This is a genomic window from Mycobacterium sp. (assembly GCF_035314665.1).
In the GTDB taxonomy this organism is placed as follows: domain Bacteria; phylum Actinomycetota; class Actinomycetes; order Mycobacteriales; family Mycobacteriaceae; genus Mycobacterium.
The window spans coordinates 1-41,193 of record NZ_DATFZD010000094.1; the positions used below are offsets into that span (position 1 = coordinate 1).

The following is a 41,193-nucleotide window of genomic DNA, read 5'->3' on the forward strand; positions in this document are numbered from 1 at the left end:
GAACGGATCACCGTCGCCGACGACGAGAGCATGCATACCGCCTCGCTGGTGGCGGCACTCCGTAGTGCGACCGAAGAACTCCCGCCAGGCGCCCGCGTTCTGCTCATTGCCGCCGGCGCGGGAGTCACCGCGGGTGCCGCTCTCTACCACGCGGCGCCACTCGCGGCCCTAAGACCATCGGGTTAGTGACCGATGCCTCCTGACAGGACGCCGTTGGACCAATATCGTCAGGCGTAGCAAGAAGTCAAGGAGAATGTCTTGTCGAAACTCACTACGCACCCGGGGGTCGTCGTCGGCGTCGACGGCTCGCCGGGCTCTATGTTCGCGGCCCAGTGGGCCGCCCGCGACGCCGAGTTACGCAATGTTCCGCTGACGTTGGTACATGTTGTTCCGGCGACAGCGGGGACATGGCTGGAATCGTCATTGATCCCGGCGTGGATAGGTGCGCAGCGCGAACGTGGGCGACAAGTGCTTGACGACGCGCTCAAGATCGCGGGCGAAAGCTGTCAGCGTGGCCAATCACAGATCGACTGCGAAATGTGTTCTGGTATAACCGTTCCCGTTCTAGTCGACCTGTCTAAAGACGCCGAATTGGTGGTGGTGGGCTGCCTCGGTACCGGTACGTTGCGGGGCCGTCATTTAGGTTCGGTGAGCTCCGGGCTTGTCTATCACGCGCACTGTCCGGTCGCAGTCATCCACGATGGCGTCGAGTTGACTGCCGATACCGCGCGGGCCCCGGTGCTGTTGGGGATTGGCGGGTCGCCGGAGTCGGAGTTGGCGACCGCTGTCGCGTTCGATGAAGCCTCCCGCCGGAAGGTGGGGCTGGTGGCCTTGCACGCGTGGAGCTCTATGGGTGTGTTCGATACCATCGTCAGTTTCTCGGGTCCCGGCTGGCCGGCACTGAGGGCGGTAGAGGACGAGATAGTTGCCGAGCGTTTGGCCGGCTGGGCTGAACGCTACCCCGATGTGCCTGTGCAGCGGCACATCGTGCGCGATGAGCCGGCGCGTCAACTCGTGGAGACATCCGAGTGGGCTCAGCTAGTGGTGGTCGGCAGTCATGGCAGCGGCGGATTCGCCGGAATGTTGTTGGGCTCGGTCAGCGCGGCAGTAGTCCTGTTGGCCCGCGTGCCGGTCATTGTTGCACGCGAAGCTCCAGCGTAATTGTGTTGGGCCTGAAAGGTTTACGGCTGGCTAGTCGACTGCCGACGAGTGCCGCGTGACCACGATGGTGATTCCAGGTGTGCAGCACGCTTACGAACGGCCCTCCGGCGCGGGGACTTCCGTCCCTACCGCCGGCGTCCCTGAACTGGTCGGATTCAGGTGTGGCTGACCACGCCCCGACAGAGCGGAACTGATAGCAATGAAGACACCGATGAGGTCGGGAAGCACAATCGTGACCCTGACGATGAATCCGGCGCTCGACATCACCACGCACACCGATCGGGTCATCCCGACCAACAAGATGCGATGCGGGCTGCCCCGTTACGATCCCGGCGGCGGAGGAATCAACGTCGCACGAATCGCCCATGTGCTCGGCGCGTCGGTATCGGCGCTCTTTCCGGCGGGCGGCCACACCGGCGACAAGGTGACCGATCTGGTAGCTGACTCAGGGGTGCCGGTGCAGCGGATCACCGTGGCTCACTCCACCAGGGAAAGCTTCACGGTGGACGAGAACACGACCGCGCAGCAGTACCGATTCGTCCTCCCGGGTCCGTCGCTTACCGATGCCGAGCAGACCGAGTGCCTCGAAAAACTCAGCGCCGCGGCAGCATCCGCTGACTTCGTCGTGGCGAGCGGCAGTCTGCCGCCCGGTGTGCCTGCCGACTTCTATCAGCGGGTCGCCGGCATCTGTGAAGAGCGCGGTGCGCGGCTGATTCTCGACACCTCCGGGGCTGGACTGCGACACATCACCTCCGGCGTTTTTCTGCTCAAACCGAGCGTGCGAGAACTCCGTGAATGTGTCGGACAGGCACTCATCACCGAGTCAGAGCAGCTCGCCGCGGCGCACGAACTCGTCGACCGCGGCTGCGCTCAGTTCGTCGTCGTGTCACTCGGGTCCGAGGGCGCTCTGCTTGCGACACCGAATGGCAGCCAACGTTATTCGCCGGTAACGGTGCCCTCCGGCAGCGGCGTAGGCGCCGGCGACGCCATGACCGCCGGCATCACCGTGGGCCTAAGCCGCGGCTGGCAACTCGACAAGGCGGTGCGGCTGGGTATCGCTGCCGGTGCGGCCATGCTGCTGACTCCCGGCACCGCTCCCTGCACCCGTGAAGATGTCGAGCGGTTTTTCGAAATAACCGCCGACCCGATAGACATCGACGCACAGAGGTGCAACGATGGGCAACCGCGGCCTGCAGACCAATGGTTCCCTGCTCGAGCAAGGACATCGCCATGACGCTGCCCGTCACGGTCGACCCGCGCTACCACGATGCCGTGATCTTTAACCTCGACGCCGTCTTGACCGACACTAATGGTGTTCCGCCGTTCGAGTCGACGATCAACCTGGTGCGAAAATTACTCGACGTCGGGGTCGCCACGGCGGTCTATTCGTTGTGCGCGGGCGGTCAACAGCTCTTGAAATCCGCAGGGATTGATGACCTTTTCGGTGTCTGTGTCGATGGCATCCCTGCCGCGTTCCTCGTAGAAGCCATTCGCCAACTCGGTGTGCGTCCGCAACGCTCTGTCGTCGTCGACGACGCCGGTGTCGGGATAGCGGCCGCCCAGAACGACGGTTTCGCACTTGTCATCGGTGTCGACCGCTCCGGGAATCCCGACCGACTCCTGGGGTGCGGCGCCGACGTCGTGGTTGCGGACCTGGAGGACGTCGCTGTACGCGTGGGCGACCGGCGGATCTCCGCGCTCCCCGATGCGGTGGAGTCATACGGTCAGATCATCGGTGTTCTGGGAGCCCGAGAGCCAATGTTGTTTGTCGACTACGACGGAACGTTGTCCCCCATCGTTGCCGATCCCAGCGCCGCCACCCTCGTCGACGGAGCGGCCAAGGCGCTGGAAAGTATGGCGTCGCAATGCCCGGTCGCCATACTGAGCGGCCGCGATCTCGCTGACATCCGCACCCGGGTAGCGATACCGGGCATCTGGTATGCGGGCAGTCACGGCTTTGAGCTGACCGAACCGGACGGCACCTACCATCAAAACGACGCGGCTGCCGCCGCCGTCGGTGTCCTCGAGCGTGCGGCGGCCGAGTTAGGCGAGAGCCTGGCGGAGGTTCCCGGAGTACGGGTGGAACACAAGCGCTTCGCCGTCGCGGTTCACTACCGCCAGGTCGCATCGGAGCACATCGGCGAGATCGTCTCTGCCGCACACAAGCTCGGACAGCGAGATGGCCTACGCGTGACGAACGGGCGCATGCTCGTCGAACTGCGGCCCGACCTCGACTGGGACAAAGGGACCACGCTGGCCTGGATTCGTGATCGCATCGACGCTACGGGTTCGCTGCTGCCGATCTACATCGGCGACGACCTCACCGACGAAGACGCTTTCGACGCAGTCCAATTCGACGGCATCGGGATTGTCGTACGCCATGACGAGGATAGCGACCGCAAGACGGCCGCCCGTTTCGCTCTGCAGAGTCCCGATCAGGTGCGCGAGTTCGTCGAGCGCGGGTCGAATTGGCTGGTGAACAAACACCAGACGTCGGACAAGGCCTGGGATTTCACCTTTGAGGGGTATGACCCGCAGAGTGAGAAGCTTCATGAGTCGTTGTGCACGGTAGGAAATGGCTACTTCGCCACCCGGGGCGCGGCGCCCGAATCGAAGGCCGACCAGGTGCACTATCCGGGCACCTATGCCGCCGGGGTTTACAACCGTCTCGTCGACGACGTGTCGGGCACCGCAATCGACAACGAGAGTTTGGTCAACCTGCCTGACTGGCTTGCCCTGACCTTCCGGGTCGACGGCGGCAGCTGGTTCGACATCGACGCGGTCAGGGTGCTGTCTTACCGACAGACCCTCGACCTTCGCGGCGCGGTACTGACGAGGGAGGTGCGCTTCTGTGATGATGCCGGACGCACCAGTTCGCTGACCCAGCAACGATTCGCCGCGATGCACATGCCCCACGTCGGTGCCCTTCAGACGACGATCGTCGCCGAGGACTGGTCAGGGACACTTGAGGTTCGATCGACGCTGGACGGCAACGTCACGAACTCGCTAGTCGAGCGGTATCGGGATTTGGCCAACGACCATCTTGGGTTGGTCGAAAAGCGGGAGATCAATGATCACTCGGTGCTGCTGACGGTTCAGACGACCCAATCACGCATTCCCATTGCCATGGCGGCGCGAAGCATCGTGTGGCGTGACGGGACTGCCGTCCCGGCCACCTATCGCCTGGTCGACCAGGCAGCAGAAATCGGGCACGATATCGCTGTCGAGGTGTCAGTCGGTGACGAGTTGACCGTGGAGAAGATCGTGACCGTCTTCACTGGGCGCGATGTCGCGACGTCCGAACCCGCTGTCGATGCCCAGCGCTGGCTGAGCCGACTCGGCCGGTTCGCCGAGTTGCGTGACGGGCACACGACTGAATGGGCACATCTGTGGGAGCGCCTGTCCATTGAATTCGACGATTTCACAGACGAATTGCGCATCCTGCGACTGCATCTCCTGCACCTGCTGCAGACGGTTTCACTCAATAGTTCCGACCTCGATGTCGGGGTGCCCGCGCGCGGACTTCACGGTGAGGCATATCGCGGGCACATCTTCTGGGACGAGCTGTTCATCTTCCCGGTACTCAACTTGCGGCTGCCCATGATCACCCGGTCGCTGCTTGGATACCGCTACCGGCGCCTGCCCGAGGCTCGTCACGCCGCCAAGGCGGCGGGCTACTCCGGTGCGATGTTCCCGTGGCAATCCGGCAGCGATGGACGCGAGGAAAGCCAACGGTTGCACCTCAATCCGCGCAGCGGCCGGTGGAACCCCGACTCCAGCGCCCGTGCGCACCACATCGGCATCGCCGTCGCCTATAGCGCGTGGAAGTTCTATCAGGTCACCGGAGATCTCGCTTACCTGATCGACTATGGCGCGGAGATGCTGGTCGAGATCGCCCGCTTCTGGGTAAGTAGGGTCAGCTACGACCAGGAACGCGATCGCTACAGCATCCGAGGCGTCATCGGGCCCGATGAATTCCACTCCGGCTATCCCGACGCGCCTTACGACGGCATCGACAACAACGCGTACACCAACGTGATGGCAGTCTGGGTGATCACGCGGGCCTTCGACGCACTGAAACTGCTACCGCTGCCGAATCGACTCGACCTACGGGAAACGTTCGGACTGCACAGTGACGAACTGGCGCATTGGGAAGAGGTAAGCCGACGGATGTTCGTTCCGTTCCACGACGGGTTCATCAGCCAGTTCGAGGGATATGACGAGTTGGAGGAACTGGACTGGGACCTTTACCGGCAGCAGTACGGCAACATCCAACGCCTCGACCGCATCCTCGAGGCGGAGAATGACAACGTGAACCGGTATAAGGCTTCCAAGCAGGCCGACGTCCTCATGCTGCTCTACCTGATGTCGGCACCGGAGTTGTGTGAGTTGCTCGACCGGCTCGGCTACCGCTTCATGCCCGACAAGATCCCAGAAATGGTGGACTACTACCTGGCTCGCACGTCGCACGGGTCGACGCTTAGCGGTGTGGTGCATACCTGGGTGCTTGCCCGGGCCAACCGCGATCGTGCAATGGAATTCTTCCAACAGGCGCTCAAATCCGACGTCTCCGATATCCAGGGCGGCACCACGCCCGAAGGCATTCACCTGGCGGCGATGGCCGGCAGCGTCGACCTCATGCAGCGATGCTTCACCGGGATGGAGACCCGGTCCGACCGCATCATCCTCTCCCCGCACTGGCCGGAAACACTTGGCGTGCTGGCATTCCCAATCCACTACCGCGGTCTGCACCTGCACCTGCGGGTCAGCGGAAAGGGCGTGATCATCAGTGTGGATCCGCGCGATGCTGCCGGAGTCGAAGTGGAATGCCGTGGTCGAGTCGTTCAACTGATGCCCGGGACCACTGTCCGATTTCCCGGCTGACCCGTGATCGTTGATGCGGCTAAGAACAGCGGTTGGCTGACCCGCAATGTGTGGGTGTTGTCGACTGTTTCGTTCCTCCAAGACACCGCCAGCGAATTGCTCTACCCGCTGTTACCGATCTACCTCACCGCAGTTCTCGGTGCGCCGCCGGCCGTCGTAGGAGCCGTAGAAGGCGCGGCCGAGGGAGCGGCGTCGCTGACAAAACTGACGGCTGGACCACTCGGGGACAGGTTTGCGCGGCGTCCTTTGATCACGGCGGGCTACGGTATGGCCGCACTCGGCAAGGTGATCGTTGCGGTCGCCGGTGCATGGCCCGGGGTGCTGACGGGACGCGTGGTCGATCGAGTGGGCAAGGGTATCCGGGACGCGCCGCGCGATGCACTGCTCGTAGACGGGATCGATGAGGCCAGCCGCGGCCGCGTGTTCGGTTTTCACCGCGCGATGGACACACTCGGCGCGGTTGTCGGACCGTTAATCGGGCTTGCCGGATACGAGCTACTCGACCATAAGATTCCGCCGTTGCTATACATCGCGATCGTTCCGGCCGTCCTGAGTGTGGCCCTAGTCGCGTTGGTGCGCGAGCGTCCCCGGCCGGTTGAGCGTGCGCACCGATTACCGCTGAGGGCGGCCCTGCGTGAGCTGCCAGGCCGGTATTGGCGGGTGATCGTGCTGCTGGCAGCCTTCAGTGTCGTTAACTTCCCGGATGCCCTGATCCTGTTGCGCCTCAAAGGGATCGGGTTCTCCGTGGCCGAAGTGATCCTGGCCTACGCGGGATACAACATGGTATATGCGTTGGGCAGTTACCCGGCCGGATCACTCGCTGACCGCATCCCAAGGCCTGCGGTGTTCGGGATAGGCATGGCCTTTTTCGCGGTCGGCTACATCGGGCTCGGGCTCACAACCGACAAAGTCGCGGCATGGCTCATCCTCGCGCTGTATGGACTGTTCACCGCGTGCACCGACGGCGTCGGAAAGGCATGGATATCTGGACTTGTTCCCGCCGAGCTGCAGTCGAGCGCGCAGGGCATATTTCAGGGCGCGACGGGCTTCGCGGTTCTGTCGGCAGGTCTGTGGGCCGGTCTGCTGTGGGGGGCGAGAGGCCAACTGCCGCTACTGATCTCAGGAATCGCCGGTGGCGTCTTTGCGGCAATCCTGCTCATTCTCTCTATCGGTGCGTGGATTCGCACCAAATCCAGCGCTGCACCGGCTAACTGATTGCACAAGGAAACGAAGTGGCATGGTTCCCGGCACCTCCGGTTCCCCGGCAGATTCCAGTGACCTTCGACCCTGGCACCGTGCCTGCCGCTGTGGGAGGTTGGCATTTGTGGCGCTACCGGAGATACACGCGGCCATCGGTGTGCTTGACCGACCCGGTGTGAACTTATTTGTACCTCGGTTGCCGGGCAACGATACCGGGCGAGTTCGACGCTGCATGACGTGTGGGCCGGGCTCGATGCTGCCGACCACTTGACGCGTTACGAGAGAACAGAGGACAGGTCATGAGTACATCAAGGTACGTCCGCTTTTTTGAGGAGTTCGGCATCGATGATGTGCCGCTCGTAGGCGGAAAGAACGCGTCGCTGGGCGAGATGTTCCAGAAGCTGTCCGGGCAGGGCGTCCGCGTCCCGCACGGATTCGCCATCACCGCCCAGGCCTATCGCTACATGTTGGACAAGGCCGGCGCCTGGGACCGTCTGCGTGCCGCGCTCGACGAGTTGGACCCCGCCGATGTCGCGGCGCTGGCGCGTAAAGGCAAGCGCGCCCGTGAGATCGTCTACGGCGCCGGGCTCCCCGACGATCTGGCCGCCGAGATTCTGGATGCCTACCGCAAGCTTCAGCAGGAGTACGGCGAGGAGGTCAGTCTCGCTGTGCGGAGCTCGGCGACCGCCGAGGACCTGCCGACGGCGAGCTTCGCCGGCCAACAGGATTCATATCTCAACATCAAAGGTGAAGAGAGTCTGCTCGACACGTGCCGCCGTTGTTTCGCCAGCCTGTTCACCGATCGCGCCATTCACTACCGGGTCGACCAGGGCTTCGACCACTTCAAGGTCTCCCTGTCGATCGGCGTGATGAAGATGGTGCGCTCCGATATCTCTTCGTCGGGAGTGATGTTCTCCATCGACACCGAGTCGGGGTTTCGCGACGCCGTCCTCGTGACGGGCGCCTACGGCCTTGGGGAGAATGTGGTTCAGGGCGCCGTCGACCCTGACGAGTTCTACGTCCACAAGCCGACCTATCTAGCCGGCCACCGCGCCGTGTTGCGCCGCCTCGTCGGCGACAAGGCGGTGAAGATGATCCTCGTCGAGGGCGAGACGAAGAATACGACGCGAAACATCCCGACACCAAAGTCCGACCGTGCTCGGTTCTGCCTCACCGATGAGGACGTCCTCGAGCTGGCCGGCTACGCGTGCACCATCGAGGCGCACTACGGGCGGCCGATGGACATGGAGTGGGCCAAGGACGGTCTGGACGGAAAGCTCTACATTGTCCAGGCCCGCCCAGAGACGGTCGCCTCCCAGCACAGCGCAACGGCGCTGGAAAGCTATCGGCTCGAGGGACGAGGCGAGATACTCGTCGAGGGTCGCTCGGTCGGCGAGGGGATCGCCTCGGGCGTGGCGAAACGGATCGATAACCCCAAGCACCTGTCCGAGTTCAAGCCCGGCGAGGTACTGGTCGCCGACACCACCACGCCCGACTGGGAGCCGATCATGAAGACCGCCGCGGCGATCATCACCAACCGCGGCGGTCGCACCTGCCACGCGTCGATCATCGCTCGCGAACTCGGCATCCCCGCTGTGGTTGGCACCGGCGACGGAACCACTTGCGTGCCCGATGGCGAAGTCGTGACGGTGTCGTGCGCCGAGGGCGAATCGGGCCGCGTGTACCTGGGCGAGGTGGGTTTCCATGTGGACCGCGCCGAGGTGGCGGATCTGGCCCGGCCGCGAACCCAGATCATGATCAACCTCGGGAATCCCGATCTCGCCTTCAAGACGTCGTTTCTGCCGAACGACGGCGTGGGACTCGCTCGGATGGAGTTCATCATCAGCGAGTACATCCGGGTCCACCCAATGGCCCTGCTGCACCCCGAGAAGGTCGACGATCCCGAGGCGCGCAGGACGATCGATCGGCTCACTCAGGATTATCCCGACGGCGGCGCCTTCTTCGTGGAACGCCTTTCCGAAGGAATCGGCACCATCGCCGCCGCCTTCTGGCCCAAGCCCGTCGTGGTACGGATGTCGGACTTCAAGACCAACGAGTACGCCAGCCTGATCGGCGGAGCAGCCTTCGAGCCGTCTGAAAGCAACCCGATGCTCGGTTTTCGAGGTGCCTCGCGCTACGCGCATCCCGCCTACGCGGAGGGCTTCGCGCTGGAGTGCCGCGCGATGCGGCGAGTGCGCGAACAGATGGGTCTGACGAACGTCATTCTCATGCTCCCGTTCGTGCGTCGAATCGCCGAGGCGGACCTCGTCCTGGAGACGATGGCCGACCTCGGTCTCCACCGGGGCGAGAACGGGCTCAAGGTGTACGCGATGTGCGAGATCCCGAACAACGTGATCCTGATCGATGAGTTCGCCAAGCGTTTCGACGGCTTCTCGATCGGCTCCAACGATCTGACTCAGCTCACCCTCGGCGTCGATCGTGACAGCGAGATCGTGGCCTTCGATTACGACGAACGCGACGAGGGTGTCAAGGAGATGATTCGCCTGGCCGTTGAAGGCTGCCGCCGCAACGGAATCCACTCGGGTTTGTGCGGACAAGCGCCTTCGGACTACCCGGACATGGCCGAGTTCTTGGTCCGAGTCGGCATCGAGTCGATGAGCCTAAACCCCGATACGGTGATCAAGACCACCCGCCAGGTCCTCCAACTGGAGAAACAGCTCGCGCCGGCTCGATGAGCAGCGACGCCTTCCATCGGCCCGGAGCCGGATCTTCGATGGACCTCACGCGGCTTGCGGACCTGTCGCACGGGCAGTCCCGGGCCGGGCCGGTGCGCGAGCGCCGACCCGTCTACGTCGATCTGCTGCCACCCTGCAATGCCGGTTGCCCCGCCGGGGAGAACATCCAAGCCTGGCTTGCCCATGCCACCGCCGGCCGGCACGAGCAGGCCTGGCGTCAGCTCGTCGCGGACAACCCGTTCGCCGCAATCCACGGACGGGTGTGCTACCACCCGTGTGAAACCGTCTGCAACCGCGCCCATCTCGACAGCGCCGTATCGATCCATTCGGTGGAGCGGTTCCTCGGCGACCTTGCTTCCGAGCGCGGCTGGAAGTTCGAACCACCGCCTGCCCGCACCGGCAAGCGAGTCCTTGTTATCGGCGCGGGGCCGAGTGGACTGTCCGCCGCCTACCATCTGGCACGCCTCGGCCATGAGGTCGAGATCCGCGACGCGGGCGCCGTACCGGGCGGGATGATGCGGTACGGCATTCCGAGCTACCGACTGCCGCGTGATGTGCTGGATGTCGAGCTCAACCGAATCGCGGCTATGGGTGTCAAGTTGACCAGCGATCATCGGGTCGATGACCTCGCGGCCGAGCGGGACGAGGGCGGCTTTGACGCAGTGTTCGTCGCGGTCGGTGCGCATCTGGCCAAACGGGTCGACATCCCCGCCCGCGACGCCGGCACGATGGTGGACGCGGTGTCTTTTCTGCGCAACGTCGCCTCCGGCGAAAGGCCGGCGATCGGGCGCCACGTGGCCGTTTACGGCGGTGGCAACACCGCAATGGACGCCGCACGCGTGGCCCGCCGCCTCGGCGCCGAGGACGCGGTCATCGTCTACCGCCGCACTCGCGAGCAGATGCCCGCCCACGAGGAGGAAGCCGAGGATGCCGAACGCGAGGGCGTGCGCATCAACTGGCTGCGGACGATCAACGCCTTCGAGGGCCCCGAATTACGGGTCGAGGTCATGGAACTCGACGACTCGGGTTATCCGCAACCGACCGGACGCTTTGAGACGCTGGCGGCCGACACCCTGATCATGGCACTCGGTCAGGAGACGGAATCGGCGTTCATGCGGACGCTGCCGGGCGTTGAGTTCGACGGCGACGGCAGCGTGCGTGTCTCGGAATCATTGATGACCGGCTGTCCGGGCGTATTCGCCGGCGGCGACATGGTGCCCAGCGAGCGCACCGTCACAGTCGGTGTCGGACACGGGAAAAAGGCCGCACACAACATCGACGCCTGGTTGCGCGACGCGACGGGCCGGCGCTCGGCGAAACACCCGACGGCGACGTTCGACTCGCTGCACCTGTGGTTTTTCGGTGACACCGCGCGACGTCAGCAGCCCGAAGTCGAGCCGGCACAACGCGTCGAGAGTTTCGACGAGGTCGTCGGCGGTTTGTCCGCCGAGGAGGCAACCTACGAGGCGGGGCGTTGCCTGTCGTGCGGGAACTGCTTCGAATGCGACGGCTGCCTCGGCGCGTGCCCCGAGGACGCGGTGATCAAACTCGGGGTCGGACACGGCTACAAGTTCGACTATGACAGTTGCACCGGGTGCGCCGTCTGCTTCGATCAGTGCCCGGTGCACGCCATCGAGATGTTCCCGGAGCCGAAATGACACGTGCCACGGTGGATGGCAACGAGGCCGCCGTTTCGGTCGCCTACCGCCTCAACGAGGTGTGCTGCATCTACCCGATCACACCGTCATCGCCGATGGCCGAGTTGGCAGACGAATGGTCCAGCGCCGGGCGGCCCAATGTGTGGGGCACCGTCCCGACGGTGGTCGAAATGCAAAGCGAGGGCGGAGCGGCCGGAGCTCTGCACGGCGCCCTGCAGAGCGGCGCGTTGACCACGACCTTCACCTCGTCGCAGGGTCTGCTGTTGATGATCCCGAATATGTATAAGATCGCCGGCGAACTGACGTCGGCCGTCATCAACGTGGCAGCCAGATCGCTTGCAGCGCAGGGATTGTCGATCTTCGGAGACCATTCGGACGTGATGGCGGTGCGGCAAACGGGATTCGCACTGCTCGCCTCGGCCTCCGTGCAGGAGGCCCAGGACCTGGCGCTCGTTGCGCAGGCGGCCACACTGGCGACCCGGGTGCCGTTCGTGCATTTCTTCGACGGCTTCCGAACCTCGCACGAACTCAACACGATTCAGACGCTCTCTGACGACGACCTACGGGCATTGGTGCCCGAGGAGTTGGTGTGGGCTCATCGCGGACGGGCGCTGTCTCCCGAGCGCCCGTTCATTCGCGGGACCGCGCAGAACCCGGACGTCTACTTTCAGGCGCGTGAAACGGTGAACCCGTTCTACGCGCGGGTTCCCGGTGTCGTCGAAGACCTGCTCGCCCGCCTTGGCGGGCGAACCGGCCGCAAGATGCACATCGTCGACTACACCGGACACCCGCAGGCGCAGCGAGTGCTGGTGCTGATGGGCTCGGGCGCCGAGACTGTGGTGCAGACCGTCGCCGCTCTCGTCGAGCGCGGCGAGCGGGTCGGGGTGGTCCAGGTGCGGTTGTACCGCCCATTTCCCACGAGAGCGCTCCTCGAAGCGCTGCCGGCGACGGTGCGCACGGTCGGCGTTCTGGACCGCACCAAGGAGCCCGGGTCGATCGGCGAACCGTTGTATCTGGACGTTGTGGCGGCACTCGCCGAGGCCTATGCCGACGGGGACCGACCCGTCATGCCGCGCGTGACGGGTGGACGATACGGACTGTCCTCCAAGGAGTTCACGCCCGCCATGGTCGCCGGGGTGTTCGCCGAACTCGCTCGCGAGCAACCACGGCGCCGTTTCACCATCGGTATCGACGACGACGTCTCCGGCACCAGCGTCGACTACGACCCGTCGTTCGACATCGAGTCGTCCGACACGTTCCGAGCGGTCTTCTTCGGGCTGGGTTCGGACGGTACCGTCAGCGCGAACAAGAACACGATCAAGATCCTCGGGTCCGAAGAAGGGTTGCACGCCCAGGGGTACTTCGTCTACGACTCGAAGAAATCGGGTTCGCAGACCGAGTCGCATCTACGCTTCGGGCCGGATCCCATCCGCGCGCCCTACCTCGTGAATGGAGCCAATTTCGTTGGCTGCCACCAGTTCCGGTTTCTCGACAAAGTGGACGTGCTGGGTCGGGCTGCCCCGGACGCGACGCTGCTGCTGAACTGTCGCTATCCAGTGGAGAAAGTCTGGGACGCGCTGCCTCGGCCGGTCCAGGAACAGATCCTGGCTAAGCGGATCACGCTGTACACCGTCGACGCCGCCCGGATCGCCCGTGAGGCCGGCCTGGCCGGGCGCATCAACATCGTGTTGCAGACATGCTTCTTCGCGATCTCCGACGTGCTGCCCCCCGAGCAGGCGATCGCCCGCATCAAGGAATCGGTGGAAAAGATGTACGGAAACCGCGGCGCCGACGTGCTGGCGAAAGAACTGGCCGCAGTGGACGGCGCGGTGGCCGGGTTGCACCGGATCGAGGTGCCCACCCTGGTCACCTCCACGCGCACACCGGCACCGGCCGTGCCCGAGTCCGCGCCGGAGTTCGTCCGCACCGTCACCGCTGAGATGATGGCCGGACGCGGAAACGCCTTGCCGGTCAGCGCACTTCCAGTGGACGGCAGCTACCCGAGCGGCACGACCGCATACGAGAAACGCAACATTTCCGAGCTGGTTGCGGTCTGGGACGCCGACAGCTGCATTCAGTGCGGCAACTGCGGCTTCGTCTGCCCGCACAGCGTGATCCGCTCCAAGTTTTACGACCAGTCCAAGCTGGCCGGGGCGCCACAACACTTCGACTCCGCGCCCCTGAACGCCGTCGGCCTCCCGAACGCCAGGTACTCGTTGCAGGTGTACGCCGAGGACTGCACCGGGTGCGGCCTGTGCGTCGAGGCCTGCCCGGTCGTCATACCGGGTAGCGCCGTTACCAAGGCGATCAATCTCGGCCCGAGCGAGCCGCGGTTGATCGCAGAGCGCGAGAACATCAGCTTCTTCGAGACCCTGCCGACCAATGACCGGTCCCGGGTGGACTTCGGCACCGTGCGCGGCACCCAGTTCCTGCAGCCGCTATTCGAGTTCTCCGGCGCCTGCGCGGGTTGCGGCGAAACGCCATACCTCAAGCTGCTCTCGCAGCTGTTCGGGGACCGGCTGATGATCGCCAACGCAACTGGCTGCTCGTCGATCTATGGCGGCAACCTGCCCACCACTCCCTGGACCACTGACGCGGACGGGCGGGGTCCCGCCTGGTCGAACTCGCTGTTCGAGGACAACGCGGAGTTCGGGCTCGGCCTGCGGTTGGCCAGCGACGGACATGTCGCGCTGGCGCGGCGACGCCTCGCCGAATTGCGCGACACGCTCGGTGCCGAACTCGTTGACGCCATTCTGGCGGCACCGCAGCTGCGGGAGTCGGAGTTGGCAGCCCAACGTGAGCGGGTGGCCGAGGTCAAGAACCGCCTTGCGGGCCTCGATCCCGCGGTGACTGCCGACCTGCGCAGTGTGGTGGACAGCCTGGTCCGGCGCAGCGTGTGGATTGTCGGCGGTGACGGCTGGGCGTACGACATCGGGTCGGGTGGGCTCGACCACGTGTTGGCCACTGGGCGCAACGTCAACGTGCTGGTGCTCGACACCGAGGTCTATTCCAACACCGGCGGTCAGATGTCCAAGTCGACAGCCCTGGGCGCAGTCGCCAAGTTCGCCGCCGCCGGCAAGACGGTGCCAAAGAAGGATCTCGCGCTGCAAGCGATCGCTTACGGAAACGTCTACGTCGCCAAGGTCGCGATGGGTGCCGACCCGCAGCAGACCCTGCAGGCCTTCCGTGAGGCGGAGGCTTACGATGGCCCGTCGCTGGTGATCGGGTACAGCCAGTGCATTGCGCACGGCATCGATATGCGTCTCGGGATGGATCAGCAGTACCGCGCGGTCGCCAGCGGACACTGGCCGCTGATCCGTTACGACCCGGTACTGCGCGCCGCCGGAGAGAACCCGTTCCTGCTCGATTCACACCAGCCGCGGATCCCGCTCGCCGACTACCGCACCCGGGAATTGCGGTACCGCTCACTGGTCAACGCCGATCCGGCCGAGTATGACCGGCTTCTCGGCCTCGCCGAACAAGCCAACGCTCAGCGCTGGAATGTCTACGAGGAGATGGCTTCTCGCGGTCCCGAACACTTCCACGCCGACGCCCGCAGGGAACGCTGATGGAACTGTCGACCCGCTATTTGGGCCTCGCACTGCGCAACCCCCTGGTCGCGGCCGCATCTCCGCTGTCGCAGACCGTGGACGGCGTCCGGCGCCTCGCCGACGCCAGCGTCGGTGCGGTGGTGCTCTATTCGCTGTTCGAAGAGCAACTGCGCCGCGAGGCGGAGCTGAACGCACGTCTGGCCGAGGCAGGCACCGAGAGCTTCGCCGAGTCTTTGTCGTACTTCCCGCACGCCGCCGACGAGGACCACGGCCCACGCCGCTACTTGAGTCTGCTCGAACGTGCGGCCGGCGTGGTCTCAGTTCCCGTGATCGGCAGCCTCAACGGCAGCACGCCCGGCAGTTGGGCCCGGTACGCCCGGTCAATGCAGGACTGCGGTGCGGCCGCAATCGAATTGAACATCTACTATCTGCCCGGCGATCCGCATATCCACGGCCGCGATGTCGAGCAGCGTCACCTCGACATCCTGGCGCGGGTCAAGGACGCGGTGACCGTACCCGTGGCCGTGAAGCTCAGTCCGTACTTCAGCGCGACCGGCGAGATGGCGCGGCGCCTGGATGAGGCCGGTGCGGACGGGCTTGTTCTGTTCAACCGATTCCTGCAGCCCGACATCGACCCCGAGACCCTCACCGTGGTGCGCGCGGTGTCGCTGTCCACCCCGGCGGAGATTCGGTTGCCGCTGACGTGGATTGCGCTACTGCGAGGACGAGTCGGCGCGTCGCTCGCCGCGACGACCGGCGTCGAGAGCTCCATTGAGCTGATCAAGTACCTGCTTGCCGGCGCGGATGTGGTGATGACGGCGTCAGCACTGCTGCGCCACGGCCCGGAACACGCCACCGTACTGCTCGACGGCTTGTGTGAATGGATGCGACGCAAGGGATATACCACCGTCGAGGAACTGCGTGGGCTGCTCGCGGTACCCGTCGGCGCCGACGAGACCACCCGCGAACGCTGGGACTACGTCAGCGCGCTACAACAAGCCGACAGCACCGACTACGGCCCCTGGTAACCGTAGCGGCTCGCATACATCATTCGAGCGCGATTCACAGCTACTCAAGGTCTTTCGACCCTTACCCGCGGCGCCGCCGCAGGCGTTGAGTGAAAGTTGCGAGCAATAGCCATCTGCACTCGGCGCGATGGGATGAACCGTCATGCATCGGCAGACTAGCGACTTCATGGCACGCCGTGATAGGTCTTCTCTGGCAACCGATCAACCTCTACCCCTTCCAGGAGGCAGGGCGAAACGGCCATGATGGATGAGCATGCAGGACCCAGACTGACTGAATTCCTCGATGACCAGCTCGAGTACCGTCGATTGTTCTCGGAGGTCTGGGGGACGTTCCTGCTGGTGCTGGTCGCCGCTGGTGCCGGCGCGGTCGGCGCACAGCCCTACGGGGGCGGGCTAACCCTTCCGGTGAAGGTGATAGCGCCCGGCGTGATGGTCATGGCGATCATCTACTTCATGGGCACCATTTCCGGTGCACATTTGAATCCGGCCGTGACGTGGGCGTTCGCGTTGCGCGGCAACTTCCCGTGGCGCCGCGTGCCGGGTTACATTGCGGCGCAGGCGATCGGGGCGTTTCTGGCATGCCTGTTCCTGCAGTGGACGATCGGCGGGATCATCCACGGCGCGACGGCGCCGGCTCCTCGTGTGCCGGACTGGGTGGCCGTCGCGATCGAGGGTGTGCTCACGCTCGGCCTCGTCAGCGTCATCCTGGGCACGTCGTCCGGTGCCCGGAACATCGGAACCAATGCCGCGATCGCAGTCGGCGGGTACATCGGAATCGTCGCCGTGTGGGCTGCGCCAGTTACGGGTGCATCGATGAACCCGACGCGCTCGCTTGCGCCCGACGCCGTCGGCGGGCAGCTGAGCACGTATTGGATCTACCTGGTCGGACCAATGATCGGCGCCAGCAGCGCAGTCGGGTTCGAGTACATCCTGAAGGGTCGGGCCACTGCCACCGGCGCTGAGGCGGCCCAGGGCACGCTCGAAGCAGACGACAGCGCCGACCTATAGTTGCAATTTGGTTCGCCTGGACTCCCTGGACCTCAGCATGGACCGCCACCGGGTTGCTTCTGTGCAACTGACTTACCGAGATCGCCCGCCGGCCGCAGTCCACGTCGTCATGACGACTGTGCGGCCGCGTCACCATCGTTGCCCACCAACTCCTTCTTTGCCTCTGCCAGCTCAGCTTTGGTGGCGGCATCGACCTGCGGATACTGCGGGTTGAGATCTCGCAGCGTCTCCAACAGCACCGCGGAAGTCGACACGTGGCTAAACCATTTGTGGTCTGCGGGGATCACATGCCAGGGTGCCCAGACGGTGCTGGTGTGGCTGAGCATGTCTTGAAAGGCCCGCTGGTAGTCGTCCCAGAACGCGCGCTCGCGTAGGTCCGCGACGGAGAACTTCCAGTTCTTCTCGGGTTCGTCGATGCGCTCAAGGAACCGGCGCGCCTGTTCGCCCTTGGAGACGTTGAGAAACAGCTTGACGATGACGGTCCCGTTGTCGGTGAGGTAGCGCTCCCAGTCGTTGATGTCGCGATACCGCCGCTGCCAGATGTCGCCAGCGTCGAGCACCGCGGTGCGTGGCCATAACGTCTCAGGGTGCACACGGGTGATCAATACGTTCTCGTAGTGGGACCGGTTGAACACCGCGATGCGGCCCAGTTCCGGCAGCGCCCTCTGGTGGCGCCAGAGGTAGTCATGTGCCCGCTCGGTCGGCGACGGCGCCTTGAAGCTGTACACATCGACACCCTCGGGATTAATACCGCTCCCGACGTGCTTGATCGTGCCGTCTTTACCGGCTGCGTCGATCGCCTGAAGAATGATCAGCAGCGCCCGGTCGGCCTGGGCGAAGAAGCGGTCCTGCAAATCCACCAGCGCCGCCTTCGCGTCAGCCAGCACCGCGGCGCCGTGGTCTTTTTGAAGCTGTTTGTCGTGGCGCCCGGGATCGAAGGCCATGGCCAGGTCCACCTTGGTCCCCGGCTTTACCCGGGTAGCCTCGGCCAGTCGTTTCCAGTGCGTCGACAACTTCGCCTCCTGGTTATGTCGTATGTCCGTTGCTCAGGGCGACCGCGCGCACAGGGAACGGACAGTATCAGCGTCGCAGATGGTGACCGGAGTTTGCCACCACCGTCGGGCGTGCGTTACCCCTTCCTTGCGCAGTGCGACAGGTAGTGATCGCCGCCTTTGCCCCCAGTCTCCAAGGGAAGGTTGCTCAGCCGTTCGGCGTCCGCTGCGGGGCGGGGACGACCACCACCGGACACCGCGAGTGGGAGACGACATGTTGGCTGACCGAGCCGAGCACCGCCCCGATGAATCCGCCGTGCCCGTGAGAGCCGACCACCAGCGTGTCGCATTCGCTGACGCTCTTGAGCAGCACGTGCGCGGCGTGGCCCTGCAGCATCTCCCGCGTGAGTGGAACCTGACCCGACGCGCGGTCCGGGTCGGATTCGGCGGCCTTGCTGATCGCGGCGTCCAGCAGCTTTCCCACAGAAGCAGCTGTGTCAGCGAACTCGTCTGCAGGCACACCGCCTTCCGGTTGATAGGCCAACGGGAACATGCTGCCCAGCCCAGGGTCGACCCAACGTGGGTGGTACTCCCACGCAAAGACCGCGTTGACCGGAATCTTGCGTGCGCGCGCTTCTCCCAGCGCCCACAGCAACGCATTCAATGATCCCTGAGACCCGTCCACACCGACCACAATCCGCGCGCTCTGCTCCGGTCCATCGGCAGCAGTTCGTTGGTTCGTTGGTGTCATGGCGCGGAGTCCCTGAGCAGCCGGATGAGCTGGTGCTCGTCCAGTGCGGTCCAGGCGCCGCGGCTAGCCGGCCAGTGCAGGGAGTCGTTATTGAGCCCGATCACCGTCGCTCTGAGGGGCGCACGCTGGTCCGCCTTAGCCACCGACCTCGCCCGCGCCGCGCGGCTTATCATCCAGTAGCTGTACAGCAAGAGCGGGAGAAGCTGAAGGATGATGATCATGGCTGGCTCCCCGCAGTCGGCCCCCCATTCGCCACCACCGCAATCGGTTTCGGGACGGCGGTCGCTAGCTCTGGCTGGGCTGCTGCGCCGCTTTCCCGGGCCAGGAAGGTTCCGAGTTCGGCGATGGTCGACATCAACGGTGCCGGGAACACGACGGTGCTGTTCTTGTCGACGCCGAGTTCGACGAGGGTCTGCAGATTGCGTAACTGCAGCGCCAGCGGGTGGGCCATCATGGTGTCCGAGGCGTCACCCAAGGCGGCAGCGGCCAGTGATTCACCCTCGGCAGCAATGATTTTCGCTCGCTTCTCCCGCTCTGCCTCCGCTTGGCGGGCCATCGCCCGCTTCATGCTGTCGGGCAGTTGGATGTCTTTCAGCTCCACCAGAGTGACCTGTACACCCCATTCGATGGTGGTGACGTCGAGGATCGAGCGGATATCGAGGTTGATCTTGTCGGTCTCTGAGAGCGTCTCGTCCAAGGTGTGCTGTCCGACGACCTTGCGCAGTGTCGTTTGGGCGATCTGATCGATCGCGGAGTAGACGTTCTCGATCGCCACCACCGACTTCACCGCGTCGACGACCTTGAAGTAGGCCACCGCGGAGACGTCGACACTGACGTTGTCGCGGGTGATGATCCCCTGGGATTGGATCGGCATCGTCACGATCCGCAGCGAAATCCGGTGCAGCACATCGATGAACGGAATGATGAGCCGCAACCCGGGTTTGCGTTCTCCGATCACCCGGCCCAGCCGGAACAGCACGCCGTTCTCGTATTGTTTGACGATTCGCACCGCCATCGCCAGCACCAACAGTGACAGGAGGACCAGAACAACGACTACGACGCCCGCCGCTTTCATCGCCGTGCACCTGTCGGTGAGCGGTGCTGAGGGCTGCCCGCGGCCACGTCATGCGCAGCCGTCGTTGGTCGGGGGTGTTGTAAGCGGGCCGGTCGAGTGGAGAAACTCTGTGGAGCAGTCATGGTGATCCTGATGTGCAGACGATCACCGGCGCGTAGGGGCCTTGGAGCCAATGCTCCTCAAGTTCTGCAGCGGACAGCTGAACTCATCCCGAACCAGCTGAAATTCTCAGCACCTCCGAGGTTACACCCGCGGGAACTTACCCGACAGATTGAGGCGCGAGATCGCCTTCCTCGGGTAACGGCACGGCAGGACCCGTCCGCAGGGTGTAGCGTCAACGACGTTGGGAGCTCAACCAGTCCGGGATGAGGGTGGCTGTCCGCCGCTGCCCTCATAGAGCAGTCGCTCGTGCCGAACGCTCCGGTGACAACCGCACACCCGGGGATCACCATGACTACACCACCCGCTCCGGGAACGCCGAAAACAGCTCTCGCACAGCGTTTTCTGATCGATAGCGTCTTGTTTCTGCTCGAGCGTGACCGCCCCAGATCGCCTATGCTGCGAACCGGCCGCTGACGTACGGCATACGGACCGGACGCCATGACCACTGACACACCGCATGTCACGCCCTCCTCCGCTGCGAGCAAAGCCGAACCGGGCCACGACTTCAAATCGGCGCCTATGCCCGAGCTGGAGGAGGAGCTGGGCTACTCGCCGGACGGGTTGAGCAAGGCCGAGGCAACACGACGGTTGGCGCAGTACGGGCCGAATGAGATCGCGGAACACAAGACCAACCCGCTGTTGAAGTTCCTCAGCTACTTTTGGGGTCCGATCCCGTGGATGATCGAGATCGCCGTCGTCTTGTCGGGCGCGGTCGGGCACTGGCCGGATTTCTTCATCATCCTGCTGCTGCTGGTGGCCAACGGTGTGGTCGGCTACACCGAGGAACGGCAGGCCGGCAACGCCATTGAGGCCCTCAAAGCCAAGCTGGCGATCAACGCGCGCGTGAAACGCAACGGCGCATGGGTCACCGCGCCAGCGCGGGACTTGGTGCCCGGTGATGTGATCCGGCTGCGCCTGGGTGACATTGTGCCCGCCGACGCCCGGCTGCTGGACGGCGACGAGATCGAGGTCGATCAGTCCGCGCTCACCGGGGAGTCGCTGCCTGCCACACGCCTAGCAGGTGACGCCGTGTTCTCCGGATCCATTGTCAGGCAAGGTGAGATCGGCGCCCTGGTCTACGCCACCGGCAGCCACACCTACTTCGGGAAGACCGCTGAGCTTGTCCAAGACGCGCACACCGTCAGCCATTTCCAGCGCGCCGTGCTCAAGATCGGCAACTACCTCATCATCCTCGCGGTCGCGCTGGTCACCATCATCGTCGTCACGGCGATCCTGCGCGGCGATGCGATCCTGACCACGCTGCAGTTCGCCCTAGTACTGACCGTTGCCGCGATCCCAGTAGCGATGCCCACCGTACTGTCGGTGACGATGGCCGTCGGCGCACGGCTGCTCGCCAAGAAACAAGCCATCGTAAGCCGCCTTGTCGCCATCGAGGAACTGGCCGGCGTCGACGTGCTGTGTGCGGACAAGACGGGCACCCTGACCCAGAACTCGCTGACGCTGGGCACCCCGTTCAGCATCGAGAGCGTCACGTCCGCGACTGTCATCCTGGACGGCGCCTTGGCCTCCCGCGCTGACAACGACGACCCCATCGACCGGGCGGTGCTCGGCGGCCTCGAGGACGACAACGTCCTGCAGGCTTACACCGTCACCCACTTCGAACCCTTCGACCCGGTACACAAACGCACCGAGGCCACCGTCACCGACGCCGACGGGACCGCCTTCCGGGTCACCAAGGGCGCCCCGCAGGTCATCCTGGCGCTGGCCGCGAACGTGCCACAAATCAGAGCCGCTGCGGACAGCGCAGTCAACGATTTCGCCGCCCGGGGCTTCCGGTCTTTGGGCGTAGCACGCGCCGACGGCGACGGTGGCTGGCAATTCGTCGGCATACTGCCCCTGTTCGACCCGCCTCGCGACGACGCTGCAGCGACCATCGCCACTGCCGCAGCGATGGGCGTCACCGTCAAGATGGTGACCGGCGACGCGCTTGCCATCGCGAAGGAGACTGCGGCCAAGGTCGGCTTGGGCACCAACATCCTCGACGCCGCGGCCTTGGGCGATGCGAAGAAGAACGAATCGGCGGCAGTGGCCGAATCCATCGAGACCGCAGACGGTTTCGCCCAGGTCTTTCCCGAGCATAAGTACCACATCATCGACGTACTGCAGAAGCGTGGCCACATCGCCGGGATGACGGGCGACGGGGTCAACGACGCCCCCGCCCTGAAAAAAGCCGACTGCGGCATCGCCGTATCGGGCGCCACCGACGCCGCCCGCGCAGCCGCCGACATTGTGTTGCTGACCCCCGGCCTCTCGGTGATCATCGAGGCGATCAAACAGAGCCGCAAGATCTTTCAGCGAATGAACAGCTACGCGATATACCGCATCACCGAAACACTGCGGGTGCTGCTATTCATGACCGTCGCCATCCTGGTCTTCAACTTCTACCCGCTCACCGCCATCATGATCGTGATGCTCGCGCTGCTCAACGACGGCGCAATCCTGTCCATCGCCTACGACAACGTCCGTTACAAGAACGAGCCCGAAGCGTGGAACATGCGCCTGGTGCTCGGTATCTCCACGGTCCTGGGGGTGGTCGGACCGATCGCCGCGTTCGGCTTGTTCTATCTCGGCGACCGCGTCTTCGACCTTGGCCATCCGCGCCTGCAGACCCTGATGTATCTGATGCTGTCCGTCGCGGGCCACCTGACCATTTTCTTGACCCGAACCCGCGGACTGTTCTGGTCCGTCCGTCCCGCCCGCATTTTGTTGATCGCTGTCCTTGGCACCCAGGCCATCGCCACATTCATTGCCGTTTACGGCCTGTTTATGACCCCGCTGGGCTGGACGTGGGCAGCTGCGGTGTGGGTATACGCGCTCGCCTGGTTCCTCATCAGCGACCGCATCAAACTTCTCGCCTACCGCATCCTCGACCCCGAAAAGAAGTCTCGCATCGCGGCGCCGACCCTGGATCCAGATGACCTGGGCAGCATGGGATTTCCGGCCGCATCGGTTGGACCCAATAGCGCTCGCTACTCGAGGACCAAAGACCCAGGATTGACTCAGACACGAACTGGAGGTTGATCATGCCGGACACGTTGGTGGATACCGACATACTCGGGGCCGCCGTGCAGTTGGCGTGCCGGGCTCCGTCGTTGCACAACAGCCAGCCCTGGCAATGGGTTGCCGAGGGTGCGGGGCTGCACCTATACGTCGATCACAGCCGGATTCTTCCCTCCACCGACAAGTCGGGGCGGGAAGCCCACATCAGCTGCGGCGCCGTGCTCGACCATCTACGCGTCGCGATGGCGGCCGCCGGGTGGACTGCCAACGTTGACAGATTTCCCGATCCGAATAACCCCGATCATCTCGCGTCACTCGATTTCAGCCCTATGAGCCTCGTCACCGATGGCCATCGCCGCCGGGCCGATGCGATCGCGCACCGCCGCACCGATCGGCTTCCCTTCGCCGCACCGAATTATTTTGGTGGACAGGCCATTACAATAATTCTGATGGGATTCCGCGCAGTTCATTGGTGTCGGCGGCCGAAAATGATCGGGTCGACATCGGACGGACCTTCCCGGTTAGCGCTCACAACGAGCGGCCGGTCGGTATCGCACAAGACCAGTCCACAGTGCTGGTTCTGTCCACCGACGAGGACGCCCGCGATGACGCCTTGCGGTGCGGCGAAGCGTTGTCCGCCGTGCTGTTGGAGTGCACGTTGGCCGGGATGGCGACATGCACACTGAGCCATCTCACCGAGCTTCAGTCCAGCCGTCACCTCATCGGCACCTTGACCGGGCGGGCAGCTGTGCCGCAACTTCTGATCCGCGTCGGCGAAGCCCCTGTCCTTGACGAGGCACCTCCGATGACGCCGCGGCGGCCAGTGCGCGATGTTCTGACGTTTCACCGCGATACATGTGACTGATGAAGGGACCGACCGTGACATCCAGTGTTGCCCAACGATGCCGCATGCGTCCATGCTGTGCGAACCGCCGAGCGCGGACCGGACCGGCGTCAGGTCGTCGCCTCTCGACCAGCTGAACTGCTCGGCAAGACCGAATTGTCAGCGCGCAGAACGGCCTCGCCCAAGCGTTCCCGCCAACCGGCCAGCCGCTCAGCGAGGGTTTCCTGCGGGATACGTTGCCGTGCCGACCATTCCACCCTCTGGACGCCTAATACGTCCGCGTCTCTCCAGGCGTGCAGGGCGACGAGGTCCACACTTCGTCATGAAGCGCGTCGAACGCGATCGCAGTGGCCAATTCCGACGCGGGCGATCCGTCAATGCCGGCCACTACCAGCAGCTTGGAGAGGTTCGGCCCGGATGGAGCCGCGTCGTTAGTGCGTGCTGCGAGCGTCCCGATCGGCCCGGGCGTTGTGTAGGCGTCCGCGAACGATGTGCTCGACGAGGATCGGGACGAATGCCTGAATCGGTGCGTTGCTGAACTGATCGGCGGCTTCGCCGACCCACCTGGAGATCAGCGCGGCTTGCTCTGGGTCGGTGTTGCCGGGCAGCCGGGCAAGCCGCGCAGCGAGGTCGTGCAGGGAACGCGTCTCGGCGGCTTCTGCCGCGGTGACCGGATCACCCGGGTGTGGCTGGACAGAGTGATGCGCGGCGGCCGTCATGGCCTTTGACGCACTCGCACCGTCGGTCTCGGGCGGCACGACGCGCAGGTTGATGCATCGACCGGTGTCGGCGATCACGACCAGCGTACGAGGATCGGGTGAGACAAAGCCTTGCAGGTGCACCGGGTGGCCTGCCAGGTCCAGGTGGTCGGGCGCAGCGTTCCAGGCGTCGCGGTGATAGCCGACGAGGCCGATCGAACCGAGTTGCGCGGACAGCTCCGCAAGCAACGCCGGCAGCTCGGCTGGCAGTTCGGTTGAGCGGGGCCACCAGGTTCCGTCCAGGTAGGGCTCCGCTGGCCTATTCGGATCGAGCTGCAGACGGAGAGGCGTCGCCGTCGCCACGTTGCCGGCCTGGGCTGGTGAGCGAATGGTGTTCGGGTCTTCGGTCATGCGGATACTCCGTTGCCCGGTCAATGGATGACCGAAGGTAAGCCGCCGAGAACCGTGCCAGCGGGACCGCCAGGCGTTAAAGGGCTCTCGGTACTGTCGAGCTTAACCCCCTGGCATGGACAGCAGATGAACGTCGATCGGGCGCTGTCGCAACCGCCCCTTCCGCTGCTTTCTACCGAGACGACAACTTCGAACTCTCGCAGCGAACCCATCGCGTCGACGACCCGTCCACGCCCTTTTTCGGCCCCATGGTGGAAGGCGTCGTGGGTCGACCGTTCGCGCTAGAGCGCCATCGAGTGGGCGCCGCGACGAGCTGACCTGCAGCGGCGTTGAGGCGTTCATTTCCCCGTCAGGTTCGAAACGATGCGTGTTCATGTCGAGGGTCTTCCCGATCATCTCGCGTCACTCGATTTCAGCCCTATGAGCCTCGTCACCGATGGCCATCGCCGCCGGGCCGATGCGATCGCGCACCGCCGCACCGATCGGCTTCCCTTCGCTGCACCGAGGAACTGGGAGTCCGTGAAAACTGTGCTGTGCGACGTCGTCGATGCCGGCACGGTTCATCTCGACGTAATAGCCGACGAGCTGCGCCCGGAACTAGCCAGGGCGTCACAACTTACCGAATTGCTGCGACTCTACGGTTCCTCGTACAATACCGAATTATACTGGTGGACAGGCCATTACGAGAATTCTGATGGGATTCCGCGCAGTTCATTGGTGTCGGCGGCCGAAAATGATCGAGTCGACATCGGATGGACCTTCCCGGTTAGCGCTCACAACGAGCGGCCGGTTCCGACCACCGTCTCAAGTGCAGTCGAATGACTCAATGTTGTTGCGGCACATTAGATTCAGAGATCTTAACCAGGTGGTACGCGGGCAAGTCGTGTCGCGGTCGGAGTCAGTCGGTAGGACCAACGGTGCATGCATCTCAGACGGTCGCGGGTTGTCCGTCGCGGCCGGTGAGGGTGGCGGTCATGCCGGGGAGGAGCAGATCCAGGAAGCGGTCCAGTTCGGCGGCGCCGTCGTAGGAGGCCAGGGCGGGCGCCAAGGCACGCAGTTGAGGGAATTCGGTGATCGCGAGCCGGTGAAGACCGAGCCGGAGCACATGGTCGGTTTCCTCGGGTCGCTCGATAACCTCCTGCAACTCATTGAGGATGTGGCCGTACAGGTAGCCGAAAAGCACTCGGTAGATGTGCAGGGCATCCTCGCCGGTGAAGCCGGCAGATGTGAGCAGTGCGAGGACGTCCTCTAGCGGCCGCAGCATTCCTGGTGGCCGCTGCCCGAGCGGGGTGGCCAACGGTCGAGTGACCAGGAGCGGCACCACGTTTGGGTGCCTCAGGGCCAATTGGCGGAAGTCGCGCGCGACGGTACGCAGTTGGCCGGCCCAGTGCGGGTCCGTACTGTCCACGGATAGCTGAGCGAGCACCAGCTCGGCGACTCCGTCGAGCACTGCGGCTTTGTTGGGGACGTGCCGGTAAAGCATCACCGGATCTCGGCCCACCGCTTCGCTGAGACGGCGCATCGACAGTCCGTCCACACCGTCGCGGTCCACGATCCTCAGCGCGGCCTGCAGGATGATCGACCGGTTGAGCTGACCGGTGTCTGCCTCGGCGGCGGACGGGTCCTCGCCGTCGGCGCCTGCGTCGGGGCCAGTCGACTGCCTGGTCATTGCCTCAGCACTCCCCTTCTGCCTCGTGGTCGAACCGGTTACCGATAGTAGTACAACACCGTAAGTCAACAATACTTTTAACGATGTTTGTCTACACTGTTGACACCACCCTACGCGCGGCGTGTAATAGATATCAACCACTGCGATCGGAGATCTCGACATGATTGTCATCGTTGGATTAGTTGTTCTACTCTTCGCCGTATTCGTCGGGTTGCTCGGCGTGCTGAACAATGCCGGGGCCGCTCACCCGTTGAGCGAGAACTTCTCGGTGTTGGGCTATCACGTCACCGGGTCGACCGGCACTTTGTTCCTCTTCGGGATCGTGATCGGTGCGCTGGCGATGCTCGGTATGAGCGTGTTGCTGGCCGGTGCACACCGCACCGCCGGCCGCGGCCGCGACGCCCGCCGTGAACTTCAAAGGTCCCAGCGCGAAGCGGAATTTGTGAACCGGGACCGCGATTTCCAACAGCAGCCCGTCGGGGCGGCCACCGGCTCAACGGTGGACTCGGAATCGACCACGACCCGACCGCGGAGGATGAGGGGCTCCTTCCTCAGTCGCCGGTCGCACGGCCGACAACCGACCGCACCGGGCGTCGGCGACGAACGCCGATAAGCGCCGATCCAGTTCATTCGGGGGAGTCTTCAGTCGCGAGCTGTGATCCCCGAAAAGAAAGAATCCGCAACGAACATAGGTAAGAAGCAATGAGCATAAATAAGAAGATCGCCCACAAGCTCGAAGGGGCCAAGGGCGCCGCCAAGAAGATCTTCGGCCGCGCCACCGGCAACACCCGCCTGCGCACCGAGGGCCGCATCGATCAGTTCAAGGGCAACACCAAACAAGCAGGGGCCAAGGTCAAAGACGCCTTCAAGCACTAACCCGGGCAATCCTCCTCCATCAGAAAAACTAGGTAAACGTCATGATCGTTCTCGGAATCATCCTCATCGTCCTCGGGCTCGTCCTCCCCAGCCTCGTCCCTACCTTCGCCTTCGCTCATATCGTTTTGATCTTTGGGGTCATCCTCCTCGTCGTCGGCCTGTTCCTGGCGGTGATGGGACGAATGGGACACGCCGTCGCCGGCCGCCGCCACTACTACTAACCGGACCAGTACTAACCGGACCAGATCGGGGGCGTAATCGCGGTCGCCAACGCTGCGACGCGCCCCGGCCCAGTTCATAACTCCCACAGCTCAATTCCAACCGATTTCAACAATTAACATGCTCAACCAATCCAAGGAGCCGACATGACTACCAGCACTATCGTTTGGATCGTCGTCGCTGTTGTCGCGTTAATTCTGCTGGTCGCCGCGATCGCGTGGGTGGCGCGCAAGAAACGCACCGAACATCGCCGCGTCCAAGCGGGCGACATCCGAGAGAAAGCGGTCGAACAGTCCCACGAGGTGGGCCAACAGGAAGCGCTTGCCGACGAGACGGCAGCCAAGGCCCGCGCTGCGCAAGCCGAGGCCGAAGCCATGGCAGCGCACTCGGCCGGCCTGCAGCACCAGGCGCAAGCACGTCGCACCGACGCGGCTACTTCCCGCAGCGAGCTGAGCCGAGAATTCGAGCGCGCCGACAAGATCGATCCGGACTCGCCAACCAGCGACACGCCGCGCGGAGATGACGCCGGCCAGCAAGTCCCACCACGGATGCCCACGGCCGGGTGAGTTTCTCGACGCCTGGAGCTCTCATCGGGGCCGGACGAAATCACTCTGCAGCCCGACCACCTGGGCCGAGACCGGATGGGTAATCTGACGAGCCCAACCTGTGGTCATCGCGCCTCGGCTCAGCAGCCATCGGTAAATCTGTGATTGACCGATGGCGTTGGCGGGAGAATCCTCAAGGTGGTCGCCGGGACGATCTCTCGAAGAGACGTAGCCGACCTATTACGCCGATCCGGGAGAGCAATGAGTTCGGAACATGCAATAGAACAGGTGCCGCTGTCGGAGATCCGCGAGGGCGACATGCTCCAAGACCCCCGGTCTGGAAAATGGATCAAAGTCACGCAAACAGCCGACAGCGAGATGCGCGGAACTGACAAGGGCTCGGACGGGGAGACGCCGGTCATCGAGGAGTACCGCGTCTACTACGGCGACGGAGGTGAAGTGATCGATTCCCGGTTGGTTACCGGCCTCGTCAATCGTCAGGTGCGAGAGTAGTCGCGAGCGCGCATTTGGGACGGCACGTCACCGCAAGACGGAATGTCGCGCCTGCCGCAACGTGAGCCGACTGAACCTCCGGCGCAAGCATTTTCGCTTCCGGACCGCGGCACCGCTGAGGTGTTTCGCGGCTGCTAGGACTTCGTCGCTTCCCCTTTGAGCCAACGCCCGAAACGGCTCCTCGTCACCCGCTTTTCGTTGCCCTGTACGTCGGTCCACAGGCCCGGCGCATAGCTACGCATAGCTATACGGCCGGTCGGCGCCGGCGCGGACGACGTCGAGCGTGCCGTCGTTCTGCTTGATGTACTCGTCGCCGTAACTCAGATAACTGTCGGTTGCGCCGTCTCGCAGTGTCACGGTAACTGTCATGATTGAAACCTCCAGGTGCGCTGGCAAAATGCCGGCAGGATCGTGAGTGATTAGCCGATTCCTTGACGAGTCGGCGAATACAATGTGCACACGAAATCGGGAAAGGCCGGGTGATCACGAAATGCGGACCATCGTTGGTCCGTGCTCAGCGCACCTTCTCGGGAATCGAATTCAGTGCGTTCAGAACATGTTCCGCCAGTTCGCTTGCCGCCTTATCTCCGAGCTTGGAATGGGACATGATGGTGTCCCTGACCAGTTCGAGACGTTGGACGTAGGGCGAGCGAAACGTCGTTGGTGAAGCCATCAAATTTTCCTTTTCAGTCGAGCATGTTCGCTCGCAACCGAGCTGCCCGATGTCTACAACGTTACGCCACTTCTCATCGCTAGGGGTGAGTGCCGGCACCCCGTAACACTCAGCCGAACGACGCCAGCACAGCCCCCGCGCGTACACGGAGACAACGTGGGGTCGGTCATTGCCGTACAACTGATAAACGCGCCGAGAGGGCGGCGAACGTCGCGTCGTCGCCGGAAGACCCGATCAACTCCGCGTCGCGGGGGTAGAGTCGGAGAACCGGGACCAACCAGGCCCCCATGATGAAGGGGCTCAGTGATGTCCGATAAGTCTCCTCGACAAACCATGAGCAAGAAGTCTGGAAAGTCATTGAAGGAGAAACGCGCCGACAAGCAGGCCAAGGCTGCCCGCCGTGACGCGTCCACCGATGCGTTATTTCACGACAAGAAGCGCTGAAGCACAACATTTTTCGTCGCACGCCGTAGGCGGCATCACAGCCGCGACGAGGACACCTCAATTTCCGTAGATTCGGCTCGATCAGTCGAGCCTCGAGTTAGACGATGGGTCCTCGGACACAGCAGCTTGCCTACGAGGTCTTCGGCGGTAAGGCGGTTCCCGACCGGTCATGTGCTCATTGACTTCCACCCATCGCCTAGGCCACAGGACTAAAAGAGCGCAGATCCGGGTACCGATGGGACATGCTGGGCCACCTGTACGAGCGGGCACTCGACGGTGAGCGATGTTGGATCCGTCATCCCGACGGAGGGCTCCGAATACTTCCTGTGCAGCGATGGTTGGGCGCCCATGGCGCCGACGAGGAGTTCGATGATGCCGTGGTGGCGATGTGCAATGGTCCGACGATCGAATTGGGCTGTGGCCCCGGACGTCTAGTTTCGCGTCTGGTTCGGCGAGGTGTCCCGGCGCTGGGCGTCGACCGGTCGGCCACCGCGATCCGGCTGGCGGGCCGATGCGGAGCCCCGGCGCTGCTGGGTGACGTATTCCAGTCGCTCCCCGGAATGGGCTGTTGGCAAACGGTTTTGCTGATCGACGGCAACGTCGGGCTGGGCGGCGATCCGCGGCGGATCCTGGGCCGTGCCGCGGAGTTGTTGGCCCGCGGCGGCCGATGTGTGGCCGAGTTCGACGCCGAGGTGATCGGGATCCGCGCAAGCTGGATACGCCTGGAGTCCGCTCGCCAGGTCGGTCCGTGGTTTCGCTGGGCCTGGGTCGGCCTGGACAGCGCCGCGATGCTGGCCCGCGAGGTGGGGCTCAGGATGACCGGAGTCCATCTGATCGGCGAGCGGGTCATCGCCGACATGGCCGTATTGTGAGCAATCGTGAGCCCCGACAGGCGGTTCAGATGGCGCAGCCCGCTGCGCGGGCCCTGGCTGACGTCGGTGTTGGGGTCGGTGTTGTTGGTGACACTGCCTGTCGTCATCCTCACCGGCCTGCTCTCGTACATCGCTTATGCGCCGCAGCTCGGCCAGGCCATTCCCGGCCACGTCGGGTGGCTAAGGCTGCCCGGCTTCGACTGGCCCACCGCGCCGTCGTGGCTGTACCGGCTGACCCAGGGCGTGCACGTCGGACTGGGTCTGGTGCTCATCCCGGTGGTGCTGGCCAAGCTGTGGTCGGTGATACCGCGGCTGTTCGCGTGGCCGCCGGTCGCCTCGATCGCCCAACTGCTGGAGCGGTTGTCGTTGATCATGCTGGTCGGCGGGATCCTGTTCGAAATCGTCACTGGCGTCCTCAACATCCAGTATGACTACGTTTTCGGGTTCAGCTTCTACACCGCCCACTACTTCGGCGCCTGGGTGTTCATCGCGGGCTTCGTCATGCACATCGTCGTCAAGATTCCTCGCATGGTCAGCGGATTGCGGTCGTTGCCGCTTCGAAAAGTGTTGCGCACCAACACTTCAGATACTCGCCCGGAGCCGCTCGACCGTGATGGGCTGGTGTCGGTCGATCCGGCGGACCCGACGATCAGCAGACGTGCTGCCCTGGGGTTGGTCGGCGCGGGCACGCTGCTGATGGCGGTACTGACCGCCGGTCAAACCGTCGGCGGGATCCTGCGGCCCGCAGCGCTTCTGCTGCCTCGCGGGCGCAGCCGTCCCGGCGACTTCCAAGTAAACAAGACCGCCGTTGCCGCCGGTATCGATGCACGCAGCGTCGGCCCGCGGTGGCGGCTCACGCTGCGCGGGGGCCCGTCGGCGGTAGTGCTGGACCGCGCCGCGTTGTCGGCCATGCCGCAACACACCGCGCGGTTGCCGATTGCGTGCGTGGAGGGCTGGTCGACCACCCAGACCTGGAGCGGGGTCCGGCTGGCCGACCTTGCCCGGCTTGCCGGGGTCGCGGCGCCGCAAGCGGCACGGGTGATGTCGCTGCAACGCGGCGGCGCCTTCGGCGAGGCACGGCTGCAGGCCAATCAAATCGCCCACCCCGACGCGCTTTTGGCGTTACGCGTCAACGGCGCCGACCTGACGCTTGACCACGGCTATCCGGCACGGATCATCGTTCCGGCGCTGCCCGGCGTCCACAACACCAAATGGGTGGGCGCGATCGACTTCGAGGCAGGCTGACGTGTCGGCCGGGTGGCGCACCGTTTTTCGCGATGCCTATGGGTCCTACCCGTTGCATCTGCTGACCATGGCGGCCGGGTTCGCGCTACTCGGCTACGTGGTGGCCACCGTCAAGCTCACGGCCTTGTGGAATCCACACAGCTGGTGGCAGTCGATCGCGGTCTGGTTCGCCGCGGCCGTGATCGCCCACGATCTGGTGTTGTTCCCGATCTACGCGCTTGCCGACCGGATCCTGTGGGCCCGGGCGGGCCGACGACGGGTCCGGCGTCTGCCGGTATCGGTGCGCAACTACCTGCGGATACCGGCCCTCGGCTCGGGGCTCACCCTGCTGGTGTTTCTGCCGGGCATCATCGGACAGGGCGCGGCGACTTACTTGGCCGCGACCGGGCAGACGCAACAACCGTTTCTTGGCAGGTGGCTATTGCTGACCGCCGCCATGTTCCTGACGAGTGCGATCGTCTATTTATTGCGTTTGGCGCGTGCCGGCCAACGGAGCGGTCTCGTTTCCGGTCCCACGAGGGGCCCGCAAGGTACGCTCCCCGAATGACGGTGAGACCGGCGCCCCGCTTACCCGGACGGACCGCGGCCGCCCGGGCGCGGTGGTTGCTACGAGCCCGCCCTGGCGACTACATGCTGGCAGTAAGCGATGCGATGGCTTCGCTGCCCGTCGTGGGCAGGCACCTGGAGCCGCTGGGCGGCGTGACCGCGATGGGCGTCTGGGGCTATCGGCTGGTGCCGGGATTCCTGTCCTCGTCGGCCAAGTCGTGGCTCACCCCGGGCATTGGCGAGATCCGCAAGGCCGAGCGGGACAAGACCCAGGCCGTCTCGGATGCCGCGCTGCGCGGCATCGTCGCGGGCAAAGACCTGGAGATCGAGTGGCCGGCGCCGGAGCGGACCCCGCCATTTTGGCGTGCAATGCACCACCGTCGTCATCTGCACCGCACCTCGGTGCGGTACGGCAGCCACCCGGTGCAGCTGCTGGACGTGTGGCGTCGCAAGGATCTGCCGGCCCGGCCGGCGCCGGTGTTGATCTTCGTACCCGGCGGCGCTTGGGTGCACGGTGGCCGCCAGCTGCAGGGCTATGCGCTGATGTCGTACTTGGCTGAATTGGGCTGGGTGTGCCTGTCGGTGCAATATCGGGTTTCGCCGCACCACCGCTGGCCATCCCACATCACCGACGTGAAAACCGCTGTCGCGTGGGCGCGGGCCAATGTCGACAAGTTCGGCGGTGACCGCAATTTCGTTGCGGTAGCCGGTTGTTCGGCGGGCGGCCACTTGTCCGCGCTGGCCGGACTCACCGCCAACGACCCCGACATGCAGACCGAATTGCCGGCAGGCTCGGACACCTCGGTGGATGCTGTGGTGGGGATCTACGGCCGCTACGACTGGGAGGACCGGTCGACCTACGAGCGGGCGCAGTTCGTGGATTTCCTCGAGCGAGTCGTGGTCAAGCGCAGGATCGACCGCCATCCCGAGGTGTTCCGCAACGCCTCGCCGATCGCCCGGGTACAGGCGGACGCGCCACCGTTCTTGGTCATTCACGGCAGCAGCGACAAGGTCATACCGGTCGAGCAGGCGCGCAGTTTCGTCGAGCGGCTGAGATCGGTTTCGCGTTCGGTGGTCAGCTACGTGGAGTTGCCCGGCGCCGGACACGGGTTCGATCTGACCGATGGCGCGCGCACGGGCGCGATGGCGACCGCTGTCGGGCTGTTCCTCAACCAGATTCACCGCAACCGGATGATCGCGGCCAAAGAGGTTATTTAGCCGCCAGCCGACTGTATGGTCCGTCCCATGACGGAAAGCCGGTGAAACGGCTCAGCGGCTGGGATGCGGTGTTGCTGTACAGCGAAACACCGAATGTGCATATGCACACACTCAAAGTCGCCGTGATCGAGTTGGATTCCGACCGCCGCGACTTCGGCATCGACGAATTCCGTCGCGTCATTCACAGCCGGTTGTACAAGCTGGAACCGTTCTGCTACCAACTGGTTGACATTCCGCTCAAGATGCACCATCCGATGTGGCGGGAGAACTGCGACGTCGACCTGACCTATCACGTGCGGCCGTGGCGGCTGCCCGCCCCGGGCGGCCGTCGCGAACTCGATGAGGCCATCGGCGAGATTGCCAGCACCCCGCTGGACCGCGATTACCCGCTGTGGGAGATGTACTTCGTCGAGGGTTTGGCCAACAGCCGCATCGCGGTGGTCGGCAAGATCCACCACGCACTCGCCGATGGGGTGGCCGCGGCGAATCTGTTGGCCCGCGGTATGGATCTGGCACCCGGCCCGCAGTCTGGCCAGACCCGGTATGCGCCCGACCCGGCACCGTCCACCGGGGAGCTGGTGCGGTCGGCGTTCGTTGATCATTTGCGCCATATCGGCCGGATCCCGCGGACCATCGGCTACACCGCGCAGGGGATCAACCGGGTGCGCCGCAGCCCGCGCAAGCTCTCACCGGAGCTGACGATGCCGTTCACCCCGCCGCCGAGCTTCATGAATCACATGCTCACTCCCGAGCGAAGATTCGCCACGGCGACGTTGGCGCTGGCCGATATCAAGGAGACGGCTAAAGCGCTCGGCGTCACGATCAACGACATGGTGCTGGCGTTGTCGGCGGGCGCGTTGCGCAAACTGCTGCTCCGCTATGACGGCAAAGCCGATCACCCGCTGCTGGCGTCTGTGCCGGTGAGCTTTGACTTCTCGCCGGAACGCATTTCGGGAAATTACTTCACCGGCATGATGGTGGCACTGCCGGCCGACGTCGATGACCCGTTGGAACGCGTACGGCGCACGCATGATTACGCCGTCGATGCCAAGGAGGGCCACCAACTGCTCGGGCCGGAGCTGGTCAGCCGTTGGGCGGCTTATTTTCCGCCGGCACCGTCGGAGTCGCTGTTCCGCTGGCTGGCCAGCCGCGACGGCCAGAACAAGGTGCTCAACATACCGATCTCCAACGTCCCGGGTCCGCGCGAACACGGGCGGGTCGGCGGCGCATTGGTCACCGAGATCTATTCGGTGGGACCGTTGACGGCGGGCAGCGGCCTGAACATTACGGTGTGGAGTTACGTCGACCAGCTCAACGTCTCGGTGCTGTCCGACAGCGCTACCGTCGAGGACCCGCACGAGTTAACCGACGCCATCATCGATGAGTTTATCGAAATCCGCCGCGCTGCAGGTCTTTCCGACGAGCTGACGGTTATCGAAAGGGCGATGGCGCGGGCCTGAGTCTCGTCCGCTCCCTCAGGGGCCTGTGGGCCCGATGTGACCCAGCAGGTCACGACGCGAGATCTTGCCGGTGCTGCTGCGGGGCAGCTCGTCGAGCAGGACGATCTCGCGAGGCACCTTGTAGTTGGCCAGGTTGTCCCGGACATGCTGTTTGAGGCTCTCCACGGTGGCCGAGGCATTCTGCGCCAACACGACGAAGGCCGCCAGCCGTTGCCCGTACTGTTCGTCGTCGACGCCCATCACCGTGGCCTCGGCGACATCCGGGTGGGCCGCCAACGTCTTTTCCACCTCAATCGGATAGACGTTCTCGCCGCCGGAGACGATCATCTCGTCGTCGCGCCCGACCACGTACAGCCGTCCGGCCTCATCCAGGCGGCCGACGTCACCGGACGCCATGAAGCCCTCGTGGAAGTCCTTGTTTGCGCCGGACGTGTAGCCGTCGAAGCGGTTGGAGTTGCGCACGAAGATCTGACCGACCTCGCCGGTGCGCACCGGGCGGAACTCGCTGTCGAGGATGCGAATCTCGGTGCAGCTAGCGGGTTTACCCGCGGTGTCCGGCGCTGCCCGCAGGTCCGTGGGCGTGGCGGTGGCGATCATGCCGGCTTCGGTGGCGTTGTAGTTGTTGTAGATGATGTCGCCGAATTCGTCCATGAACCGGGTGACGACGTCGGGCCGCATCCGAGACCCCGACGCGGTGGCGAACCGCAGCGAACGAGCGCTGTAGCGACGGCGTACCTCGTCGGGCAGGTCCATGATCCGGTCGAACATCACCGGCACCACACATAAGCCGGTGGCCTGGTGGCGGTCGATCAGGGCCAGGGTCGCCTCGGGGTCGAACTTGCGCCGGGTTACCACCGTGCAGCCCATCGACGCCGCGAAGATCAGTTGCGAGAAGCCCCAGGCGTGAAACATCGGGGCCACCACCACCGTCGTTTCTTCGGTGTGCCACGGCACGCGATCCAGCATGGCCTGGAGCTCGGTCGCACCACCGCCGGAATGCTTGGCGCCCTTAGGGTTACCCGTTGTTCCCGACGTCAGCAGGATCAGTTTGCCTTTGCGGTCCGTCTTGGTATGCCGCCGACCGGCATGGGCGGAGATCAGTTTCTCGACGCCTGCGTCGTGGGGCTCGGGATGGTCGGTCCATGCGACGATGCGGGTGGTGTCGGGATTGTCAACCAGCGCACGATCCACCGAGTCGGTGAACTCCTCGTCGTAGATCACCGCGTCGGCGCGTTCGCGGTCAACGACGTCGGCGAGCGCCGGCCCGGCGAATGACGTGTTCAGCAACAGTACGTCGGCGCCGATCCGGTTGGCCGCTATCAACGCCTCGACGAAACCACGGTGGTTGCGGCACATGATGGCAACTACTTCCGGTGTGCCGCCGGGCAAGGACTGCAGCGCCGCCGCCAACGCGTCACCACGTCGGTCGAGCTCACGGAATGTCAGCGCCCCGAGCTCGTCGACCAGACCTGCGCGGTTCGGGCAGCGTTGCGCCGACATCGCGAAACCGCTTGTGACAGAGAGTCCTTCGCGCCGTACCGCCGCTGCGATGCGCAGATACTTGTCCGGTCTCAGGGGGGCGATGATTCCCGCGCGAACCATGGTGCCGAGCAGGCCGAGCGGTGCCATCGGTATTAGCCGATTACCGGGAGGCGACGCTCTTTGGCCAGCTTGCCGAGCGCCTTCTGCATGACGCGGCGGACGTGGGCATCGACCGCGTCGATGTCGGGGTCCTCGCCGAATTCGGCTCGCACGTCGATCGGCTCGAGCACCTGCATCACGATCTTGGCCGGCAGCGGCACGTTCACCGGAAGCACAGCAGAAAGCCCGAACGGGAAGCCAACCGAGATCGGCAGGATCTTCACCCGCATCAACTTGTCCAACCGCAGGGCCTTGGCCAATCCCTCGCCGCGCGAGAGGTACAGCTGGGTTTCTTGACCACCGATGCCGACGGTCGGCACGATCGGGACCCCGGCGTTCAGCGCCGCCCGGACGTATCCGGTCCGCCCGTCGAAGTCGATGATGTTCTCCGCCAGCGTCGGTCGGTAAACGTCGTAGTCGCCGCCCGGGAAAACCACCACCACGCCGCCGGATCGCAATGCCTCGTCGGCGTTTTCGTGGTTGGCGCGAATGAAGCCGGTGCGAATGAGGAACTCGCCCTGCGGGCCGTTGAACAGCATGTCGTGGCTCAGGGTAAAGACCGGCCGGTCATAGCCGAACATCTCGTAGAAACCGGTGGCGAACACCGGAACGTCCATCGGGAACAGCCCGCCGGAGTGGTTGGACACCACCAGCGCGCCGCCTTGTGGGAAGGACTCCAACCCGCGCACCTCTGCGCGGTGGTAGCCCTTGATCACTGGACGCATCCACCCGATCACGCGTTCGGTGAGCTCGGGATCCCACTTGGAAATCTCGGTAGGGTCGATATCGATTGCCGCCAATGCGTTCCCCTGGGATTGAGCGCAGACTTCGCTGTGATGGTAGCTCAGAGTCTTCGACGCATTGCGGCTCGATACCATCTCCCCAACTGCCCGTCATGAATTCAAAGGAGCGTCACAAAGTCGTGAGCACTGAAGAAGCCGGCAACACCGAACCCGAAGTCCTCGTCGAGCAGCGGGACCGGATCCTGATCATCACCATCAACCGTCCGAAGGCCAAGAACGCGGTCAACTACGCGGTGTCCCGAGGTCTGGCCGACGCGGTGGACCGCCTTGACGACGATCCGGGTCTCTCGGTGGGGATCCTGACCGGCGCGGGTGGCTCGTTCTGCGCGGGCATGGATCTGAAAGCGTTCGCCCGCGGCGAGGTTCCCGTCGTCGAGGGCCGCGGCATGGGCTTTACCGAGCGTCCACCGGTCAAGCCGCTGATCGCCGCCGTCGAGGGCTACGCGCTGGCCGGCGGCACCGAGCTCGCGCTGGCCACGGACCTGATCGTGGCGTCCAAGGACTCGGCGTTCGGCATTCCCGAGGTCAAACGTGGGCTGGTCGCCGGCGGCGGGGGATTGCTGCGGCTGCCCGCGCGCATCCCGGCTGCCATCGCGATGGAACTGGCGCTGACCGGCGAAAACTTCACCGCCGAGCGGGCGCATGAGCTGGGGATGGTCAATGTGCTGGCCGAGCCCGGGGGCGCCCTGGAGGCCGCGATCGCGCTGGCCGAGAAAATCACCGCCAACGGGCCGCTCGCGGTGGCCGCCACCAAACAGATCATCGTCGAATCCCGCGGGTGGAGCCCGGAGACCATGTTCGCCCAACAGAACAAGATCCTGATGCCGGTGTTCTCATCGAACGACGCCAAGGAAGGTGCGATCGCGTTCGCCGAAAAGCGTCCCGCCCGCTGGACCGGGACCTGACCGCGATCACGCGCGATACTTGCATCATCTAAACTACAGCCAGAGCGTGACATTTTTGGCGGCTTTTGTAACGGGTGAACCACAGAGAGTTCGAGGATGAGCATTTCGTTACTTCTCGAGATGGCTGTGTCGAGCAACCCCGATCGCACGGCCGTCGTGTCGGGAGACACCCGGCTGACCTCTCAACAGCTCAGCGATCTCGCCGACGGCGGTGCGGGCATCATCGCCGGATCGAACGCCAACCATGTGGTCTACGTCGGCACCGGCGGCGCGATGCTCCCGCTGCTGATATTCGCGTCGGCGCGCGCCGGGCTGGCGTTCACGCCGATCAACTACCGCCTTGCCGGCGAGGGCATTCAAGCCCTCATCAGTCGACTGCCCGAACCGTTGGTGATCGTCGACAGTCGGTACCGCCACATGCTCGGCGACGTCGGGCAGCGCGTCATCGAGTCCGATGAGTTTTTCGCAGCGGCCCGCAGCACTGCACCGGCGGCGGAGTTCGCCGACCCGGACGCGGTGGCGATCGTGCTGTTCACGTCGGGCACCACGTCGCAGCCCAAGGCCGTCGAACTCACGCACAACAACCTGACCAGTTACATCACCGGATCGGTCGAATTCGATTCCGCCGAGCCGACCGACGCGGCGCTGATCTGCGTGCCGCCGTATCACATCGCGGGGGTCAGCGCGGCGCTGTCGAACCTGTACGCCGGCCGCAAGATGGTTTATCTCCCCACCTTCGATCCGGAGGAATGGGTGCGGCTGATCAACGCCGAGCACGTCACCACCGCGACTGTGGTGCCCACCATGCTCGACCGCATCGTGACCGTGCTGGAGGACGCTGATCATGCATTGCCGTCGCTGCGCAACCTGGCCTACGGCGGCTCGAAAGTCGGGTTGCCGCTGGTGCGTCGCGCCCTCGCGCTGTTGCCAGATGTGGGTTTCGTCAATGCCTACGGCCTGACCGAGACGAGTTCGACGATCGCGGTGCTGACCCCGGAGGATCACCGGGAGGCACAGGCCGCGTCGGATACCGCGGTGGTCAAGCGGTTGGGTTCGGTCGGTCAACCGGTGCCCGGCATCGAGGTCCAGATCCGCGACGAGAACGGCACCGTGCTCGGGCCGCGGCAGACCGGTGAGTTGTTCGTTCGCGGCGACCAGGTCTCGGGCCGCTATACCGGGATCGGTTCGGTGCTCGACGCCGACGGGTGGTTTCCGACCAGGGACATCGCCACCCTCGACGAGGACGGCTACCTGTTCATCGGCGGGCGCAGCGACGACACCATCATCCGCGGTGGTGAGAACATCGCGCCCGCCGAGCTGGAGGATGTGCTGATCGAACACGCCCACGTGCGCGACGTCGCTGTGGTCGGCGTCGAGGACCCGCAGTGGGGACAGGCGATCGTCGCGGTAGTGGTGCCGGCCGTCGGCATCGAACCCGACCCCGAGGAGCTGCGCGAGCATGTGCGCAAAAGCTTGCGGGGTTCGCGTACCCCCGACCGGGTAGTCTTTCGCGACGAGCTGCCCACGAACGCGACCGGCAAAGTGCTCCGCCGCGAAATTGTCGAAGAGCTTCGCGCCACTCCGGCCGAGCAGTAAGGAACTACAAACATCATGATCAAGAACGGAACTCGTCTGGCCAGCCAGGTGTGCGACACCCAGGTCATCGTCGTCCGAAGCGCGGACAGCCTCGATGATCTGCGCTGCGGCGGCGCACCGATGGTCGCGTTGGACGCCGAGCGTTCCGGCGAGCTGGATCCGGCGTTCGCCGACGGCACCGTGATGGGTAAGCGCTACGTGGACGAGACCGGCGCCGAGGTGTTGGTTACCAAGGCGGGTGCTGGAACCTTGGCGGTCGGCGAAACCGCGCTGAGCCTCAAGGAAGCCAAGCCGCTGCCCGCCAGCGACTAGGCGGGCAATCGGATCTAGTCGGGGCGCTCCGGCAGTCCGTTGCGCAGGACGAATTCCCTTGCCTTGACCAGGAATTCGAGCTGTTCGTGCACCTTCTCCAGCGGGTCGGTGCTGCGTGTGGAGCGGGAGAGCACGACGGCGCCTTCCAGTGCGGCAATCGACATCATCGCCAGCGAATCGGCATCCGGCTCGAGGAACCCGTCGGCGACGAACGCGCGCGTCAGTGCCGAGCGCCAGTGCGCAAAAATCCGGCTGGCCTCGGCGGCCAGCCGGACTTCGTCGTCGGCGCAGCCGATCGCTGCGGCCACCACTGGACAGCCGGCGTTGAAGTCGCTCTCGGCCAGGACGCGTTCCCAGAATCGAACGAACTGCCGCACCAGCACTTTCGCGCCCCGCTCGGCGGCGGCGTCGATGTCAGCGGTGATCGTGTCTCCGGCGTAACGGAGCGCCTCGGCGAGGATCTGATTGCGACCGTCGGGAAAGTGGTAGTAGACCGAGCCACGGGGTGCGCCGCTG

Annotated in this window: 34 protein-coding genes and 2 pseudogenes; 26 read left to right on the plus strand and 10 right to left on the minus strand. The window is 64.5% G+C overall.

Going from position 1 to position 41,193, the window contains the following annotated elements; genetic code table 11:
- The 10 genes from VKI00_RS06855 to VKI00_RS06900 all read left to right on the plus strand — a co-directional run.
- The coding region (locus tag VKI00_RS06855) for a 3-oxoacyl-[acyl-carrier-protein] synthase III C-terminal domain-containing protein (RefSeq protein ID WP_324436240.1) at positions 1-186 on the plus strand (186 nt) is incomplete at its 5' end.
- A gap of 72 nt (positions 187-258) precedes the next feature.
- A complete protein-coding gene (locus VKI00_RS06860) occupies positions 259-1,161 on the plus strand; it encodes a universal stress protein (RefSeq protein WP_324436241.1) in 903 nt (300 codons plus the stop codon).
- A gap of 211 nt (positions 1,162-1,372) precedes the next feature.
- Positions 1,373-2,395 (plus strand): 1-phosphofructokinase family hexose kinase, encoded by a 1,023-nt coding sequence (locus VKI00_RS06865; protein ID WP_324436242.1) that lies wholly within the window; start codon positions 1,373-1,375, stop codon positions 2,393-2,395.
- On the plus strand, positions 2,392-6,045 hold the full coding sequence (otsB, locus tag VKI00_RS06870; RefSeq protein WP_324436243.1) for a trehalose-phosphatase: 3,654 nt from the start codon (positions 2,392-2,394) through the stop codon (positions 6,043-6,045). Before VKI00_RS06865 ends, otsB begins: the two co-directional genes overlap by 4 nt.
- A 6-nt stretch (positions 6,046-6,051) precedes the next feature.
- Positions 6,052-7,260 (plus strand): MFS transporter, encoded by a 1,209-nt coding sequence (locus tag VKI00_RS06875; RefSeq protein ID WP_324436270.1) that lies wholly within the window; start codon positions 6,052-6,054, stop codon positions 7,258-7,260.
- A 284-nt stretch (positions 7,261-7,544) separates the two neighbouring features.
- Positions 7,545-9,941, plus strand: coding sequence for a phosphoenolpyruvate synthase (gene ppsA, locus VKI00_RS06880; protein ID WP_324436244.1), 2,397 nt, complete (start codon positions 7,545-7,547; stop codon positions 9,939-9,941).
- 38 nt (positions 9,942-9,979) lie between these two features.
- Positions 9,980-11,599 (plus strand): NAD(P)-binding protein, encoded by a 1,620-nt coding sequence (locus VKI00_RS06885; RefSeq protein WP_324436245.1) that lies wholly within the window; start codon positions 9,980-9,982, stop codon positions 11,597-11,599.
- On the plus strand, positions 11,596-15,168 hold the full coding sequence (nifJ, locus tag VKI00_RS06890) for a pyruvate:ferredoxin (flavodoxin) oxidoreductase (protein ID WP_324436246.1): 3,573 nt from the start codon (positions 11,596-11,598) through the stop codon (positions 15,166-15,168). The genes VKI00_RS06885 and nifJ overlap by 4 nt, the downstream gene beginning before the upstream one ends.
- The gene (locus VKI00_RS06895) at positions 15,168-16,178 is read left to right on the plus strand and encodes a dihydroorotate dehydrogenase-like protein (RefSeq protein WP_324436247.1); all 1,011 of its coding nucleotides are present in this window, start codon (positions 15,168-15,170) and stop codon (positions 16,176-16,178) included. Before nifJ ends, VKI00_RS06895 begins: the two co-directional genes overlap by 1 nt.
- Before the next feature lie 240 nt (positions 16,179-16,418).
- Positions 16,419-17,186 (plus strand): MIP/aquaporin family protein, encoded by a 768-nt coding sequence (locus VKI00_RS06900; protein ID WP_324436248.1) that lies wholly within the window; start codon positions 16,419-16,421, stop codon positions 17,184-17,186.
- 107 nt (positions 17,187-17,293) lie between these two features.
- Here the strand turns inward: VKI00_RS06900 and VKI00_RS06905 are convergent, their stop codons facing one another.
- The 3 genes from VKI00_RS06905 to VKI00_RS06915 all read right to left on the minus strand — a co-directional run bounded on the left by VKI00_RS06905 (position 17,294) and on the right by VKI00_RS06915 (position 20,004).
- Complete coding sequence (locus tag VKI00_RS06905) at positions 17,294-18,199, minus strand: polyphosphate kinase 2 family protein (RefSeq protein ID WP_324436249.1); 906 nt, start codon at positions 18,197-18,199, stop codon at positions 17,294-17,296.
- A gap of 187 nt (positions 18,200-18,386) precedes the next feature.
- Complete coding sequence (locus VKI00_RS06910) at positions 18,387-18,929, minus strand: universal stress protein (protein WP_324436250.1); 543 nt, start codon at positions 18,927-18,929, stop codon at positions 18,387-18,389.
- 217 nt (positions 18,930-19,146) lie between these two features.
- Positions 19,147-20,004, minus strand: a complete 858-nt coding sequence (locus tag VKI00_RS06915; protein ID WP_324436251.1) for a slipin family protein — start codon at positions 20,002-20,004, stop codon at positions 19,147-19,149.
- A gap of 600 nt (positions 20,005-20,604) precedes the next feature.
- Between VKI00_RS06915 and VKI00_RS06920 the strand changes: the two genes are divergently transcribed.
- Both VKI00_RS06920 and VKI00_RS06925 read left to right on the plus strand, forming a co-directional pair.
- The gene (locus tag VKI00_RS06920) at positions 20,605-23,208 is read left to right on the plus strand and encodes a plasma-membrane proton-efflux P-type ATPase (RefSeq protein WP_414687132.1); all 2,604 of its coding nucleotides are present in this window, start codon (positions 20,605-20,607) and stop codon (positions 23,206-23,208) included.
- Positions 23,209-23,210: 2 nt separating this feature from the next.
- Positions 23,211-24,052: pseudogene (locus tag VKI00_RS06925) on the plus strand (NAD(P)H nitroreductase).
- A 410-nt stretch (positions 24,053-24,462) separates the two neighbouring features.
- Here the strand turns inward: VKI00_RS06925 and VKI00_RS06935 are convergent.
- A complete protein-coding gene (locus VKI00_RS06935) occupies positions 24,463-25,140 on the minus strand; it encodes a DUF5994 family protein (protein ID WP_324436252.1) in 678 nt (225 codons plus the stop codon).
- A 387-nt stretch (positions 25,141-25,527) separates the two neighbouring features.
- On the opposite strand from VKI00_RS06935, the pseudogene VKI00_RS06940 reads away from it, so the two are divergent.
- Positions 25,528-25,926, plus strand: a pseudogene (locus VKI00_RS06940) (NAD(P)H nitroreductase); the annotation flags it as partial.
- A gap of 142 nt (positions 25,927-26,068) precedes the next feature.
- Here the strand turns inward: VKI00_RS06940 and VKI00_RS06945 are convergent.
- Positions 26,069-26,809 (minus strand): TetR/AcrR family transcriptional regulator C-terminal domain-containing protein, encoded by a 741-nt coding sequence (locus VKI00_RS06945; protein ID WP_324436253.1) that lies wholly within the window; start codon positions 26,807-26,809, stop codon positions 26,069-26,071.
- A 160-nt stretch (positions 26,810-26,969) separates the two neighbouring features.
- Here VKI00_RS06945 and VKI00_RS06950 point away from each other — a divergent pair, with 160 nt between their 5' ends.
- From VKI00_RS06950 to VKI00_RS06970, 5 genes are all read left to right on the plus strand, one after another.
- Entirely contained in the window at positions 26,970-27,422 is a 453-nt protein-coding gene (locus tag VKI00_RS06950; RefSeq protein WP_324436254.1) for a hypothetical protein, read from the plus strand.
- A gap of 89 nt (positions 27,423-27,511) precedes the next feature.
- Positions 27,512-27,685 carry a CsbD family protein gene (locus VKI00_RS06955; RefSeq protein ID WP_324436255.1) on the plus strand — a complete coding sequence of 58 codons (174 nt, stop codon included), beginning with the start codon at positions 27,512-27,514 and terminating at the stop codon, positions 27,683-27,685.
- A 41-nt stretch (positions 27,686-27,726) separates the two neighbouring features.
- Positions 27,727-27,906, plus strand: a complete 180-nt coding sequence (locus VKI00_RS06960) for a DUF6131 family protein (RefSeq protein ID WP_324436256.1) — start codon at positions 27,727-27,729, stop codon at positions 27,904-27,906.
- A gap of 144 nt (positions 27,907-28,050) precedes the next feature.
- A complete protein-coding gene (locus tag VKI00_RS06965; RefSeq protein ID WP_324436257.1) occupies positions 28,051-28,470 on the plus strand; it encodes a hypothetical protein in 420 nt (139 codons plus the stop codon).
- A 240-nt stretch (positions 28,471-28,710) separates the two neighbouring features.
- Positions 28,711-28,962, plus strand: a complete 252-nt coding sequence (locus tag VKI00_RS06970) for a hypothetical protein (protein ID WP_324436258.1) — start codon at positions 28,711-28,713, stop codon at positions 28,960-28,962.
- 234 nt (positions 28,963-29,196) lie between these two features.
- On the opposite strand, the gene VKI00_RS33730 is transcribed toward VKI00_RS06970, so the two are convergent.
- Together VKI00_RS33730 and VKI00_RS06980 are read right to left on the minus strand one after the other, a co-directional pair.
- A complete protein-coding gene (locus VKI00_RS33730) occupies positions 29,197-29,331 on the minus strand; it encodes a hypothetical protein (protein ID WP_414687133.1) in 135 nt (44 codons plus the stop codon).
- A gap of 145 nt (positions 29,332-29,476) precedes the next feature.
- Positions 29,477-29,635: a DUF6307 family protein gene (locus tag VKI00_RS06980; RefSeq protein WP_324436259.1), complete on the minus strand. Its 159-nt coding sequence runs from the start codon at positions 29,633-29,635 to the stop codon at positions 29,477-29,479.
- A gap of 686 nt (positions 29,636-30,321) precedes the next feature.
- Between VKI00_RS06980 and VKI00_RS06985 the strand changes: the two genes are divergently transcribed.
- The 5 genes from VKI00_RS06985 (at position 30,322) to VKI00_RS07005 (ending at position 35,420) form a co-directional block, all read left to right on the plus strand.
- Positions 30,322-30,951: an SAM-dependent methyltransferase gene (locus tag VKI00_RS06985; RefSeq protein WP_324436260.1), complete on the plus strand. Its 630-nt coding sequence runs from the start codon at positions 30,322-30,324 to the stop codon at positions 30,949-30,951.
- A 6-nt stretch (positions 30,952-30,957) separates the two neighbouring features.
- A complete protein-coding gene (locus VKI00_RS06990) occupies positions 30,958-32,196 on the plus strand; it encodes a molybdopterin-dependent oxidoreductase (protein ID WP_324436261.1) in 1,239 nt (412 codons plus the stop codon).
- A 67-nt stretch (positions 32,197-32,263) separates the two neighbouring features.
- Entirely contained in the window at positions 32,264-32,743 is a 480-nt protein-coding gene (locus tag VKI00_RS06995; protein WP_324436272.1) for a hypothetical protein, read from the plus strand.
- Entirely contained in the window at positions 32,740-33,960 is a 1,221-nt protein-coding gene (locus VKI00_RS07000) for an alpha/beta hydrolase (protein ID WP_324436262.1), read from the plus strand. Before VKI00_RS06995 ends, VKI00_RS07000 begins: the two co-directional genes overlap by 4 nt.
- Positions 33,961-34,001: 41 nt before the next feature.
- On the plus strand, positions 34,002-35,420 hold the full coding sequence (locus tag VKI00_RS07005; RefSeq protein WP_324436263.1) for a wax ester/triacylglycerol synthase family O-acyltransferase: 1,419 nt from the start codon (positions 34,002-34,004) through the stop codon (positions 35,418-35,420).
- A 15-nt stretch (positions 35,421-35,435) separates the two neighbouring features.
- Here VKI00_RS07005 and fadD12 read toward each other — a convergent pair whose 3' ends face one another.
- Both fadD12 and VKI00_RS07015 read right to left on the minus strand, forming a co-directional pair.
- Positions 35,436-37,049 carry an acyl-CoA ligase FadD12 gene (gene fadD12 / locus VKI00_RS07010; protein ID WP_324436264.1) on the minus strand — a complete coding sequence of 538 codons (1,614 nt, stop codon included), beginning with the start codon at positions 37,047-37,049 and terminating at the stop codon, positions 35,436-35,438.
- Between the two features lie 5 nt (positions 37,050-37,054).
- A complete protein-coding gene (locus VKI00_RS07015; protein ID WP_324436265.1) occupies positions 37,055-37,861 on the minus strand; it encodes a 1-acyl-sn-glycerol-3-phosphate acyltransferase in 807 nt (268 codons plus the stop codon).
- 95 nt (positions 37,862-37,956) lie between these two features.
- On the opposite strand from VKI00_RS07015, the gene VKI00_RS07020 reads away from it, so the two are divergent.
- From VKI00_RS07020 to VKI00_RS07030, 3 genes are all read left to right on the plus strand, one after another.
- On the plus strand, positions 37,957-38,769 hold the full coding sequence (locus VKI00_RS07020) for a crotonase/enoyl-CoA hydratase family protein (protein WP_324436266.1): 813 nt from the start codon (positions 37,957-37,959) through the stop codon (positions 38,767-38,769).
- A gap of 96 nt (positions 38,770-38,865) precedes the next feature.
- On the plus strand, positions 38,866-40,365 hold the full coding sequence (locus tag VKI00_RS07025) for a fatty acid--CoA ligase family protein (protein ID WP_324436267.1): 1,500 nt from the start codon (positions 38,866-38,868) through the stop codon (positions 40,363-40,365).
- Between the two features lie 15 nt (positions 40,366-40,380).
- Positions 40,381-40,677 (plus strand): hypothetical protein, encoded by a 297-nt coding sequence (locus VKI00_RS07030; RefSeq protein ID WP_324436268.1) that lies wholly within the window; start codon positions 40,381-40,383, stop codon positions 40,675-40,677.
- Between the two features lie 14 nt (positions 40,678-40,691).
- Here the strand turns inward: VKI00_RS07030 and VKI00_RS07035 are convergent.
- Positions 40,692-41,193: TetR/AcrR family transcriptional regulator (locus VKI00_RS07035; protein ID WP_324436269.1), on the minus strand; the 502-nt coding region annotated here is incomplete at its 5' end.

Bases quoted from the DNA above. Each gene is read 5' to 3' on its own strand.
- VKI00_RS06955 (WP_324436255.1), top strand. From the start codon at position 27,512: ATGAGCATAAATAAGAAGATCGCCCACAAGCTCGAAGGGGCCAAGGGC.
- otsB (WP_324436243.1), top strand. From the start codon at position 2,392: ATGACGCTGCCCGTCACGGTCGACCCGCGCTACCACGATGCCGTGATC.
- ppsA (WP_324436244.1), top strand. From the start codon at position 7,545: ATGAGTACATCAAGGTACGTCCGCTTTTTTGAGGAGTTCGGCATCGAT.
- nifJ (WP_324436246.1), top strand. From the start codon at position 11,596: ATGACACGTGCCACGGTGGATGGCAACGAGGCCGCCGTTTCGGTCGCC.
- VKI00_RS33730 (WP_414687133.1), bottom strand. From the start codon at position 29,331: ATGACAGTTACCGTGACACTGCGAGACGGCGCAACCGACAGTTATCTG.
- VKI00_RS06910 (WP_324436250.1), bottom strand. From the start codon at position 18,929: ATGACACCAACGAACCAACGAACTGCTGCCGATGGACCGGAGCAGAGC.
- VKI00_RS06980 (WP_324436259.1), bottom strand. From the start codon at position 29,635: ATGGCTTCACCAACGACGTTTCGCTCGCCCTACGTCCAACGTCTCGAA.
- VKI00_RS06970 (WP_324436258.1), top strand. From the start codon at position 28,711: ATGAGTTCGGAACATGCAATAGAACAGGTGCCGCTGTCGGAGATCCGC.
- VKI00_RS07030 (WP_324436268.1), top strand. From the start codon at position 40,381: ATGATCAAGAACGGAACTCGTCTGGCCAGCCAGGTGTGCGACACCCAG.
- VKI00_RS06900 (WP_324436248.1), top strand. From the start codon at position 16,419: ATGATGGATGAGCATGCAGGACCCAGACTGACTGAATTCCTCGATGAC.
- VKI00_RS06885 (WP_324436245.1), top strand. From the start codon at position 9,980: ATGGACCTCACGCGGCTTGCGGACCTGTCGCACGGGCAGTCCCGGGCC.
- VKI00_RS06965 (WP_324436257.1), top strand. From the start codon at position 28,051: ATGACTACCAGCACTATCGTTTGGATCGTCGTCGCTGTTGTCGCGTTA.
- VKI00_RS07000 (WP_324436262.1), top strand. From the start codon at position 32,740: ATGACGGTGAGACCGGCGCCCCGCTTACCCGGACGGACCGCGGCCGCC.
- VKI00_RS06935 (WP_324436252.1), bottom strand. From the start codon at position 25,140: ATGACCGAAGACCCGAACACCATTCGCTCACCAGCCCAGGCCGGCAAC.
- VKI00_RS06895 (WP_324436247.1), top strand. From the start codon at position 15,168: ATGGAACTGTCGACCCGCTATTTGGGCCTCGCACTGCGCAACCCCCTG.
- VKI00_RS06915 (WP_324436251.1), bottom strand. From the start codon at position 20,004: ATGAAAGCGGCGGGCGTCGTAGTCGTTGTTCTGGTCCTCCTGTCACTG.
- fadD12 (WP_324436264.1), bottom strand. From the start codon at position 37,049: ATGGCACCGCTCGGCCTGCTCGGCACCATGGTTCGCGCGGGAATCATC.
- VKI00_RS06945 (WP_324436253.1), bottom strand. From the start codon at position 26,809: ATGACCAGGCAGTCGACTGGCCCCGACGCAGGCGCCGACGGCGAGGAC.
- VKI00_RS06920 (WP_414687132.1), top strand. From the start codon at position 20,605: ATGACCACTGACACACCGCATGTCACGCCCTCCTCCGCTGCGAGCAAA.
- VKI00_RS06995 (WP_324436272.1), top strand. From the start codon at position 32,264: ATGGCGGCCGGGTTCGCGCTACTCGGCTACGTGGTGGCCACCGTCAAG.
- VKI00_RS07025 (WP_324436267.1), top strand. From the start codon at position 38,866: ATGAGCATTTCGTTACTTCTCGAGATGGCTGTGTCGAGCAACCCCGAT.
- VKI00_RS06985 (WP_324436260.1), top strand. From the start codon at position 30,322: ATGCTGGGCCACCTGTACGAGCGGGCACTCGACGGTGAGCGATGTTGG.
- VKI00_RS06950 (WP_324436254.1), top strand. From the start codon at position 26,970: ATGATTGTCATCGTTGGATTAGTTGTTCTACTCTTCGCCGTATTCGTC.
- VKI00_RS07020 (WP_324436266.1), top strand. From the start codon at position 37,957: ATGAATTCAAAGGAGCGTCACAAAGTCGTGAGCACTGAAGAAGCCGGC.
- VKI00_RS06865 (WP_324436242.1), top strand. From the start codon at position 1,373: ATGAGGTCGGGAAGCACAATCGTGACCCTGACGATGAATCCGGCGCTC.
- VKI00_RS06960 (WP_324436256.1), top strand. From the start codon at position 27,727: ATGATCGTTCTCGGAATCATCCTCATCGTCCTCGGGCTCGTCCTCCCC.